Consider the following 41,128-nt stretch of genomic DNA (forward strand, 5'->3'; position numbering starts at 1 on the left):
ACAGGACCTTCGCAGGGCTGTTCTTCTTCGCCGCAGCCTTCCTGGCGACCGTTCGACGCTCGAATCCGATCTGATGGAGAACCGGACCCTGAGCGGGAGCAGTCTGTGCCCATGTCTGCGCGGCGAACGATTCGACGCCTGCTGTGGACCTTTTCTTCGCGGTCCCCGCACGGCTCCGACAGCGGAACAGTTGATGAGGTCGCGATACAGTGCGTTCAGCGTCGGCGACGCCCAGTACCTGCTCGACACATGGCACCCGACCACCGCACCCGAAACCCTCGAATTGGACCCGCGCCAGCGGTGGTACCGACTCGACATCCACGGCACCGGGGCCGGCGGTCTGCTCGATCACGACGGTTGGGTCGAGTTCAGCGCGTTCTATCGCCACCCCGACGGGGGCGGTGAGCTCCGCGAACGCAGTCGATTCGTCCGGGACAACGGACGATGGTTCTATCTCGACGGCAGGGTCAGTACCTGATCACTTGCGGAGCTTCTGCGGACGATTGCTCGCCGCCCGACGGGCTTCGTCTTTCGCCTTGACGCGCTCGGCCTCGGCGCGGACCTCGTCCTGCGTGCGGCGTTCCTTGACCAACCAGTCCGGCTTCTCTTCGAGTAACGAATCGATCTGCTCGGCCGTGAGGGCGTCGGTCACTCCGGAACGAGCAAGACCCGCAATGGAGATGCCGAGCCGTCGCGCAATGACGTCCTTCGGAAACGGACCGTTGTTCTGGAGTTCGAGCAACCACTGCGGCGGATCGGCACGCAGCGCGTCGAGATCGGCCCTGCTCACGGGAGTGGACTGGAACTCCTCGGGGGCGGCTGGCAGGTAGATACCGAGCTTGTTCGCCGCGGTCAGGGGCTTCATGTTCTGTGGTTTCTTCTCCGGGCTCACTCGCACAGCCTAACTTCCCGATGGATCGTGAAATGCCACCGTCGTCGAACGATCGATAGTGTCGCCTAGTGTTGGATGCGTGAACTTCGAGGTACAGACACTCCGCTGGTACATCGCTGTGGCGGAGGAACTGCACTTCGCGCGCGCCGCCAAGTCGTTGAACATCGCCCGCACCACCCTGAGCACGGCTGTGATCGACCTGGAAACCGAGCTCGGCTACCCGCTGTTCGTTCGCGGGGCATCTCCCACGCAACTGACCGAAGACGGTGTCCAGTTTCTCTCGACGGCACGCGTTCTCGTCGACGAGGACGAACGGCGTGTCGCCGAGGAAGCCGCGCTCAGAGCCTCGCAGCTACGCACTCTGACCGTCGGTTACACCGAAGGCGTGACACCGACGAAATGGGTTCGTATCTGGGCAGAGCGCTTTCCCGAAATCGCGATCGACCTTGTGCCGTCGACACCGGACACTCAGCTCTCGCAGCTGCGGGAGGGCGCGGTGGACGTGGCATTCGTTCGATTGCCGGTCGACCGCGACGGGCTGAGCGTCATCGGTCTGTACGAGGAGGTACCCGTCGTGGTGGTACCCAAGGATCATCCGGTTGCTGCGTTCGATCGAATCTCGGTGTCCGACCTGTCCGACGAGCACCTGCTGCACGATCTCACCGAGGTTCCGGAGTGGACCGCCGTCGCCTCTGAGGTGGCGGACGGCACTCGACTCGCGTTACCTCCGATCGAGTCCAACAGCGAACTCGTCGAGTACGTGGCTGCTGGGCTGGGAATCGCGATCGTGCCGCAATCGATAGCGCGTCTGCACGCACGCAAGGATCTCGTGTATCGGCCGGTCGACGGTGTCGCCGGCTCGCCGATCGCGATTGCGTGGCCGACCCAGGAAACAACCGACAACGTCGAGGAATTCGTCGGCATCGTGCGGGGCCGCTCGGTCCGTAGTTCACGCGGGACGCCTACCGCACCGGCCAAGACCAAGAAGCCCCGGCCCGAGAAACCCGCCAAGAAGGTTCAGCGTGCCGTAACACCCCGAAGCAAGCGACCGAGGCGCTGACGACCGATCAGATACCCAGCCCGCGCAATTTGTCGAGTTCTCGACGCTCACGCTTCGTCGGCCGCCCGGCCCCGCGGTCTCGGCGAGGTTGCGAAGCTAGGACCTCCTTCGGGGGCGGTGGCGGACTTCGGTCGATCATGCACTCGGCCGCGACCGGCGCACCCACTCGTTTGGCGACGATGCGGACTACCACGACGATCTTCTCCAGACCGTCGACTCGAAGCCTGATCTCGTCGTCGGGCCCGATGCGCTGACCCGCCTTCGCCGGCGTGCCGTTGACGCGAACATGCCCACCGCGACAGGCGGCCGCAGCAGCAGATCGCGTCTTGAACAAGCGCACGGCCCAGATCCAGCTGTCGAGGCGAACGCTCTGCATGTCGGACATCGAAACGAATGTACAAGACTCGCCGAACTACATGTCGAGCCCGAGGTCGAGCACGGTGACCGAGTGTGTGAGTCCACCTACCGCGAGGTAGTCGACCCCGGTTTTCGCGTAGTCATGGGCGACGTCGAGAGTCAGTCCACCCGAGGACTCGAGCCGAGTCGACGGAGACAGTGTGGCGCGCCGCTGGACAGCCATCTGTGTCTGCCACAGCGGGAAGTTGTCCAGTAGCACCAGGCCGACATCCTCGGCCAGCACCTCGTCGAGTTGCTCGAGACTGTCGACCTCGACCTCGCATTCGATGTCCGGGGCCGCAGCCCGCACCGCCTTCAGCGCCGCGACCACAGACCCTGCGGCGGCGACGTGGTTGTCCTTGATCAGAGCCGCGTCGCCGAGACCCATGCGGTGATTCACGCCTCCTCCGGCCCGTACGGCGTACTTCTGCAACGCGCGCAGGCCGGGCAGGGTCTTTCGACTGTCCCTGATCTTCGTGTCGGTGTCGGCGACCTCTGCGACCCAGGCTGCGGTGGCCGTCGCAATTCCGGACAGGTGGCACAGCAAGTTCAGCATCGTGCGTTCCGCGGTCAACAGCCCGCGGGTAGGACCGGTGATCGTCAGAACACTCTGTCCAGGCACCACCTCCGTGCCGTCGACCACTCGATCCTCGACTACGTAGGCCTCCGCTCCCAGTACCTCGTCCAAGACCAGCAGGCCGACATCGAGCCCCGCGACGGTTCCGGACTGCCTGGATACGACGGATGCTGTGGCGACTGCGTCGGCGGACACGGTGGCGATCGTGGTGACGTCGGGCCCGTACTTCAGATCCTCGGCGAGTGCGGCAATGACCAGCGCGCGCACTTCCTCCACGTCCAATCCTTGCGTCGTCAGCGCGTTCACTGTCAACTCACTCCTGTCATGGTCTGTGCGTGTGTGTCGCCGATCGGGACCGGTAGCGATTCCAACTCTCCATCGGAGCCGAGGCGTATTCGAATGCTGTGCTGCATGTGCTCCGCGCTCGCCGGATGATCGCGACGCGTGTGGCAACCGCGACTTTCCACACGTTCGGCAGCCGCAGTCACGAGAGCCGAAGCCGTCAGCGTCAGTGCCGAGTCCTCCAATGCCGTGACCGTGGCACCGAGAACGGACGGCGCGATTCCGTCCGTTTCGTCTGCCGACGTGCCCGCAAGTGCGGACAGCGCTGACGCGGCGAACGCGAGCCCGTCAGCGTCGCGAACGACCCCGGCATGTTCGGTCATCAGCTGCTGCAGGTCCGACCGCCGGAGACGACGCAACGAAGGCAGGTGCACAGCGACGTCGGGAGTCGGTCGACCGCGGCGCTCGCCAGCGACAGCGCCGGCGCGTTGGCCCATCACGAGGCCTTCGAGGAGGCTGTTCGACGCCAACCTGTTCGCGCCATGCATGCCGGTTCTGGCAAGCTCGCCGGCGGCATACAGACCGTCGACGCCTGTTCTCCCCCACACGTCCGTGACGACTCCACCGCACGAGTAGTGGGCAGCGGGCGCGACCGGAATGAGGTCGACGAGCGGATCGATTCCGGCCGCGAGTGCGGATGCCGCCACCGTCGGGAAGCGGGTGTGAAAATTGTCGATCGAACGTGCGTCGAGCAGAACGTGGTCGGTACCGGTGATCCGCAGTCGCTCGGCAATCGCACGCGAGACCACATCGCGTGGAGCAAGATCCGCGAGCGGGTGGACTCCCTCCATGAACCTGCGACCCTCGAGGTCGACAAGGTGCGCCCCCTCGCCGCGCACTGCTTCGCTGACGAGCGGTCGCCTGCCGGTCGAACCTGAGGAGAACAGAACCGTCGGATGGAATTGCACGAATTCGAGATCGGCGACGTCCGCCCCGGCGTCGAGGGCGAGGGAAATCCCGTCGGCTGTTGCACCGGGCGGGTTGGTGCTGCACGAGTACAGCTGCCCGAGCCCGCCTGTCGCGAGAAGAACGGCCGGGCAGTGAATCACGCCGTATCCGCTTCCCGAGTGCACGAGCAGTCCGACGACTCCGCGGTCGGTTGTCAGGACCCGGACTGCGGTGGTCCCGAACAGCACTTCTCCTCCAAAGGCCGTCGCAGAAGTGATGTCCAGTGCACGTTGGACCTCCGCTCCGGTGGCATCGCCCCCGGCGTGAATGATCCGCCTGACGCGGTGCCCACCCTCCCGGGTTCGCGCCAGCCCACCGTCGGCCCCGCGGTCGAACGTGGCACCGAACGACTCCAACGTCGCGACCGCGTCCGGTCCTGCGGCGACGATCGATCGGACGGCCACCGAATCGCACAGTCCACCGCCCGCTTCGCACGTGTCGTACACGTGCGAGTCGATGGCATCGGTATTCGTGAACTCTGCGGGCACGGCGATGCCGCCCTGCGCGTACTGAGTAGAGGTGTCCGACGGGCCGGTCTTGGCCACGGTCAGCACAGTCGAGCCGGCCCGAGACGCTGCGCGGGCGGCACTCAGACCCGCGACGCCACCACCGACGACGACGAGGTCAGCCGAGCGTTCCCATCGAACGCTCACCTCGGGTGTCACTCGCCGCCACCAGGGTTGCCGATCTCGATCATGCGCTGCACCGACTTGCTGGCGATGTGCGCTGTATCGAGGTCGACGTGCACCTCGTCCTTGCCCTCGACGAGGCACCTCAGCAAGGCCGCCGGGGTGATCATCTTCATGTATCCGCAGGACGCGCGATCGTTGACGGCCAGGAAGTCGACGTCGGGCGCGGCGCGGCGCAGCTGATGCAGCATGCCGATCTCGCTGGCAACGAGGACCTGCTTGGCCCCCGTCGTGCGAGCCGCGTCCAACATGCCACCCGTGGAAAGGATCTTGACCTTGTCCTCGGCGACGAAGCCTTCACCTGCCAGGTACAGAGCCGATGTCGCACAACCGCATTCGGGGTGGACGTACAGTTCGGCGTCGGGGTGGACACGAGATTTCGCGGCCAGTTCGTCACCGTTGATGCCTGCGTGGACGTGGCACTCACCGGCCCAGATATGCAGGTTCTCCCGCTTCGTGACTCGCTTGACGTGCGCGCCGAGGAACTGATCGGGCAGGAACAGGATTTCACGGTTCGGATCGATCGACTCGACGACCTCGACCGCGTTGGACGACGTGCAGCAGATGTCGGTCAGCGCCTTGATCTCGGCGGTCGTATTGACGTAGGACACCACGATGGCCTGCGGGTAGTCGGCTTTCCACTCGCGCAATTGTTCGGCGGTGATGGAATCGGCCAGCGAACAACCGGCCCGCTGATCAGGAATCAGGACGGTCTTGGCCGGACTCAGAATCTTGGCCGTCTCCGCCATGAAGTGCACCCCACAGAACACGATCTCGTCCTCGGGTACTTCGGCAGCCAATCGGGATAGCGCCAACGAGTCACCGACGTGATCAGCAATGTCCTGGATGGCCGGCAACTGATAGTTGTGAGCGAGGATCGTGGCGCCGCGCTTGCGGGCAAGGCGTTTGATCTCGGCGGCCCACTCCTCGGACGCCTCGACCCCGCTGAATCCGCCTGGACCGTCGACGATGTCTGCAGCCCCCGCCCACACTGCGCTGTCGACTGCTGCTGAACCACTGGTTCCGAGCCGGGTTGCATTGCTCGTCATCGCGGGACTCCTTCATCGTTCGCCCGGTCTGTGCAGTCCTGCTGGGTTGCTCCTGCGGGCTGCCCTTCCGGTCCGGATTTCCTTCGTAGGGGTTTTCGACTTATGATCGAAAACATGCCACATCGTAGCACTGTCCACGAAGTCCTCATCGCGGTGTTTCAAGTTAGGACTTTCGTCGCAGGCCAGACCCCCGAACTGGGAGTGCTCCTGTGGCAACGTGCCCTCGAACCCGACAAGGGATCGTGGTCACTTCCCGGCGGGGTCCTGGGGGATGACGAAGACCTCTCGACATCGGCCCGTCGACAGCTCGCCGAGAAGGTCGACGTGCGGACAGTGGCACACCTCGAACAACTGTCGATCTTCAGCGACCCGAATCGGGTACCCGGGAGCCGCCGAATCGCGTCGAACTTCCTCGGACTCGTTCCGATCTACTCCGAACCGAAACTTCCGTCCGACACCGCGTGGCATCCCGTCGCCCGCTTACCCGCAACGTCGTTCGACCACGGCACCGTCGTCCTTCATGCACGGAACAGGCTGGTGGCGAAGCTTTCCTACACGAACATCGCGTTCGCACTCGCACCCGTCGAATTTGCGATGTCGACACTGCGCGAGATCTCCGCCGCCGCACTCGGTTATCAGGTCGATGCCACCAACCTCGGCCGCGTCCTCGGGCGCAGAAAGGTGGTCGAGCCGACAGGGCGCACCTCACCGTCGGGCAAGTCCGGCGGCCGCCCCCCTGCGCTGTACCGGTTCACCGAGTCATCGCTTCGGGTGACGGACGAGTTCGCGGCGCTCCGCCCACCGAGCTAGCGGTCGGCGTCGACCTCGTCCGACTCGGACAGCGAAAGTTCCTGGTCCGGGGTGAACCGAAGGTTGTCGTGCGGATTCATCGCCGCCAGCAAGAGCACGACGAGCGACGCGAGAAGCGGTTGAACCACCAGCACGAGTGGGGATTCGAACCCGGGCGCAACCGACACCACGCTTCCAATCGGCGGATCGTCGGGGCTCGGGACGATCAACCCTGCAACCCAGACTCCGACTCCGAGCATCGCCGACGAGCCGAGGGCAGCACCGACGAGCACGCCGAGGAACAGAACCGGGCCCCGGACCGATGTCCATGTCCACAGGGCGACGGGAAGAACGATTCCCGCGACCAACGAGATGCACACGAATATCGCGATTCCGTCGAACCGATGAAGACTCTCGCCCGTCAACGCTGCGCCACGCCCGGGATCGACGACGACGAACTGTTCCGGCGGCGCCATGGCGGCCCACACCACACCGCCCACAACGCCGAACAGAACCGACATCACTACCGCACGTGCGACGATCTTCGTGGACCCGACGTCGCGAGCCTGGGGCGGGGTGAGTGTCACCGTTGACCACGAGACTCTGAGTCGATGCCGCCATGCCTGGAACACACCGAATGCCAGCCGTTGGGCATGACCTGGACGACCAGACGCCGGCCACAGTCACCGCAGAACCTCGGCGGCTCCAAACCGAGCAGCGCCGCCTGCGGAGTGGCATCGATCGCATTCGGCACGAGAGCCCGACCTGTATACGGATTGAACTTCTCACCGCTGGTCGTCACGCCGTCCACCTTAGATGGTCGAATTCAGGGCCTTGATCGGCATCCGCAGGGAGTCGAGCAGGTCGAGATCCTGCTCCGCGGGCCTGCCGAGCGTCGTCAGGTAGTTGCCGACGATGACGGCGTTGATGCCGCCCAGAATCCCCTGCTGCGCACCGAGGTCACCGAGAGTGATCTCTCGTCCACCGGCGAACCGGAGGATCGTCCGAGGCAAGGCCAATCGAAACGCAGCGACAGCCCGAAGCGCGTCGGAGGCGGGCAGCACGTCGAGGTCGCCGAACGGCGTTCCCGGACGTGGGTTGAGGAAGTTCAGCGGAACTTCATCGGGTTCCAGACGGGCCAGATCCGCCGTGAACTCAGCGCGCTGCTCGAGTGTCTCCCCCATCCCGAGAATTCCGCCGCAGCACACTTCCATTCCGGCGTCGCGAACCATGGCGAGGGTCTCCCACCGTTCCTCCCATGTGTGTGTGGTGACCACGTTGGGGAAGTACGAGCGGGACGTTTCGAGGTTGTGGTTGTAGCGATGCACACCCATCGATACGAGCTGGTCGACCTGTTCCTGGGTCAGCATGCCGAGCGAGCAGGCGATGTCGATCTCGACCTCGTTGCGGATCGCTTCGATGCCGGCGGCGACCTGGGCGAGCAGTCGTGCGTCGGGCCCACGCACTGCCGCCACGATGCAGAACTCGGTCGCACCCGACTTCGCAGTCTGCTTGGCAGCCTCGACCAGGCTCGGAATATCCAATCGCGCTGCACGCACCGGCGACTCGAACAGTCCGGACTGCGAGCAGAAATGGCAGTCCTCCGGGCAGCCACCGGTCTTGAGGCTGATGATGCCCTCGACCTCGACTTCGGGTCCGCACCATGCCAACCGAGCCTCGTGTGCCACCGCCAGCAGTTCTTCGAGTCGCTCGTCGGGCAGTCGAAGCACGGTCAACACCTGTTGTTCGTCGAGTCCGACGCCGCCCTCCACCACCTGAGATCTGGCGATGTCGAGAATGTCGGTTCGTACGGATCCCTGCGTCACGGACTGCTCCTGGGTCGAGTGGACGATACTTGAAAACACTGACTTGAACACTGTTCAACTTGAACGTCGTTCACGTTAGGCTGAGCGTCGGTTAGTGTCAAAGCCGAGACCGGTCACCACCACGACCAAGGAGTGCGGAGTGCAGCTGCGACGAGCAGACGTCTTGGAGGGCGCAATTTCCATCCTCGACGAGTACGGGCTCGGCGATTTGACGATGCGCCGCGTTGCAACCTCGCTGCATGTGCAGCCAGGCGCCCTGTACTGGCATTTCAAGGACAAGCAGACACTGCTGGGTGCCATCGCGGACTCACTGCTGGCTGACGTCGACGCCCCGACGGAGCAGGAGAACTGGGACGGTCAGTTGCGCGAGCTCGCACACCGCCTTCGCGACCGCCTACTCTCGCATCGCGACGGCGCCGAACTCGTCGCCGCAACCTATGCCTCACGGATGGTCACGAACCGGATCCGCGAACGGATCGCCGCCGTCGGTATCCGTGCGGGACTGTCCCGGGACGAATCCGAATTGACCGCCGACACCCTGCTCTACTACATCCTCGGACATACCGTCGACGAGCAAGCGCGAATGCAGATGGACTCCATGGGCGCCCTCGCCGACGGAAACTCACCACTGTTCGAAAAGCCGGATCCTACAAGCCGATTCGACTTCGGACTGGCATTGCTGGTCGATGGGGTCCGCTCACGGCTCGGCGACCGCGCCCGAGCCTAACCGCCGAAGACAGGCCCGAGCCCGGCACTGTTGGCCGTGTTCCCGGCAAACGGATTGTCGCGCACCATGTACGTCCACGTCGATGTCGGACGCGCCAATCCGGCGTCGTCCAGATCGATTCCCTCGGCAGTGATCTCGGCGGTCTCGAAAGTCGCTGTCGCCAACTCGACAGCCTTCTCCGACACCGTCTTGAACGCGTCGACAGCAATGCGGTGATACTCGTCGAGCGGATTCTCTCGACCGAGCGCGCGCAAGTGAATACTCTCGCGCACATCGGCGAGATGAGCGAGGTAGTCCGACCAGGATCGGTCCAAGTGGAACAGCACGATCCGGCGCGCAACCACGACCAGTGTCTCCTCCGGCACTGTCTTGCGCAGTTCGGCGACACGGTCGGGCGCCGCCGACGACAACAGCTCGAGCGCTTCGCCGGAGAACAACAACGCCGCACGACGCTTGTCGAGGATGTCGCGGTGCTGCGCAGTCAGCTGGTTGTATCGCCATGTGCGCGAATGCACTTCGAGCATGACACCCTCAGCGATGCGTTGCGCGTGATCCATCTTTCCCGCAACGCCACTGGCCGTGATCAGTCCCGAATCGTCGTGGTTCTTCGGCTGCTCCTTCGGCGCAAGATTCGCGGTGACGACCTCGTCCTCCCAACTGGAGAAGAACACCGATCGGCCGGGGTCACCCTGCCGCCCGGCCCGTCCGCGCAGTTGATTGTCCAGACGCTCGGTCGTGTGGCGTCCGACGCCGACGACGAGGAGGCCGCCCAACTTCGCGACCTCGTCCTTCGCTGCGCCCTCCCCTGTCGGTCCGCCGAGTTTGATGTCGGTTCCGCGACCGGCGATCTGAGTGGACACGGTAACCGATCCGCGCACGCCTGCCCTGGCGATCACGGCCGCTTCCTCCGCATCGTTCTTGGCATTGAGCACGACAGCCGAGATTCCGGCCTCGTCGAGAAGCTTCGCCATTTCTTCCGATTCGGCTACGTCGTGCGTCCCGATCAGAATCGGTTGGCCGGTCTCGTGTGCGTCCGCCACATAGCGCACGACGGCTGCGTTCCTGTTTGCCGCCGTGTCGTAGACGCGGTCCTCCTCGTCGATGCGGATGTTTGGCTGATTCGGCGGAACAAGCGACACCCCGAGTCCGTAGAACTTCTTGAGCTGCTCCCCTGCCGCCAGTGCTGTTCCGGTCATTCCGCACACTGTCGCGTATCGGCCGATCAACGCTTGCACGGTGATCGTGTCGAGGATTTCACCGGTCTCGGTCGGATCGAGACCTTCTTTCGTCTCCACTGCAGCCTGCAACCCGTCGGGCCACCTCTGCAGTTCGGCGACACGCCCCCGGGATGCGTTGACCAGTTGGACACGTCCGTCACGAACGATGTAGTGCACGTCGCGCTGAAGTAGGACCTGAGCATGAAGGGCAACGTTGACGGCAACGAGCGTGGTTGCGACGTGGCCCTCGGAGTACAGATCGATACCGCCGAGCTCGACCTCCAACCGTTCGGCGCCCGCATCCGTCAGGAACACGTTGCGGCCCTCTGCGTCGGTGTCGAAGTGTGTCCCGCGGTCGAGCGACCGCACGACATCGAAGACCTTGTCGGTGGGCACGTCCGTCGATACCGATCCGGCAAGAACCAACGGCACGAGGGCCTCGTCCACGAGAACCGAATCGGCTTCGTCGATCAATGCGACGTCGGGAATCGGAGTAACAAGTTCGGCGGCATCGTCGACGAGATGATCGCGCAGTACGTCGAAGCCGATCTCGTTGACGGAGGCGTACGTGACGTCGCATCGGTAGGCAGCGCGACGTTCGGATGCCGTGGAGCCCTCCGCGACGGAACCGACAGTCAGACCGAGCAAGGTATAGAACGGTTCCATCCACTCGGCGTCACGACGAGCAAGGAAGTCGTTGATCGAGATGACGTGCACCGAACGACCGGACAACACGTAGCCGACGGCAGCCAAGGCCCCGGCAAGGGTCTTGCCCTCACCGGTCGCCATCTCGACGACATCACCCTCACGCATCCGGACGGCGGCGAGGAGCTGAACATCGAACGGCTTCATGTCGAGAGAACGCGCCGCGGCCTCGCGGACGAGCGCGAGGTAGCGGGGTACGTCGAGGGCGTCGGAACCTTCGACCCGCAAGTCAGCGGCTGCGGCGGCCATGTCGGCGTCGGACAATGCGCCGGCCCAGTCGGCGTGACCGTCGGCTCGATCGACGCTGGTGCGTGAGCGCGTCTGACCCTTCTGAGCCGAACGCCCGAGTATGCGCCAGAACCGATCAGAAGCCACCGTTGTCCACCAATCCACTGCTGTGAAGTCACTGCTACGAGTACCGCCCCAGTCAGACTACTGAAGCGGAATATCGACGGGTGATCGTTGTTGAGCCATGGGGGGCCGAAATGCCCTCATTCAGCAGAAAGGACACGATGACACGTTCCTATGGCAAGGATTCCGCATCTGTCGACAAGTTGACGCCCGAGCAGTACCGCGTCACTCAGAAGAACGGCACCGAACGCGCCTTCGACAACGAATACTGGGACAACCACGAACCAGGCATCTATGTCGACGTGGTGACAGGTGAGCCGTTGTTCTCGTCCGTCGACAAGTTCGAGAGCCACTCGGGGTGGCCGAGTTTCACCAAACCGGTGATTGCGACGAGTGTCGTCGAGAAGCGGGACTTCAGCCACCTCATGGTGCGCACCGAGGTCCGCTCGGCCGCAGGCGATTCACACTTGGGACATTTGTTCAAGGACGGTCCGAAGGACCAGGGCGGCCTCCGCTACTGCATGAACTCGGCTGCATTGAGGTTCGTGCCGGTGGATCGCCTCGAAGCCGAGGGTTACGGTGAATACAGGGCACAGTTCGGCGACGAATCCGACAGCACCGGAAGTTCAGACTAAGGAGCGCAGCAGTGAGCACATCTACCGAGACCGCCATCCTCGCCGGAGGTTGCTTCTGGGGAGCGCAGGAGCTGATCCGTCATCGGCCAGGCGTCGTATCCACTCGCGTGGGCTACTCGGGAGGCGACGTCGACAACGCGACCTACCGGAATCACGGCACTCATGCCGAGGCCGTCGAGATCGTGTTCGATCCGTCGGTGATCTCGTTCCGCGATCTGTTGGAGTTCTTCTTCCAGATTCACGATCCGTCCACGAAGAATCGCCAAGGCAACGACGTCGGAATGAGCTACCGATCGGCGATCTACTTCACCAGCGACGAGCAGAAGCGCGTCGCACTGGACACCATCGCCGATGTCGACGCGTCCGGGCTGTGGCCGGGCAAGGTCGTCACGGAAGTCACTGCCGCCGGACCGTTCTGGGAAGCCGAACCGGAGCATCAGGACTACCTGCAGAACTACCCGACCGGGTACACGTGCCACTTCGTACGTCCCGGATGGAAGCTGCCGCACCGCGAAACCGCGTCCAGCTAGAGCGCAAACATCCACTCGACAGCGGCCCCCGGAGCTCGTGCTCCGGGGGCCGCTGTTGTGTTCGCATTCGTGTACACGATGATCCTCGAAAGTCGAGGTTGACCTTGACGTAGCGTCATGGTCCAGAATCGGAGCATGCGAATCGGAGTCGTTGCCCAGGCAGCGGAAACGACCGCACGGGCGGTGCGGCATTACCACCAACTCGGCGTACTGCCGGAGCCGATACGAACGCCTGCCGGCTACCGCGACTATTCGATGAACGATCTGGTGCGTCTCATGCGCATTCGTCGACTCGCCGAAAGCGGCGTGCCGCTCGGGGCAATTTCTGCGATGACAACCGTGGGCGAGACCGACGAGAACGACGTCATCGGCCATCTTTCGGACCTGATCGAGGGCATCGAGCGCGAGCAGGAGTCGTTGCGCGTCAAGAAGTGCCGCCTTCTCGCTCTTCTGGAAGACGCGAGAGCAGGCAGATCGCTGACTGCCCTCCCCCGCCCACTATCCGATCGCCTGAGCGAATTGATCGACCAGAGCGACGCCATCACCCGTCCCGAACTGGAGCGCGAACGCGACCATCTCGAGGTCCTGGCCCTGTCTGGAAACCTCCCCGAACAGTGGGCGACTGCGATGACGGACTCGTTGCGTACTCCTGAATCGGTCGCTACATACATGACCGCACTCGCTCGATGGTCGGCGCTCTCGGGTGAGGATCCCGCAGGCGCCAAGGATCGAATCGATACCCTTGGCGTCGATATCGCGGCGCTGCTGCTCACCTCGAACGTCTTCTCGTATTCGGCCCACTCTCCTCCGCAGGACACGGACTCTCTTCCCGATCTCTCCGAAACGATTCCCGATCCAGCGCAGAGGGCGGTCGTTCTTCGTGTGGCGAGCATCCTGGCGGAAGGTGCGGACGCATGAAGTACAGATCGTTGCTGCGGTGGGTCAGTGGCCGTGGACCGTTCGTGGACGACGGGTTCGAGGTGTTCACAGCCGAGCACGGCACACTGACGACTCCGGTCGCGTTCGGTATCGCAGGAGTCATCGAGATCGTCGCAGTTCATTTTCTGGTGCCGTGGCCGTGGCTGCAATGGACTCTGCTTGCGGTGTCCGTGTGGGGTCTGCTCGCTGTCGCGGGAGTTCTTGCGCACCACAGAATGCATCCTCACGCGACGAATGCAACGACGCTGACACTGAAAACCGCAGGGCAGACCGTTGCGGATATCCCTCGTGCAACCGTCGTCGGCGCCGCAGTTCATCGTCGATACGGCGTAGTGGCCGCAGCGATCGACAGGGGTCGGCTGTTCTTGCCGACGCAGGACGGGACCAACGTCGACATCGAACTGTCTCATCCAGTCGATGTCGCTGTACCAGCACCGCTCGCGAAGTGGCGCATGCAGGGTTCCGTGCGCCGACTGAGTGTGCAGGTGGACGATCCAATGGCCCTTGTCCGCGCGCTCACGCGGGCGGCACCTCATCGCAGCCACCGAGTCGGATGTGACGAGTAAGGTGCGAGCACATCGGTCACACGAGTGCCGGTTGCCGCTCGCGCTGCACTGCAGTCGCCACGCCGAGCACGACAACGGCCGCCGCGGTGATGCCAGCACCGGCCCAGATCGGTGAGGTGTAGCCGAGTTCTGCGGTGATCGTGACGCCACCGATCCACGCGCCGAGTGCATTGCCGAGATTGAAGGCAGCGATGTTGGCGCCCGAGGCCATTGTCGGTGCGTCCTCGGCGAAGGACATCACACGCATCTGCAGACCTGGCACGGTCGCGAAACCGAAAGCTCCCATGAGGAACAGTGACGCGATCGTCGCGATCTGACTTTCGGCGGTGAACGCGAAGAACACGAGGATGGCGGTCAGCGCAACCAGCAGGACGAGCAATGTAGCGGTCAGGTTGCGATCGGCGGCCTTGCCGCCGAGGTAGTTACCGATGAACAGGCCTACACCGAACAAGATGAGTAGCCACGGCACCGAGCTGGATGCGAATCCGCTGACATCGGTGAGAGTGAACGCGATGTAGGTGAACGCGCCGAACATTCCGCCGTACCCCAACACCGTGATCGCGATGGACAGCCACACCTGGAGTCGGCGGAACGCTCCGAGCTCGGAACGGAGATCTCCACGTTCTTCGGCGTCGGACGTTTCGGGAACCAGAGCGACGATGCCGACCAGCGCCACGACACCGATGACGGTGATGGCCCAGAAAGTCGATCGCCAGCCGTACGTCTGACCGAGCAGTGTTCCGAAAGGAACACCCAAAACGTTGGCCGCGGTGAGTCCGGCGAACATCATGGCGATCGCACCCGCTTTCTTCTCCGGCGCCACCAAGGACGCGGCGACTACCGCCCCGATGCCGAAGAAGGCACCGTGACACAGAGCGGCGACGATCCGACCGAACATCATCGCCTCGTACGTACCCGCGAGCGCGGACACGAGGTTGCCCGCAATGAACAGCCCCATCAGTGCAATCAGGACGTTCTTCCTAGGAAAGCGTGTGACGACTGCGGTGACTCCGACGGCTCCCACGACGACGCTGAGCGCGTAGCCGGTGATCAGCCATCCGGCCACGCCTTCCGTGATGCCGAAGTCTGCGGCGACTTCGGGTAGCAATCCCATGATCACGAACTCGGTGAGTCCGATGCCGAACCCTCCGATGGCAAGTGCAAGCAGTCCTAGCGGCATGGTGGCGTAACTCCCTCATTGTTGCGTTCGCATACATCGGGCGCATGCATGTAGTTGCACACGCGTCATAAATAGTTGCATGCGCCTGATATCTGCGCAAGCTGCTAAACTGGCCATCCCAGTTCAGAGCTCCAAGGAGGAACAGTGGGAATCGCCGACGATTCGTCCCTTATCCGTGCTCAGGGCTGGCGCACGCTGTCTGCGCTGCACGCTCACATCGAGGCCGACCTCGAACGTGCACTGCAAGCCGAGCACACTCTCTCGGTCGTCGAATACACGGTTCTCGATGCCCTGCACCGGCAGGACGGGTGGCACATGCGGATGCAGCAACTCGCCCGCGCAACGGCGCTCAGCAGTAGCGCGACCACTCGCCTCGTCAATCGGCTCGAGGATCGCGGAATTCTTACCCGAGTCCTGTGCAAGGACGATCGACGCGGGATGTACACCGAGTTGACCGATGAAGGCCGCGAGTTGCTCGAGCGAGCACGTCCGACTCACGACGACGTTCTGGAAAATTCGTTGTCGGCCGCGCAGCAGCTACCCGAGCTCGCGCCCCTCGTCGACGCCATCCACCGATTGCCAGCATCTGTCGGCTGAGTGAACGCTCGGGGCGCGAGCGCAGTATGGTTTGTCCGAAATACCGCGCACCCGTTTCCGAATACTGCCGACCGCCGGAGCCGTCACCCTATTATGCCCGACCCGTACCAACCTGCCGGCGTATCCATAGGCGATACCCCCGACGTCGAACAGACCGCTCCCCGAGCACCGATACGGGAAGACCTGAACGGGCTGCGAGGGGTGGCCATCGCACTCGTAGTGGTTTTCCACATCTGGATGGGCAGAGTCTCCGGCGGCGTCGACGTGTTCCTTGTCCTGACAGGGTTCTTCTTCACCGCATCGCTGATTCGGACCGCGCAGTCCGGGGGCTCGCTGAACCCCTTCACTCGAATTGGACGAGTACTTCGCCGGCTCGGGCCGCCGTTGATAGTCGTTCTCGTCGGAGTAGCAGTCGCGACGGCATTGTTGTTGCCGAGAACGCGATGGGTCGACATCGCGAATCAACTCATGTCCGCGGTCTTCTTCTACGCCAACTGGGAGCTGGCCTGGACGTCACAGGACTACCTCGCCGCGGACCCCACCGTCAGCCCACTGCAGCACCTGTGGTCGGTCGCCGTCCAGTTTCAGTTCTATCTCGTGGCCGTCGCCGTCGTATTCGGCCTCGCGTGGGTCCTTCGCCGGTCGAGAGGCGCGCACCGAACCAGCCCGCCGCCGCACATCTATCTGGTTCTCTTCGCCGGCGCCTCCCTGGTGTCGTTCGTCTACGCCGCGGACGGCACGTCGCGGCTGCAGTCCTGGAACTACTACGACACCGGTGCACGTCTATGGGAAATCCTTCTGGGAGGTGCGGTCGCTGCACTGTTCGCAGCTCGGCTTCCGCGACCGACTCACGAGCGGACATCCTCCGAGTTTCGGATCGGCAGGAATGTTCTCGCTGGCGTCGGAATCGCCGCTGTTGTCGCCTGCGGATTCCTTCTCGACGGAGTGAACGAGTTCCCAGGCCCGTGGGCCCTGTTCCCGGTGCTTGCCACGATCGCTTTGATCGTCGCGGGTCCGGACACCCACGTCGCGCAATTGCTGCGCTCACGGTTCGGCCTGTGGCTGGGTTCGATCGCCTTTCCGCTTTACCTGTGGCATTGGCCGCTGCTGATCTTCACGCTGGCGTACACCGGGAGGTCTACCGCAGACCTAGCGACCGGGGCGGCGATCATCGCAGCATCGGTTCTGCTCGCGATGGCCACCGTCCGGCTCGTCGAGCAGCCGCTCCAAGCACCTGGCGGTTCCATTCCGAGAATTGCGATTACAGCGACTGCCGCCGCCCTTGCGGCCGCCCTGGTGTGCGGATCCGCCGGCTGGAACTTCTACATCCAACGCTCGGTCTCTGATCTTCAGGCCAGTGACGAACTCGACCCCTTCACCTATCCCGGCGCACGCGAACTCACCGACGGAATTGCGACAGCCGATGCGGACGTGATTCCTGCGTTGTTCTCAGCACCGGAGGATCTACCCGTCACGTCCGTCGAAGGGTGCATTGCAGACTTCGAAACCCGCGACGCCATCAGCTGCGAGTACGGCGCCCTCAGCGCGTCTCGGACGGTTGCTCTCGCCGGCAGTTCCCATGCCGAGCACTGGGTGACCGCGCTCGATCTGCTCGGACGTGACCGAGGCTTTCGAGTCGTCACGTTCTTGAAGATGGGCTGCCCGCTCACGCTGGGCACCATGCCCATGCTCGGCGAAACCGAGTATCCCGACTGCCTCGACTGGACCCAGACGGTCATGGGCGAAGTCGAACGACTAGGTCCGGACTATGTGTTCACAACGTCGACACGCCCGCGAGAGGGCGGACAGGGCGACTACACACCCGACTTCTACGTCGACGTCTGGAACGAGCTCACGTCGTATGGCATCCCAATCCTCGCGATGCGGGACACGCCGTGGCTGGTTCGAGACGGAGTCGTGTACCGCGCCATCGACTGCCTCGCCGACGGTGGAAGTGCGATGTCGTGCGGCATGCCGCGACGCGACGCCCTCGATCCGATCAATCCGACGCTGGCATCTTCCTTCCGGCTTCCCACTGTCCGACCACTGGACCTGACGAGTGCTCTGTGCGACGGACCGATCTGCCCGGCGGTCGTCGGAAACGTACTGGTCTACCGCGACGAACATCACCTCACCGCCACCTACGTACGTACTATGACCAGCGAGTTAGGCCGCGAAATCTCCGCCGCGACGGGTTGGTGGTGAGCCGGTTCCATCCGCTCACAGTAGGGTTTCATCCATGTCTGTCGAAGCACCCTCCGAATCGCCCGCGATCGAAGTATGGCCGGGTTCGGCATATCCGCTGGGAGCCACCTACGACGGCGCCGGTACGAATTTCGCTCTGTTTTCCGAGGTTGCCGAGGCCGTCGATCTGTGTCTGATCAGCAACGACGGCACCGAAACGCGCATCCGGTTCGAGGAGTCCGACGGCTACGTCTGGCACGCGTACCTGCCATCGGTCATCCCGGGCCAGAAGTACGGATACCGCGTTCACGGACCGTGGGATCCCGCGCAGGGGCATCGCTGCGATCCGAGCAAACTCCTCCTCGACCCGTACGGCAAGGCGTTCGAGGGCGAGTTCGACGGTGACCGCTCGCTCTTCTCGTACAGTCTCGACACACCCGAGCCCCAGCCCCAGCCCGAACCGGCAGCGGACCCGGACGCGAAGCCGTTCGAAGACGAGGCCGATCTGATCGATCCGAACGACGAGGTCGTCGAACCTGATCCGGTCGCACACGACGAGACGCCGCGAAACGACTTCCCTCAGTACGATTCGCTGGGCCACACGATGACCAGCGTCGTCATCAACCCGTTCTTCGACTGGCAGGCCGACCGTGCGCCCCGCCGTCCGTACCACGAGACGGTCATCTACGAGGCTCATGTCAAGGGCATGACCGTCGCACATCCGGACGTTCCGGAATCGCTGCGAGGTACCTACGCGGGGCTTGCGCACCCGTCGATCATCGAGCACCTGAAGAACCTCGGCATCACCGCGATCGAACTCATGCCGGTGCACCAGTTCATGCAGGATCAGACGCTCATCGACAAGGGCCTGCGTAACTACTGGGGCTACAACACCTTCGGTTTCCTCGCGCCGCACGCCGACTACTCCTCGAACCCGACGGCCGGCGGAGCCGTTACCGAATTCAAGGCCATGGTGCGCGAGTTCCATGCCGCCGGTATCGAAGTGATCCTCGACGTGGTCTACAACCACACCGCCGAGGGCAATCACATGGGGCCGACCATCAGCTTCCGCGGAATAGACAACGCCGCGTACTACCGACTCGTCGACGGTGACTACGCGCATTACATGGACTACACCGGAACGGGTAACAGCCTCAACGCCCGTCACCCGCACACGCTGCAACTGATCATGGACTCGCTCCGCTACTGGGTCACCGAAATGCACGTCGACGGCTTCCGCTTCGACCTCGCGTCCACCCTTGCCCGCGAGTTGCACGACGTCGACCGACTCTCTGCGTTCTTCGACCTGGTGCAGCAGGATCCAGTCGTCAGTCAGGTCAAGCTCATCGCCGAGCCGTGGGACATCGGCGAGGGCGGTTACCAGGTCGGCAACTTCCCCGGTCTGTGGACCGAGTGGAACGGCAAGTACCGCGACACCGTGCGCGACTACTGGCGCGGCGAGCCGGCCACCCTCGGCGAGTTCGCGTCGCGCCTCACCGGATCCTCGGACCTGTACGAGGCCACCGGCAGGCGGCCGGGTGCCAGCATCAACTTCGTAATCGCGCACGATGGCTTCACGCTGAACGACCTCGTGTCGTACAACGAGAAGCACAACGACGCGAACGGCGAGAACAACAACGACGGTGAGAGCCACAACCGGTCGTGGAACTGCGGCGTCGAAGGCCCGACCGACGATCCAGAGATCCTCGATCTTCGTGGGCGTCAGATTCGCAACATCATGGCGACGCTCCTGCTGAGTCAGGGCACGCCGATGATCGCACACGGCGACGAACTCGGGCGAACACAGCAGGGCAACAACAACGTCTACTGCCAGGACTCGGAACTGGCATGGATGGACTGGTCACTCGCCGAGACCAACGCCGATCTCATCGAGTTCACCAGGGCAGCTATCGCGCTGCGCAAGAATCACCCGGTGTTCCGTCGTCGACGATTCTTCGAAGGACTCCCCATCCGCAGCGGTGAACAGGCCCGCGACATAGCGTGGCTCACCCCAGCAGGTGAGGAGATGACCCCGGAGGACTGGGACAGTGGTTTCGGGAAGAGTCTCACCGTCTTCCTCAACGGCGAAGGAATCCCCGAGCCCAACCAGCGCGGCGAACGCGTCGTCGACGACTCGTTCCTGCTGTGCTTCAACGCCCACCACGAAGCCATCGAGTTCCTGACGCCGGACGGTGAATACGCCAACGAATGGACGGTGGCTCTCGACACCGCCGTTCCCACCGGGGCAAGTGAGAATGTCATAGAAGCGGGTACACCAGTCGAAGTGGCCGCCCGGTCGCTACTCGTTCTACGAAAGACGGACTGAAGAATATGCCGATCCCCTCCAGCACATATCGACTACAACTGCGAGGGGACCAGTTCACTCTCGACGACGCCCGAGACATCGTCGATTATCTCGACGACCTCGGCGTCACCCATGCATATCTGTCGCCGATCCTCTCCGCTACCGAGGGTTCGACGCATGGCTACGACGTCGTCGACCCTACGACCGTCTCCGCTGCCCTCGGTGGCCGCGAAGCGTTCGAAGCATTGGCTGCAGAATTGCACTCACGCGGTATGGGCGTGATCGTCGACATCGTGCCCAACCATGTGGGCGTCGACGACCCGCGGCAGAACGCGTGGTGGTGGGACGTTCTGGGCAAAGGCCGCTTGTCGGAGTACGCAGATTTCTTCGACATCGACTGGGCGCCCGACAATGGAGCCGACGGCAAGATCGCCCTGCCCGTTCTCGGCTCCGACGAAGACTCCAAGGAACTGACGGTCGATCGCTCCGGTGAGAAGCCGCTGTTGGCCTACTACGAGCATCGATTCCCGATCGCGGACGGAACCGATAGCGGAGACCCGGAATCGGTACACGCGCGCCAGGCCTACCGGCTCGTGAGTTGGAAGGCCGGACTCGTCGGCTATCGACGGTTCTTCTCCGTCAACGGACTCGCCGGTCTCCGCCAGGAGGACTTGGATGTCTTTACCCGCTCGCACAGCCAGGTCGCAAGCTGGATGACCGACGGTCTCGTCGACGGACTTCGAGTCGACCACCCGGACGGGCTGGCGGATCCCGCGACCTATCTCATCGAACTCCGTGAACTCATCGGCCAGGACCGCTGGTTGGTGATCGAGAAGATCCTCGCGCGCGGAGAACCACTGGACGAATCTCTGCCGGTCGACGGCACCACCGGCTACGACGCCCTCGCAGATCTGGGCGGGGTGTTCATCGACGCGTCCGGTGCCGATGGTCTGCTGGAGCTGTCGAAGGCGCGCACGGGGACGAGCGACGATGCGTCGTGGCTTCACTCCACCGAGGAAGCTCTCAAGACCTCGGTCGCGCGCGGGGACCTCGCACCCGAGGTCAGACGCCTGGCACGCTGCGTGATCCGCGAATCCGGCACCGATGTCGACCTCGAGCCGGTCGTCGACGCGATCGTTGCCGTGGTCGCAAGTATGCCGTACTACCGATCCGACTACGCACCGCTCGCAGGAACCATCGGCCGGGTGATCGGAACGCTGGCCGAGGAACAGTCCGGACTGGGCGTAGGCATCGATGCCCTCACGGCAGCCTTGATCTCGGATGGCGAATCCGCAGTGCGCTTCGAACAGGTCTGCGGAGCCGTCACTGCGAAGGGCGTCGAGGACTGCCTGTTCTACCGCGCTACTCGATTGGTCTCGTTACAGGAAGTCGGCGGCGACCCGGGTGCGTTCGGCGTGAGTCCCGCCGCATTCCACCTCGCGAACGCCGATCGAGCGGTGAGATGGCCTGCTGCGATGACCACTCTGTCCACCCACGACACCAAGCGAGGCGAGGACGTACGCGCACGCATCGGCGTTCTGTCGCAGACTCCCCAATTGTGGGCGCGATGCATCGCGGACTGGGAATTGCTGGCGCCGAGTCCTGACGGGGCCAGCGGACTGTTCCTGTGGCAGAACCTGTTCGGGGTGTGGCCTGCAGACGGACGGATCGACGAGGAACTGCGCTCGCGCGTCCACGCCTATGCCGAGAAGGCGCTGCGCGAGGCCGGCCTTCGAACCAACTGGAGCGAGCCGGACGAGGCATTCGAGAAGTCCGTTCACGCGTGGTTGGATTCGATTCTGCAGGGCACGATCGCAGACTCGGTCACGATGCTCGTGGCGCGACTCGACCCACACGGCCGCAGTGATTCGTTGGGGCAGAAGCTTTTGCACCTCGTCGGTCCAGGGGTGCCCGACGTCTATCAGGGCACGGAGCTCTGGGAGGACTCCCTCGTCGATCCCGACAATCGACGCCCCGTCGACTACACCGTTCGCCGACAACGCCTCTCGGACACGTCGGTACCTCTCGTCGACGTCACCGGAGCGGCCAAGTTCCGGGTCGTGCGCGCAGCGCTGCGGTTGCGCCGTGACCGGCCGGACAGCTTCGTCGGTGGCACCTACGCCCCGGTGAACGCGACCGGATCCGCGTCGACACACGTGATCGGTTTCGCTCGCGGGCCGGTGACGGGCAACCCTGACGTCATCGCCCTCGCCACGCGCCACTCGCTGACTCTGGCCTCGCAGGGTTGGGGATCGACATCGGTGGTACTCCCCGAAGGTCGCTGGCGAGACCGGTTGACCGACACGGTGTACAGCGGTGACATACAGGCGGACACAGTGTTTGCCGCATTGCCGGTGGCACTGCTGGTTCGCGAAGTATCCGAAGGCGACATCTTAGGAGAGCACGACGCATGACGCATCGCTTCGAAGTCTGGGCACCGACGCCGGACACCGTCCGCCTGAACGTCGACGGTTCTCTGCATCCGATGCACCGGGGCGATTACGGATGGTGGTCTGCCGACGTCGACGCCTCCTCCGACGCCCGCTACGGTTTCGTGCTCGACGACGACCCCACCGTCCTACCCGATCCCAGATCGCCGCGGCAGCCGGACGGCGTGCACAAGCCCTCGCAGTTGCACCGCCTCGACGAGTCGGTCTGGACCGACTCGTCGTGGACCGGCCGACAGCTTCAAGGCGGTGTGATCTACGAACTGCACATCGGAACCTTCACTGTCGAAGGGACTTTCGACGCAGCGATCGATCGGTTGGATCACCTCGTCGACCTCGGGGTGACGTTCGTGGAGGTCATGCCGGTCAACGGGTTCAACGGAACTCACAACTGGGGTTACGACGGGGTGCTCTGGTACACCGTTCACGAGGCATACGGCGGCCCCGACGGTCTGCAGCGGCTCGTCGACGCCTGCCACAGCCGAGGTCTCGGCGTGATCCTCGACGTCGTGTACAACCACCTCGGGCCGTCCGGCAACTACCTCGAGCGGTTCGGTCCGTACATGGCGCAGGGCGCCAACAGCTGGGGTCAGGCGATCAACTACGCCGAGGCCGACTCCGGCGTCGTACGGCGGTACGCGATCGAGAACGCACTGCGGTGGTTCGCAGAATTCCATATCGACGGCCTACGACTCGATGCCGTACACGCCATCGTCGATCACACTGCGGTACATCTGCTCGAGGAACTGACCGTCGAGACTCGTACGCTGGCGGCCCATCTCAGGCGACCGCTGACGCTGATCGCGGAAAGCGATCTGAACGATCCGAACCTGGTGACGGCACGATCGGGCGGTGGATACGGACTGGACGCACAGTGGGACGACGACATCCACCATGCGATCCACGCCGCGGTCTCCGGTGAGCGCCAAGGCTATTACGGAGATTTCGGGTCACTTCAGGGACTCGCGAACACGTTGCGGCAGGGCTTCTTTCACGCTGGTACCTACTCCAGCTTCCGTGGCCGCACCCATGGGCGTCCCGTCGATACGAGGCGCATTCCAGCGAGTTCGTTCGTCACGTACACGACGACACACGACCAGGTCGGCAACCGCGCAATCGGAGATCGCCCCGGGTTCTACCTCTCGCCCGGTCAGCTCGCCGTCAAAGCTGCGTTGGTGTTGGCGTCGCCGTACACGCCGATGCTGTTCATGGGCGAAGAATGGGGAGCATCGACTCCGTTCCAATTCTTCACCTCGCACCCCGAACCAGAGCTCGGAAAGGCCACTGCCGAAGGACGCAAGGCCGAGTTCGCCGAACATGGCTGGGACAAGGCCGACATACCCGACCCACAGGATCCGGACACGTTCACCCGATCCAAGCTCGACTGGTCCGAGCTCGGAACAGCTGATCACGCACGGCTTCTCGATGCCTACCGGGGATTGCTCGCATTGCGCCGCGAGCATGCGGATCTGACCGATCCGTGGCTGGAGCACCTGCGGATCGACTACGACGAGGACGAACGCTGGATCGTGATGTACCGGGGCTCGCTCCGGGTGGTGTGCAACCTGTCCGAGAACGAGGTCACCGTGCCCGTGGGCGGATCGTTGCTGCTCGCGTGGGACGAGCCAGTCTCGGACGAGACCGGCTCGTCGACAAGGATTCCCGGGCATTCGTTCGCGATTCTGTCCGCACGCCGCTAATCGACGCGGGTGGTCATTGCGCGCAATGACCACCCGCTGTCGGTCTTCAGTTACGGCGGCGAAGCCGCACTAGAACGACGATCGCGGTGATCGCCATTGCGACGGCCGTCGCGATCGACGCGGCGTGCATGCCATCGACGAATGCCACGTGCGCAGAGTTCGCCAGCGCATCCCCCGCATCACCCGGCAACGTGCGCGCAAGCGCGATGGCGCCACCGAGCGTTTCCTGCGCCGAATCCGCCTGCTCGCCGCCCAAGTTCGACACATCGAGCCCACGCCGGAAGAACGACATCACCACGGTGCCCAGGACGGCGACACCCAACGCGATACCCAGTTCGTAGGCCGTCTCGGACACAGCCGACGCCGCACCTGCTCGTTCGGGTTCGACCGCATCGACCACAAGGTTCGACGTCAACGTCAAGGCGATACCTGCGCCCGCACCGACGAGAACGAACCCGAGAATGAACAGCGTCGGCCCGCTGTCCACCCGAAGCCCGAACAACAACGCTGCACCGACGGCCGCCGCTGCGAGTCCTGCCCCCAGCACCGTTCTCGTGGACCAGATTCGGATCAGGTAGGCAGCTACCAGTGATGTCACGATGCTCGACGCCGTGCCGGGCAGCAAGAGCAGGCCCGCCTCGAGCGGGCTGTTGCCGAGGACCAGCTGCAAGTATTGGGCACCGAAGAACAGCACGCCCGCCAAGGCGAACACCGACAGGAAGTTGGTGAACACCGCAGTCGAGAACGACGGGTTCGCGAACAACCGGAGGTCGATCATCGGATCGGCCAGCCGCTTCTGCCGCCGCACGAACGCGATGCCCGCGACGATTCCTACGGCTGCAGCGGCACTGTTCGCCACACTGATGCCATGTGCCGCTGTTTCCTTCACTGCGTAGACCAACGGCACCAGGGCGAGCATCGACAGACCGGAACTGATCAGGTCGAATTTGCCGGGGTTCGGGTCCTTCGACTCGGGAATCACCAGCGGACCGATTGCGATCAGCGCAAGCATGACCGGAATGTTGATCAGGAACACCGATCCCCACCAGAAATGCTCGAGCAGCCAACCGCCGACGAGCGGACCCGCGGCCGCTCCGCCACCTGCCATTGCACCCCACAGTCCGATCGCCATGACCCGTTGCCGCGGATCGGTGAAGATCGTTCTGATCAATCCGAGCGTTGCCGGCATCAAGGTCGCACCCGACACGCCTTGCAGCACGCGGGCCGCGATCAGCATCTCCGGGCTCGTCGAGAACGCAGCCACCACGGACGCAATCCCGAATCCGGCCGCGCCGATCAGCAGCAGCTTGCGCCGACCGACACGGTCGCCGAGGGTGCCCATCGTGATGAGCAGACCGGCAAGCACGAACGAGTACACGTCGATGATCCAGAGCAACTGGTTGCTGGTCGGTGCCAGATCCGAGCTGATGAACGGGAGCGCCAGGTCCAGCACAGTCCCGTCTACAGCGATCAGCAGTACCGCGAACGCAAGGACGACGAGGCCGAGCCAGTCTTTGAGCGTCGCCGACCCCTGCGAATCTCCGGACTGGGCCTGTGCCGACTGGGCATGTGCAGACTGGGGCTCCATGCTGTGCACCTCACTCACGTGCTTCTTCTCCTCATAACTTCTGCGACCGCTGAACCGTCCAGCCGGTACAGCAACAAGGCTACAGTGAACCGTCCAGCCGGTAAAGCGCGATTTAGTAGAGTGGGCACCATGTCGTCCGACACCCGAGACCGAATCCTCGACGCCCTGGAAGAGATGCTGCTCGACCAGGGCCTGACGAAAGTGACGCTCGAGAACGTCGCAGCAAAAGCCGGAGTATCCAAGGGCGGTTTGCTGTACCACTTCAACACCAAGGACGCGATGATCGCCGCGATGGTGCGACGCCTGGGCGAACGGTCCGACGAGCAGCGCGCCCTGGCCGGCGAAGGCGGCACCTCCGTCGCTCAGTGGTATCTGCAACCCCCTGCATCCATCTCCGACAAGGAGACAGCGCTCTACCGGTCCACGCTCGCGGTACTGCGCAGCGTCGACGGCAATCCCGGAGAGATTCACCAGGCCGTCACCGAAGTCATGCGCTTGTGGGACGAAGGACTACGTACCGAGATCAGCGATCCGGTGACCGCCGAAATCGTCCGACTCGTCGGAGACGGCATCTACCTCGGGGCGTTGCTGGATCTGCCGCCCGTCGACCCGGACCTGCACCAACGAGTCGTCGAGCGGCTACTCGGACCAGATCACGTCAAGTAGCGGTAGGCCGGCGAACCCGGTTCCAGTTGTTCTACCCCGAGATGGGACGCACGCATGCGTTCGAGCAACGCGCTCAATCCCGTTGCAACCCCGAGTTCGATTCCGACCAGCGCCGCACCGGTCTCCCGATTGTTGCGTTTGACGTACTCGAACAGTGTGATGTCGTCGTCCGGACCGAGAACCTCATCGAGGAATTTCCGTAGCGCTCCGGGTTCCTGCGGAAAGTCGACCAGGAAGTAGTGCTTGAGCCCGAGGTGGACCAGTGATCGCTCGAGAATCTCCCCGTAGCGGGACACATCGTTGTTGCCGCCCGATATCAAGCACACCACGGTGCTTCCCGGTGTGACCGAGATTTGCTTCAGCGCAGCGACACTCAGCGCGCCCGCAGGCTCGGCGATCACACCTTCGTTCTGGTACAGCTCCAGCATCGCCGTGCAGATCGCACCCTCGTCGACCTGCGTCATAACGAACGGTCCGAACGCGTCGCTGCGTGCGGGGAACGTCGGCACTGCCACCAGAGGTAGCGACGCGTGCGACACCACTTCCGCGCCGAGCAGCCGTAGAGCTTCGTAGGGAACATCGCCGATTCGGCGGACGGCGGCACCGTCGACGAAAGGATCGATATCGGACAACGTCACCGGTCCGCCCGCAATCAAGGCCGCAGTCATCGATGCCGCACCCGACGGTTCGACTCCGACCAGCGCAGTGGCGGGTGAACGCTCCCGCAGATAGGTCGAGATCCCCGCGATGCATCCGCCGCCGCCGACCGGCATGACAACGGTGTCCGGGGCCGCACCCAGTTGCTCGACGATCTCGGCAGCGATAGTTCCCTGACCCGCCACCGTCCGCTCGTCGTCGAACGGCGGGACCATCGTCGCACCGGTGCGAGCGGCGTCCTGCGCTGCAGCCGCGGCCGCGTCGTCGAAGGTCTCCCCGACGACGATGAGCTCGACGAACGGGCCGCCGTGCACGCGGATCCGGTCGCGCTTCTGCTTCGGAGTGTTGACCGGCACGTAGATTCGCCCGCGTACCTGCATCGAACGGCACGCGAACGCGACGCCCTGCGCATGGTTTCCTGCGCTCGCCGTGACGACGCCGGCAGCCAACTCCTCAGGCGCCAGCTGCGCCATCAGGTTGTATGCACCGCGGATCTTGTACGAGCGAACGATCTGGAGATCTTCACGTTTGAGGTAGACATTCGCGCCGGTGGCAGCGGACAGGCGCTCGCAGAACTGCAGCGGCGTTGCCGCGACGACGTCCGAAATTCGACGAGCAGCCACATCGATGTCGTCCGCAGACACTGCGAACGATCGACTGCTGGACACGACGTCAGACGAGTTGGACACCCGTCCATGCTGCCACCAGCGCCGATTCGGCTCCTAACCGGGACTAGCCACGAGGCGAAAACTGCGAAGGAAGCGGCACGTTCCGCAGATTCGACTTCGCCATCTGGACCGCTTCCCCGACGCCGCCGTTCATCACCATCCGCGACATGGCAAGGGCGAACCCCTTCACTTGCTCACCGGTGATGCTGGGCGGCAACGACAGAGCATTGGGATCGGTGACGATGTCCACCAGCGCCGGACCGTCATGATCGAGTGCGGCACGAATCCCGGATTCCAGATCACCTGGCTGTTCTATCCTCCGCGAGAAGATGCCCAGCGCTGCGGCCACGGCCGCATAATCGGTGGCGGGGACGTCCACGCCGAAGTCTGGAATACCGTCGACCAACATCTCGAGCTTCACCATCCCGAGCGTCGAATTGTTGAACACGACGATCTTCACCGGCAACCGATACATCGCTACCGTCACCAATTCGCCCAGGAGCATCGACAGCCCACCGTCGCCGGACATGGAGACCACCTGCCGCGACGGGAATGCCACCTGCGCGCCGATCGCATGGGGCAGCGCATTGGCCATCGAGCCGTGCAGGGCCGAAGCGATGAATCGTCGTTGTCCGTTGGGGTTGAGATAGCGCGCCGTCCACACGTTGCACATGCCGGTGTCGGCGGTGAAGATCGCGTCCTCGGCGGCGAGATCGTCGAGAATGGATGCCGCGTACTCGGGGTGAATGGGCGTGCGCTGCTTGACCGGCTTGGTGTACGCACCGACGACCTTCGTCATGAGCTTGTCGTGCCGATCGAGAGTCCGCTCCAGGAACTTCCGGTCGGTCTTTCGCTCCACCAACGGCAGCAGGGCAGCCAACGTGCTCTTCGAGTCACCGTGGACCGCGAGATCAAGACTCGTTCGGCGCCCCAGCTTTTCGGCTGCGCTGTCGATCTGGGCCGTGCGGACATCGGCGGGGAGGAACTGGTCGTACGGAAAGTCGGTCCCGATCAGCAGGAGAAGATCGGCGTCGTGAATTCCGTCGTGGGCTGCGCCGTAGCCGAGCAACCCGGTCATGCCGATGTCGAACGGATTGTCGTACTGCACGAACTCCTTGCCGCGGAGTGAATGTCCGATCGGCGCGCCCACCTTCTCGGCGAATTCCAGCAGTTCCGGACGAGCGTCGCGAACACCCGCGCCGGCGAAGATAGCTACGGTCCCAGCCGCGTTCACTGCTGCAGCCAGCGTCTCGACGTCCTCCGCCGCGGGCACCAGCGACGGTGTCGCGGTCCGGACGAACGCCGGAGCCGCCCGGCCGATCGGCTCGTCGGCGATGTCACCGGGCAGTGTCACCACCGCGACCCCGGACTTGCCGATAGCATGTTGCAGAGCCGAATGCACCACCCGTGGAGACTGTTCGGGCGTGCTGATCAGCTCCGCGTAAACCGAACACTCGACGAACAAGCGGTCCGGATGAGTTTCTTGGAAGAAACTCGAACCGATCTGCGCGCTCGGGATGTGTGACGCGATAGCCAACACGGGCGCACCCGAGCGAGTGGCGTCGTACAAGCCGTTGATGAGGTGCAGGTTGCCCGGTCCACACGACCCAGCACACACCGCGAGCTTGCCCGTCAGCTGAGCCTCCGCGGCCGCTGCGAATGCGGCCGCTTCCTCGTGGCGAACGTGTATCCAGTCGAGCCCGCCGGCCTTCGCTCCCCCACTTCGGCGGACCGCGTCGACGATCGGATTGAGACTGTCCCCGACTATTCCGTAGATTCGCTCGACACCCGCCTCGATCAGTTGCGTGACGATTTGGTCGGCGACGGTCTCGTTTCTCAACTTGCTGGTCTCCCTCAGGATTTGGTCAATACGAACACAGGGATTTCTCGATCGGTCTTCTTCTGATATTCGGCGTAATCGGGGTATGCCTCGACTGCGCGCTCCCACCAGAGTGCCTTCTCGTCGCCGGTCACCTCGCGGGCGACGTAATCGGCCTTCTCGGTGCCGTCCTGCAACTCGACGTGTGGCTCGGCTTTGATGTTGAAGTACCACACAGGATGCTTCGGGGCACCGCCCAGCGACGCGACGACTGCGTACTCACCGTCGTGTTCGACGCGCATCAGCGGTGTCTTCCGAAGTTTGCCGGACTTGTTGCCCTTGGTCGTCAGTAAGATGACTGGCATTCCGTTGAGGCTGGTTCCCTCAGTACCGCCGGAACCTTCGAGAAGTTCGGCTTGTTCGCGGGCCCAGTCCGATGTGCTCGGTTCGTATTCTCCGGTCAATGGCATGACATCCAGTCAACACCCGACACCCGCACAACGCCACCGACCCCAGCATCCACGTCGGTCGAATCCCGGAAGTTCGGTGGACCGAATCTTCTCGTGCGTATACCCTGACATGGGTACGCAGCAATGCCGAACGGAGTGAACTCTTGTGACCCACGCAACTCTCAGCACGTGGACGCGTCGACGCGCCAGCACGAGCACCGTCGACATCGCAGGTACCGACTGGCCGGTGTACAAGATCGAAGCACTCGTCCTCGGCGCCCTCGTCTTCCTCGGCGCGCTCGCGCTCACCACATCGCTGCAGGTGGCTGTCCTCACCAGCGCCGCCTCGACGGTGGTGGCCTGGTGGACGTTGCTTATCGTCGAGCGTCGCGCGGCCCGGCACCCACGGTGACCGAACGACTCATTCGGTCACCTGACGGGCTGAACGCGCAACTTCCAGCCCACGCTCAGGTTGCAACACGCGCCTGCGCTGCAACCTGCGCAGCCCGGCACCCACGGTGACCGAACGACTCATTCGGTCCCGAACCCCGCCGAACGACTCACCCGGTAAGGCATCCCGGCCCGAGCAGAGCTTTCAGATCACCCATCAGCGCCGACGTCGGGGTAACCCGCAAGCTGTCGTCGAGCTTCATCGCCGTGACCTTGTCACCACTGACCAGTCGAAGGTGAACGTCGGAGGTGCCGGGGTGGCTCATCAGGATCTTCTTGAGGGCTCCGACCTTGTCGGCCGTGCATTGACGTGTCGGGAGGCTGACCGCAAGGGGCTTCGCGACGCCCACGGCCGAAAGGTCAGGGACAGCAAGGTCGTTGGCGATGAGCGAGATGCGATCGTCTCGAACCGACACCCTGCCCTTGACGAGCACCACCGAGTCCTCGGTGACGTCTGCGCCGAACACCGAGTACGACTGCGGGAAGAACAGCACCTCGATACCGCCTACGAGGTCTTCCAACTGGGCCGAGGCCCACGTCAGTCCACTCTTGTTGATTCGACGGTTGACCGAGGCGAGGATGCCGCCGATGGTCACCTGCGTACCGTCCTTGACGTCCCCTTCGAGAATCGCCGGGATGTTCGTATCCGACTGAGCGGCGAGCATGTGCTCGACACCGAGTAGCGGGTGACCGGACACGTACAGGCCCAGCATTTCGCGCTCGAGCGCCAGGCGATGCTTCGATTCCCATTCCTCGTCGGGCACACGGACGTTGAACACGGCGGAAATGGACTCGTCCGCGTCCTCACCTCCGAAGAGGTCGAACTGGCCGATTGCTTCGGCCTTCTTCGTTCCCATCACCGCGTCGATCGCGTCGGCGTGAATGAGCATCAAGCCCTTGCGAGGATGTTCGAGTGAGTCGAACGCTCCCGACTTGATCAGCGATTCGGTGACCTTCTTGCTGCACGCGGTCGCATCGATCTTGTTCAGGTAATCGGAGAAGTCGGTGTACTTGGACTTCTCTTCCCGCGCGCGGATGATCGACGCCACGACGTTGGTACCGACGTTGCGGACTGCTCCGAGACCGAAGCGGATGTCCTTGCCGACGGAAGCGAAGTTGAGCTCGGATTCGTTGACATCGGGTGGAAGCACGGTGATTCCGAGCTTGCGGCAGTCGGCGAGGTAGATGGCCGACTTGTCCTTGTCGTCGCCGACGCTGGTGAGCAGACCGGCCATGTATTCGCCGGGATAGTTCGCCTTGAGGTATCCGGTCCAGTACGACACGAGCCCGTATCCGGCCGCATGCGACTTGTTGAACGCGTAGCCCGCGAACGGCAGAACGGTATCCCACAACGCCTTGATGGCTGCTTCGGAGAAGCCGTTGTCCAGCATTCCCTGCCGGAACCCTGCGTATGCCTCTTCCAGCACCGAGAGCTTCTTCTTACCCATGGCGCGTCGCAGCAGATCGGCCTGGCCGAGCGAATACCCGGCGACCTTCTGCGCGATCTGCATGATCTGCTCCTGATACACGATCAGGCCGTAGGTGTCCTTGAGGATTTCGGCGAGCGGTTCCTCGAGCTCAGGGTGAATCGGCTTTACTTCTTGGCGACCGTTCTTGCGGTCGGCATAGTCGTTGTGCGCGTTCATGCCCATCGGGCCGGGTCGGTACAACGCCAGGACGGCGACGATGTCCTCGAACCCCGTCGGCTGCATCCTGCGGAGGAGATCCCGCATGGCGCTACCGTCCAACTGGAACACACCGAGTGTGTCTCCGCGGGCCAACAATTCGTACGTCGCGGGGTCGTCGAGGCTGAGCGTGTCGAGGTCGACGTCGACCCCGCGATTGCTCTTGATGTTGTCGATGGCGTCACCGATGACGGTGAGGTTGCGCAGCCCGAGGAAGTCCATCTTGAGCAGACCGATGGCCTCGCACGACGGGTAGTCCCAGCCGGTGATGATCGCGCCGTCCTGCGCTCGCTTCCACACCGGAATGGCGTCGGTCAGCGGCTCCGAGGACATGATGACCGCGCAGGCGTGAACGCCGGCGTTTCGAATCAGCCCTTCCAGCCCGCGGGCCGTCTTGTAGATGGTGGCGACATCGGGATTCGAGTCGATGAGCGCTCGGACCTCGGTCGCTTCCTTGTACCGCTCGTGCGCCGGATCGGTGATGCCTGCCACCGCGATGTCCTTGGCCATGATGGGCGGTGGAAGCGCCTTGGTGATCTGGTCGGCGATCGCGAATCCCGGCTGGCCGAACTGCACGCGCGCAGAGTCCTTGATGGCGGCCTTGGTCTTGATGGTTCCGAACGTGATGACCTGCGCGACGCGGTCACTGCCCCACTTCTCGGTGGCATACCGCACCATTTCGCCACGACGACGATCGTCGAAGTCGATATCGATATCGGGCATGGACACGCGCTCGGGGTTGAGAAATCGCTCGAACAGCAGACCGTGCGGCAGTGGGTCGATGTTGGTGATGCCCATCGCGTACGCGACGAGCGAGCCTGCTGCCGATCCACGACCCGGTCCGACGCGGATACCGACAGAACGTGCGTACGCGATGAGGTCACCGACGACGAGGAAGTACGCCGGGAAGCCCATCTCGAGAATGACGGAGATCTCGTACTTGGCGCGATCGCGGTATTCCTGAGGGACACCGTCCGGGAACCGCCACTCGAGGCCGCGGTCCACCTCTTTGGTCAGGAACGATCCCTGGGTATCGCCTTCCGGGACAGGGAAGATGGGCATGCGATCGCGGTGCGCCCACACGTCGTCGTACGGCTGGACACGCTCGGCGATCAGCAGCGTGCTGTCGCACGCACCGGGCACCTCGTCATCCCACAGCGCCCGCATCTCTGCTGCGGACTTGAGGTAATAGCCGTCGCCGTCGAATTTGAATCGCGTCGGATCGCTCAGGGTCTTGCCGGTCTGGATGCAGAGCAGCGCTTCGTGGTTTTCCGCTGCGTCTTTGGTGACGTAGTGACAGTCGTTCGTAGCGAGAGGCGGGATCGACAGCTTCTTGCCGATATCGATCAGTCCTTCGCGCACGCGCCGCTCGATGGACAGACCGTGGTCCATCAGCTCGAGGAAGAAGTTCTCCGGGCCCCAGATCTCCTGCCATTTGGCTGCCGCTTCGAGGGCCTCTCGATCCTGGCCGAGACGCAGCCGCGTCTGTACCTCCCCCGACGGGCACCCGGGGGTCGCGATGATCCCTTCGGCGTGCGTCGCGATGATCTCCTCGTCCATGCGCGCCCACTTGCCCAGCTGACCCTCGATCGAGGCCAGTGACGACAACTTGAAGAGATTCCGTACGCCCGTCGCGTTCTCGGCGACCATCGTCATGTGCGTGTACGCGCCGCTACCGGAGACATCGTCCGACTTCTGGCTGCGATCGCCCCACAGCACGCGCTTCTTGTTGAATCGCGACTCGGGAGCGATGTACGCCTCGATACCGATGATCGGTTTGATTCCGGCCTTCTTGGCCTCGTTGTAGAACTCGCTGGCGCCGTACATGTTGCCGTGGTCGGTCATTCCGACTGCCGTCATCTCGAGACGCGCAGCCTCTGCGAACATAGGCGCGATCTTGGCGGCCCCGTCGAGCATCGAGTACTCGGTGTGGTTGTGCAGATGAACGAACGAGTCAGCCACGAAGTTGTCTCCTGAAGGTCGAGCGGGTCGATATGTCGAGACGCAAAGTGCACCTCACTCTAGGCGCTGGAACCGACAGATTTTTCCGCACTCGCGGTGTGTCACGCGTACCTGCGTGTCGCACCTGGGCGCGTCGTGACAGGTGTGACGGAAGAGACCGATGGGAGCGCCGCGATCGAGAACGGAGGCATGCCTCACGGCGGCGGGATCGGTCCGTCATCGGGCAGCGCGCCCACGACATCCACGTAGTCCGGTAGCAACGCCCGGACCGCGAAACGTCCGGCAACAGCGTCGGACGGTAGCGCCTCGACTGTGCGAACACCGGACGTCGCTTGGATCGACCGCAACGAGATCCCACTCGCGTGCACCACCAGACCCACTACGCAGTCGCACCCGGCAGCCAGCCGAGGCAACGACGCCGCGTCGATCTGCGATTGGCGATCCCATTGGCCGGTCGAGCCGTGCAGCCCGGACGCTGCGGTGTCCTCGGACGCCAGCACCGACTGCTCGGTGCCGGGCACCCCTACCACGATTGACGGGGTCTGGACCCTGTCCATCGGAACGCGGATCAGTACCTGCGCAATTCGTGTGCCGCCTGCGGATTCGTAGGCCGTCGCGGGAGATGTCGCGGCCGCAAACGACACGAGCGCCCAATGAAGGTCTTCGTCGGCTGCCGCATCCTGCACGCTCTGCACGGAGCGCGAGGTGTAGTTTGCGACAGTCTCACCGTTGTCCGGTCCGAGTCGGTCGGTGTTCACTCCCGGCTGCGGCAGCGGGATCATGACACCGACGACCGCGAACAGGACAAGAGTCACCACGACGAGCGCGCATGCCTCGGCAACTCCCCGCACCCATCTCATGCCGAGCGCAGCACCTCGAGTGCATGTTCGAGATCGGCCGGATACTTACTCTCGATCTCCACCCAGCGACCGTCCGACGGGTGGGCGAATGCCAGCGACTTGGCGTGCAGCCATTGGCGTTCGAGGCCGAGGCGTTCGGCAAGGCGTGGGTCGGCACCGTAGGTCAAGTCGCCGCAACACGGGTGCCGCAGGGCCGAAAAGTGAACTCTGATCTGATGGGTGCGCCCGGTTTCGAGATGGACGTCGAGCAGGCTGGCGGCCTGGAAAGCCTCGATCGTGTCGTAATGGGTCACACTCTCTTTGCCGTCGGCCCGGACGGCGAACTTCCAGTCGTTGCTGCCGTGTCTCCCGATCGGCGCATCGATGGTGCCGCTGCTCGGATCCGGATGCCCCTGTACGAGTGCGTGATACCGCTTCTCGATGGTCCGCTGCTTGAACGCGCGCTTGAGCAACGTGTACGCCCGTTCCGAGGTCGCCACGACCATCACTCCCGACGTCCCGACGTCGAGACGGTGCACGATTCCCTGACGCTCGTGCGCTCCCGACGTCGAGATGCGGAAGCCGGCTGCGGCAAGACCACCGATGACCGTCGGCCCCGTCCACCCGACACTGGCATGGGCCGCGACACCGACAGGTTTGTCGACGGCAACGATGTCGTCGTCGGCGTACAGAATCTCCATGCCGTCCACGGGAACAGCTTCGACAGTGAGTTCACGGGCAGGCTCGGGAAGAACCACTTCGATCCACGACCCGGCCGACAATCGGTCCGACTTGCCGACTGCGGTGCCGTTCACCGCAACCGAACCTTCTTCCGCCAGCGTCGCCACGACGGTGCGCGACAGGCCGAGCAATCTGGACACACCCGCATCCACCCGCATACCGTCCAGGCCGTCGGGAACCGGCATCGAGCGCGACTCTCTCACTTTTGTTCCGCCGCACCGGAATTGGCGACGTCCTTCTTCGACGACACCCGTTCTCCGTTGGGCTCGAAGCCGAGCAGACTCACTGCAACCAGCAGGATCGCGCCGCACACGATGGAAGAATCAGCGACGTTGAACACCGGCCACCATCCGACGGAAACGAAGTCCACCACATGCCCCTGCAACGGCCCGGGAGAACGGAAGAAGCGGTCGATCAGATTTCCCAGCGCGCCGCCGAGAACAAGTCCGAGTCCGATCGCCCACCACGGCGAACGTAGAGTCCGGCCGATTCGAATCACGGCGATGACGACACAAATCGCAACGATGGTCAGGAGCCACGTCATGCCCGTTGCCATCGAGAATGCGGCACCCGGATTGCGTACCAGCCGCAGCGTGACCACATCGCCGATGATCTCGACCGGCCTACCCGGCGCGATGAAGTGCACAACCGCGATCTTGGTGACGAGGTCGAAGGCGAGAATGAAAAACGCGATCACGATCAGCATCCGAGTGCGCAGTGGTCGTCGAGCCTGATCCCCTGAGGCTGCCGAGGCCGAGCCGACGTCCGAAGCCGGTCCAGGCACAGCGGCGGACGCATCTGCAGCGGTCTCCGGCCTTTCGGCAGCGGTATCCGGGCTGGAATCTGGACTGGGCGAATCGGTCGGGCGGTCGTCACTCACACCCCTATCATGTCGCATCGAAGCCCTGCGCCTGTCACCCGCATCTGCGACGACACCGCACGCCTGCGTGCGGTGTCGTCGAGCATCCGTAGCCTGGTCCCGTGATCTCGACTTCCGAAACCCCGATGCGACGCCTTCGCGCTCTTGCCGCCGCAGTCGCCGTGACCGCGCTCCTGGCCGGTTGTGGAGCCTCCGACGACGATGCACCGTCCGACACGGCAACGTCGTCGACGACATCGGGAGTGGCGCTCCCAGTCACCCCGGTGACGGTGGCCGTCGTCGACGCGGGAGCAGAGCCACGAAGCCGGCTGACGCAAGACCTGTCCGGCGAGCAGTCGGTTCTACTGACCACCCGCTCGACCGTCACCCAGCAGATCGACGATCAGTCGGTTCAGGACTTCTCCACACCGGAATTGACGGTGCCGCTCACGGCGCAGTCGCCCGAATCCGATTCGGACCGCACGGTAGACCTGCGAATAGGTAGTGCGACATCGGCCGACCAACGACTCACCGAGGCACTGGCAGCGGCCGACGGCTCGGAAGCCGGGTTGACGGTCACCGACACCGGCGCGGTGACGGCGCTCTCGATCGCGCCCGCCGAGGCCGCGCAGGACTCCGCCCGCGCGGCCATCGAACAAGCCCTCAATCAAGCCGTGTATCGCTCCATCTCGTTTCCGGAGGGCGATGTGGGTGTCGGTGCAGTCTGGACTGCAGATCAGCAGGTCATCAGCGGTCTCACGCTCAACCAGCGGACTACCGCGACACTCCGGGAGCGAAACGGGGATCGCCTCACCATCGACCTTCGAATCGAGCAGACGCCCGAGTCGACGACGCTGGAGCTACCGGACGACGCGGGTCAGTTGGCCATCGACGCGTACACCATGACCGGCACCGGAACGCTCGAGATCGATCTGAGTAAACCGCTGCCCATCTCCGGTGAGGTCACTGTCGGCGGCAACCAGCAGTACAGCGATCCGGAGGGCACCACCGTGCTCCGTCAGGACATCAGCGACACCCTTCGATGGACGACACAGTGAGGCGCCGACACACGATCTGGACGACGACGCTGTCGACAGTCGCCATCACGGTTCTCGCTGCCTGCGGCGCCGCCGAGGACACTCCCGACGAGGCCCCGCTCGCCGACCTGGAACCTCGGGTAGTCGCACCGCAACCGCTCAACGGCTCGCCCATCACCGACTCGACCGTTCTGAGCGCCAGGATGCTGCTCGTCGCGGATGTGCCCGACGGTTTCGCCGTCATCCCGGATCCAGTCCGCGATCTCGGACTCGATCCGGCTCCCGACTACGACGCACAGGATCGTTCCGGGACCGATCCTCAGTCGTGCGCCGACGTGCTCGCCACGGTCGCGCAGCAGTCTCCCGGTGCGTCCGCCGACGCCGAGGTTCGGTACTCGGGACCCGAGTTCTCCTCCATCGACGAAGATGCGGCCAGCTATGCCGACAGCGGCGCCGCCGCGGCCTTCGATGAGGTTCAGAACGCCTTCGCCCAGTGCACCGAGTACACGGGCACGGACGCCGACGGCGTCGGCGTGAAGTATCGGCTCGGTGCCCGCGAGCAGGAAACGATCGGCGATGCGTCCACTTCGGTGCGGCTGGAGACGACGAGCGAGGGCTACACGTTGGTGGCGGACGCTGTCGTAGCCGTGGTCGACCACACTGTCGTACAACTGGTGGTGACCAGCCAAGAGGGCGTGGATCCAGCCTCGTTCACCGCTCTCGCGAAGACCGCAGCGGACAGGATCAGAGGGAACGACGCGGGCGTCTAGTGCCCCGAACGCACCGGTGCCGGTGTGGTGCTCCTCATCGGAGCACCACACCGGCACCGGGAACTGCGCACGATCTCGTGTGCAGCAGCGAATCAGTCGACTAACGCAAGCTGGCGACTATGCGCAGGCGGGCGACGTCAGCTGCGCGAGCTGAACAAATCCACACGCGTTGGCCTTGGACAGCTTCCAGACACCGTTCTCGGCGACGAAGACGAAGCTACCCGGATTGGCCTGACCGTTGATGGACAGCGTGGCGCCAGCGTTCAGGGTGCCGTCGCCGAGGTCGTCGACGCTGGTGATCTCGATTGTTGCACCGTTCTGGACGGCTGCGGCCGCGACCTGGTTGATGAGCTCCGGATCGGCCTCGGCGCCCTGGATCAGCTGCGCCTTCTCCTCGACCGGAACAGCCGGATCCAAACCGCGCGCCAGTTCGGCATTGAGCTCTTCGGGAGTGGGCACGGGCGGGTAGTCGCCTGCCGGCTCGGGGGCGGTGGACGCCGAGGAGGCGGCGGATGCCGACGTGGTCGTCGGCGTCTCTTCGTCCCCTCCGGAGCTGCACGCCGTCATCGTCAGCGCGGCGGCGATCGCGACGCCGGCAACTACGGCCTTTCGGGTGTTACGAAGCTTCAAGTGCTCTGTCCCTTCGGTCTTACTTCTCGCGGTCTTTACTTCTCGGTCACTTGCTGTTGCGGTTCTGAGCAACGTCGGCCTGAGTTCGTCCCGGCCGCTCCACTATGCCATCCGTCTACTCGGGCGGAAAGGAGCGAGGCTACTCACCGGTAGGAATCACTGTCATTCCAAGCTGTCGAGAGCATCCGCCACAACGAGCATGGCGTCGTCCTCTGCGAACGTTCGTGCTCGCCCCGGCCCGGTGGACCGGGTCTCGAAGCGAACTGTCACCACGGAATGTCCCGCCCCCTGGATCCATCCGTGCCCGTATTCAGGATGCCTTACATCCACGCCGGGATGCCACTTCGCCCCGTACTCGCGCGCTGTCGGCGCCGGTTCGATCGCGGTCCCGGCGGCCGCGAGCAGGTCCTCCGAGTGGTAGTCGAGCTCGGGAAACAACGAACCCTGTTGGACCGCGGACAGACCGGTGAACGAGACACCGACCAAGCGGATCGGCCCCAGTTCCACCGGATCGAGCACCTGCCGTTGTGCAGTGGCCACGAGGGTCTGCTTGTCCACGGTCGCGTAGGGCAGCGTCACCGAACGTGTGACGATGCTCATGTCCGATTTGCGTAGCTTGAGTACCACGGTGCGCGCACCGCGGCCGTCCTCGAGCAGACGCCGATGGGCCGCATCCGCACTCGCTTCCACCGCCTTTCGCAACTGCGCGAGAGTCACCAGGTCGTGCGCGAACGTCGTCTCCGCGCTGACTTGCTTCGCTTCTGCTCGTTCTGCCACGACGCGGTCGTCGATTCCCCGCGCCAGCTTGTGCAGACTGGGTCCGATCGTCGCGCCGAGGATGGACGCGACCTCGGATTCATCGGTCGCGACGAACTTCCCGATGGTGTCGATGCCGAGCCGACGAAGCTTTTCATCGGCGACAGGTCCGATCCCCCACAGCTTGCGGACCGGCAAGGCGGCCATCAACGCCGTCTGCTCGGCAGGCGTGACCACCTTGACTCCGTCCGGCTTGGCCAGTCCCGAAGCGATCTTGGCGATCTGTTTTCCCGAGCCGGCTCCGAGCGAGGCAACGAGTCCGGTCTCGGCGAGGACCAGACCGCGCAGCATCTCGCAGAACTCGACCACCTCGGCAGCAGTCGCGCCCGCGAGTTCGGCGGGTTCACCGAATGCCTCGTCCATCGACAACTGTTCCAGCACCGGCATTCTCGCGCGCAGCCCGTCGAACACGCGTTTGCTCAACGCCTGGTAGAGCGCACCACGAGGTGGCAGCACCACTGCTGAAGCACCCACGAGTCGACGCGCTTGATGCATCGGCATCGCCGATCGAGCTCCGAACGTGCGCGCCTCGTAACTGCATCCGGCCACCACCCCGCGGCCCCCCGCACCGCCGACAAGCACTGGCCTGCCCCGCAACGTGGGCCTGGTGAGCTGCTCGACCGAGGCGAAGAACGCATCCATGTCGAGATGCAGCACCCAGCGCCGACTGCGAGAGTCGATCACGACCGAACGATACCCGTACGCACTCTTCGCATCACATGCCTTCGAGCTCGAAGCCCAGAGCGGCAGCCGCACGACGCGGGGACGGCTCGGCCCAGTGCTCTGCATAGACGTCGTTCGCTGACAACGACCGAGTTATCGCCTTGTCGATGTACACGAC

37 protein-coding genes are annotated in these 41,128 nt (G+C 63.9%); 17 read left to right on the top strand and 20 right to left on the bottom strand.

Translation table 11 applies throughout. The features are described 5' to 3' along the window. Nucleotides 1-73: 73 nt before the first annotated feature. Complete coding sequence (locus tag A2J03_RS28370) at nucleotides 74-478, top strand: YchJ family protein (RefSeq protein WP_068381332.1); 405 nt, start codon at nucleotides 74-76, stop codon at nucleotides 476-478. Here the strand turns inward: A2J03_RS28370 and A2J03_RS28375 are convergent, their stop codons facing one another. After that, nucleotides 479-892: a DUF5997 family protein gene (locus A2J03_RS28375; protein WP_068381238.1), complete on the bottom strand. Its 414-nt coding sequence runs from the start codon at nucleotides 890-892 to the stop codon at nucleotides 479-481. It lies immediately after the preceding gene. A gap of 79 nt (nucleotides 893-971) precedes the next feature. On the opposite strand from A2J03_RS28375, the gene A2J03_RS28380 reads away from it, so the two are divergent. Next, nucleotides 972-1,952: a LysR family transcriptional regulator gene (locus tag A2J03_RS28380; protein WP_068381241.1), complete on the top strand. Its 981-nt coding sequence runs from the start codon at nucleotides 972-974 to the stop codon at nucleotides 1,950-1,952. A gap of 7 nt (nucleotides 1,953-1,959) precedes the next feature. On the opposite strand, the gene A2J03_RS28385 is transcribed toward A2J03_RS28380, so the two are convergent. The 4 genes from A2J03_RS28385 to nadA are packed head-to-tail and all read right to left on the bottom strand — an operon-like array spanning nucleotide 1,960 to nucleotide 5,953. Beyond that, nucleotides 1,960-2,337: an RNA-binding S4 domain-containing protein gene (locus tag A2J03_RS28385; protein ID WP_068381244.1), complete on the bottom strand. Its 378-nt coding sequence runs from the start codon at nucleotides 2,335-2,337 to the stop codon at nucleotides 1,960-1,962. Between the two features lie 27 nt (nucleotides 2,338-2,364). Next, nucleotides 2,365-3,231: a carboxylating nicotinate-nucleotide diphosphorylase gene (gene nadC, locus A2J03_RS28390; RefSeq protein ID WP_068381246.1), complete on the bottom strand. Its 867-nt coding sequence runs from the start codon at nucleotides 3,229-3,231 to the stop codon at nucleotides 2,365-2,367. A gap of 2 nt (nucleotides 3,232-3,233) precedes the next feature. Continuing rightward, a complete protein-coding gene (locus A2J03_RS28395) occupies nucleotides 3,234-4,880 on the bottom strand; it encodes an L-aspartate oxidase (RefSeq protein WP_068381249.1) in 1,647 nt (548 codons plus the stop codon). Continuing rightward, a complete protein-coding gene (gene nadA, locus A2J03_RS28400; protein WP_068381251.1) occupies nucleotides 4,877-5,953 on the bottom strand; it encodes a quinolinate synthase NadA in 1,077 nt (358 codons plus the stop codon). Before nadA ends, A2J03_RS28395 begins: the two co-directional genes overlap by 4 nt. A 114-nt stretch (nucleotides 5,954-6,067) precedes the next feature. On the opposite strand from nadA, the gene A2J03_RS28405 reads away from it, so the two are divergent. Continuing rightward, a complete protein-coding gene (locus A2J03_RS28405) occupies nucleotides 6,068-6,763 on the top strand; it encodes an NUDIX hydrolase (protein WP_068381334.1) in 696 nt (231 codons plus the stop codon). On the opposite strand, the gene A2J03_RS28410 is transcribed toward A2J03_RS28405, so the two are convergent. Genes A2J03_RS28410 through bioB form a run of 3 tightly spaced genes read right to left on the bottom strand, consistent with a single transcriptional unit; the run spans nucleotide 6,760 to nucleotide 8,568 of the window. Beyond that, complete coding sequence (locus tag A2J03_RS28410; protein ID WP_231912750.1) at nucleotides 6,760-7,329, bottom strand: DUF2567 domain-containing protein; 570 nt, start codon at nucleotides 7,327-7,329, stop codon at nucleotides 6,760-6,762. The genes A2J03_RS28405 and A2J03_RS28410 overlap by 4 nt on opposite strands. Continuing rightward, entirely contained in the window at nucleotides 7,326-7,544 is a 219-nt protein-coding gene (bsaP, locus tag A2J03_RS28415) for a biotin synthase auxiliary protein BsaP (protein ID WP_156520636.1), read from the bottom strand. Before bsaP ends, A2J03_RS28410 begins: the two co-directional genes overlap by 4 nt. Nucleotides 7,545-7,554: 10 nt before the next feature. Beyond that, a complete protein-coding gene (gene bioB, locus A2J03_RS28420) occupies nucleotides 7,555-8,568 on the bottom strand; it encodes a biotin synthase BioB (RefSeq protein ID WP_068381257.1) in 1,014 nt (337 codons plus the stop codon). A 139-nt stretch (nucleotides 8,569-8,707) separates the two neighbouring features. On the opposite strand from bioB, the gene A2J03_RS28425 reads away from it, so the two are divergent. Beyond that, nucleotides 8,708-9,295 carry a TetR/AcrR family transcriptional regulator C-terminal domain-containing protein gene (locus A2J03_RS28425; protein ID WP_068381260.1) on the top strand — a complete coding sequence of 196 codons (588 nt, stop codon included), beginning with the start codon at nucleotides 8,708-8,710 and terminating at the stop codon, nucleotides 9,293-9,295. On the opposite strand, the gene secA2 is transcribed toward A2J03_RS28425, so the two are convergent. Beyond that, entirely contained in the window at nucleotides 9,292-11,592 is a 2,301-nt protein-coding gene (secA2, locus tag A2J03_RS28430; protein WP_082898153.1) for an accessory Sec system translocase SecA2, read from the bottom strand. The two genes, A2J03_RS28425 and secA2, sit on opposite strands and share 4 nt — an antisense overlap. A 137-nt stretch (nucleotides 11,593-11,729) precedes the next feature. On the opposite strand from secA2, the gene msrB reads away from it, so the two are divergent. The 4 genes from msrB (at nucleotide 11,730) to A2J03_RS28450 (ending at nucleotide 14,238) form a co-directional block, all read left to right on the top strand. Then, nucleotides 11,730-12,203, top strand: coding sequence for a peptide-methionine (R)-S-oxide reductase MsrB (gene msrB / locus A2J03_RS28435; RefSeq protein WP_068381340.1), 474 nt, complete (start codon nucleotides 11,730-11,732; stop codon nucleotides 12,201-12,203). A gap of 11 nt (nucleotides 12,204-12,214) precedes the next feature. Further along, on the top strand, nucleotides 12,215-12,733 hold the full coding sequence (gene msrA, locus A2J03_RS28440) for a peptide-methionine (S)-S-oxide reductase MsrA (RefSeq protein WP_068381266.1): 519 nt from the start codon (nucleotides 12,215-12,217) through the stop codon (nucleotides 12,731-12,733). Nucleotides 12,734-12,868: 135 nt separating this feature from the next. Next, entirely contained in the window at nucleotides 12,869-13,651 is a 783-nt protein-coding gene (locus A2J03_RS28445; protein ID WP_068381343.1) for a MerR family transcriptional regulator, read from the top strand. Beyond that, a complete protein-coding gene (locus tag A2J03_RS28450; RefSeq protein ID WP_068381269.1) occupies nucleotides 13,648-14,238 on the top strand; it encodes a hypothetical protein in 591 nt (196 codons plus the stop codon). Before A2J03_RS28445 ends, A2J03_RS28450 begins: the two co-directional genes overlap by 4 nt. Nucleotides 14,239-14,254: 16 nt before the next feature. Here the strand turns inward: A2J03_RS28450 and A2J03_RS28455 are convergent, their stop codons facing one another. Next, nucleotides 14,255-15,418, bottom strand: coding sequence for an MFS transporter (locus tag A2J03_RS28455; RefSeq protein WP_068381272.1), 1,164 nt, complete (start codon nucleotides 15,416-15,418; stop codon nucleotides 14,255-14,257). A 144-nt stretch (nucleotides 15,419-15,562) separates the two neighbouring features. Between A2J03_RS28455 and A2J03_RS28460 the strand changes: the two genes are divergently transcribed. The 5 genes from A2J03_RS28460 to treZ all read left to right on the top strand — a co-directional run bounded on the left by A2J03_RS28460 (nucleotide 15,563) and on the right by treZ (nucleotide 24,651). Continuing rightward, nucleotides 15,563-16,015 (top strand): MarR family winged helix-turn-helix transcriptional regulator, encoded by a 453-nt coding sequence (locus A2J03_RS28460; RefSeq protein ID WP_068381275.1) that lies wholly within the window; start codon nucleotides 15,563-15,565, stop codon nucleotides 16,013-16,015. Between the two features lie 93 nt (nucleotides 16,016-16,108). Continuing rightward, nucleotides 16,109-18,220 (top strand): acyltransferase family protein, encoded by a 2,112-nt coding sequence (locus A2J03_RS28465; RefSeq protein ID WP_068381278.1) that lies wholly within the window; start codon nucleotides 16,109-16,111, stop codon nucleotides 18,218-18,220. 34 nt (nucleotides 18,221-18,254) lie between these two features. Then, complete coding sequence (gene glgX / locus A2J03_RS28470; RefSeq protein WP_068381285.1) at nucleotides 18,255-20,525, top strand: glycogen debranching protein GlgX; 2,271 nt, start codon at nucleotides 18,255-18,257, stop codon at nucleotides 20,523-20,525. Between the two features lie 5 nt (nucleotides 20,526-20,530). After that, a complete protein-coding gene (gene treY / locus A2J03_RS28475; RefSeq protein ID WP_068381287.1) occupies nucleotides 20,531-22,918 on the top strand; it encodes a malto-oligosyltrehalose synthase in 2,388 nt (795 codons plus the stop codon). Further along, a complete protein-coding gene (gene treZ, locus A2J03_RS28480) occupies nucleotides 22,915-24,651 on the top strand; it encodes a malto-oligosyltrehalose trehalohydrolase (protein ID WP_068381288.1) in 1,737 nt (578 codons plus the stop codon). Before treY ends, treZ begins: the two co-directional genes overlap by 4 nt. Before the next feature lie 46 nt (nucleotides 24,652-24,697). On the opposite strand, the gene A2J03_RS28485 is transcribed toward treZ, so the two are convergent. Then, nucleotides 24,698-26,239: an MFS transporter gene (locus A2J03_RS28485; RefSeq protein ID WP_068381346.1), complete on the bottom strand. Its 1,542-nt coding sequence runs from the start codon at nucleotides 26,237-26,239 to the stop codon at nucleotides 24,698-24,700. A 129-nt stretch (nucleotides 26,240-26,368) separates the two neighbouring features. Between A2J03_RS28485 and A2J03_RS28490 the strand changes: the two genes are divergently transcribed. Then, nucleotides 26,369-26,905, top strand: a complete 537-nt coding sequence (locus A2J03_RS28490; protein WP_068381349.1) for a TetR/AcrR family transcriptional regulator — start codon at nucleotides 26,369-26,371, stop codon at nucleotides 26,903-26,905. Here the strand turns inward: A2J03_RS28490 and ilvA are convergent. The 3 genes from ilvA to A2J03_RS28505 are packed head-to-tail and all read right to left on the bottom strand — an operon-like array spanning nucleotide 26,893 to nucleotide 30,519. After that, nucleotides 26,893-28,251, bottom strand: a complete 1,359-nt coding sequence (gene ilvA / locus A2J03_RS28495) for a threonine ammonia-lyase IlvA (RefSeq protein WP_068381289.1) — start codon at nucleotides 28,249-28,251, stop codon at nucleotides 26,893-26,895. The genes A2J03_RS28490 and ilvA overlap by 13 nt on opposite strands. Before the next feature lie 43 nt (nucleotides 28,252-28,294). After that, on the bottom strand, nucleotides 28,295-30,070 hold the full coding sequence (locus tag A2J03_RS28500; RefSeq protein ID WP_068381291.1) for a pyruvate dehydrogenase: 1,776 nt from the start codon (nucleotides 30,068-30,070) through the stop codon (nucleotides 28,295-28,297). A 14-nt stretch (nucleotides 30,071-30,084) separates the two neighbouring features. Beyond that, nucleotides 30,085-30,519 carry a nitroreductase family deazaflavin-dependent oxidoreductase gene (locus A2J03_RS28505; protein ID WP_068381295.1) on the bottom strand — a complete coding sequence of 145 codons (435 nt, stop codon included), beginning with the start codon at nucleotides 30,517-30,519 and terminating at the stop codon, nucleotides 30,085-30,087. 145 nt (nucleotides 30,520-30,664) lie between these two features. Between A2J03_RS28505 and A2J03_RS28510 the strand changes: the two genes are divergently transcribed. Then, complete coding sequence (locus tag A2J03_RS28510) at nucleotides 30,665-30,910, top strand: hypothetical protein (RefSeq protein ID WP_068381306.1); 246 nt, start codon at nucleotides 30,665-30,667, stop codon at nucleotides 30,908-30,910. A gap of 148 nt (nucleotides 30,911-31,058) precedes the next feature. Here the strand turns inward: A2J03_RS28510 and dnaE are convergent, their stop codons facing one another. The 4 genes from dnaE to lspA all read right to left on the bottom strand — a co-directional run bounded on the left by dnaE (nucleotide 31,059) and on the right by lspA (nucleotide 37,055). Then, nucleotides 31,059-34,595: a DNA polymerase III subunit alpha gene (gene dnaE, locus A2J03_RS28515; protein WP_068381310.1), complete on the bottom strand. Its 3,537-nt coding sequence runs from the start codon at nucleotides 34,593-34,595 to the stop codon at nucleotides 31,059-31,061. Nucleotides 34,596-34,789: 194 nt separating this feature from the next. Next, nucleotides 34,790-35,455, bottom strand: a complete 666-nt coding sequence (locus tag A2J03_RS28520; protein WP_068381314.1) for a hypothetical protein — start codon at nucleotides 35,453-35,455, stop codon at nucleotides 34,790-34,792. Continuing rightward, nucleotides 35,452-36,378, bottom strand: a complete 927-nt coding sequence (locus A2J03_RS28525; protein ID WP_068381317.1) for an RluA family pseudouridine synthase — start codon at nucleotides 36,376-36,378, stop codon at nucleotides 35,452-35,454. Before A2J03_RS28525 ends, A2J03_RS28520 begins: the two co-directional genes overlap by 4 nt. Then, the gene (gene lspA, locus A2J03_RS28530) at nucleotides 36,375-37,055 is read right to left on the bottom strand and encodes a signal peptidase II (protein ID WP_068381320.1); all 681 of its coding nucleotides are present in this window, start codon (nucleotides 37,053-37,055) and stop codon (nucleotides 36,375-36,377) included. Before lspA ends, A2J03_RS28525 begins: the two co-directional genes overlap by 4 nt. A 125-nt stretch (nucleotides 37,056-37,180) precedes the next feature. Between lspA and A2J03_RS28535 the strand changes: the two genes are divergently transcribed. Both A2J03_RS28535 and A2J03_RS28540 read left to right on the top strand, forming a co-directional pair. Then, the gene (locus A2J03_RS28535) at nucleotides 37,181-38,092 is read left to right on the top strand and encodes a hypothetical protein (RefSeq protein WP_068381353.1); all 912 of its coding nucleotides are present in this window, start codon (nucleotides 37,181-37,183) and stop codon (nucleotides 38,090-38,092) included. Continuing rightward, entirely contained in the window at nucleotides 38,077-38,841 is a 765-nt protein-coding gene (locus A2J03_RS28540) for a hypothetical protein (protein ID WP_068381323.1), read from the top strand. Before A2J03_RS28535 ends, A2J03_RS28540 begins: the two co-directional genes overlap by 16 nt. 117 nt (nucleotides 38,842-38,958) lie before the next feature. Here the strand turns inward: A2J03_RS28540 and A2J03_RS28545 are convergent, their stop codons facing one another. Together A2J03_RS28545 and A2J03_RS28550 are read right to left on the bottom strand one after the other, a co-directional pair. After that, nucleotides 38,959-39,471: a hypothetical protein gene (locus tag A2J03_RS28545; RefSeq protein WP_068381326.1), complete on the bottom strand. Its 513-nt coding sequence runs from the start codon at nucleotides 39,469-39,471 to the stop codon at nucleotides 38,959-38,961. Between the two features lie 162 nt (nucleotides 39,472-39,633). After that, complete coding sequence (locus tag A2J03_RS28550) at nucleotides 39,634-40,929, bottom strand: DNA polymerase IV (RefSeq protein WP_442971422.1); 1,296 nt, start codon at nucleotides 40,927-40,929, stop codon at nucleotides 39,634-39,636. Nucleotides 40,930-41,128: the final 199 nt, after the last annotated feature.

Origin of the sequence: Rhodococcus sp. EPR-157 (assembly GCF_001647195.1) — a bacterium.
In the GTDB taxonomy this organism is placed as follows: Bacteria; Actinomycetota; Actinomycetes; order Mycobacteriales; family Mycobacteriaceae; genus Rhodococcoides.

Coding starts and splice junctions, on each gene's coding strand:
- A2J03_RS28370 (WP_068381332.1), top strand. CDS start 74: ATGGAGAACCGGACCCTGAGCGGGAGCAGTCTGTGCCCATGTCTGCGC.
- A2J03_RS28385 (WP_068381244.1), bottom strand. CDS start 2,337: ATGTCCGACATGCAGAGCGTTCGCCTCGACAGCTGGATCTGGGCCGTG.
- nadA (WP_068381251.1), bottom strand. CDS start 5,953: ATGACGAGCAATGCAACCCGGCTCGGAACCAGTGGTTCAGCAGCAGTC.
- A2J03_RS28405 (WP_068381334.1), top strand. CDS start 6,068: ATGCCACATCGTAGCACTGTCCACGAAGTCCTCATCGCGGTGTTTCAA.
- msrB (WP_068381340.1), top strand. CDS start 11,730: ATGACACGTTCCTATGGCAAGGATTCCGCATCTGTCGACAAGTTGACG.
- A2J03_RS28445 (WP_068381343.1), top strand. CDS start 12,869: ATGCGAATCGGAGTCGTTGCCCAGGCAGCGGAAACGACCGCACGGGCG.
- A2J03_RS28450 (WP_068381269.1), top strand. CDS start 13,648: ATGAAGTACAGATCGTTGCTGCGGTGGGTCAGTGGCCGTGGACCGTTC.
- A2J03_RS28455 (WP_068381272.1), bottom strand. CDS start 15,418: ATGCCGCTAGGACTGCTTGCACTTGCCATCGGAGGGTTCGGCATCGGA.
- A2J03_RS28465 (WP_068381278.1), top strand. CDS start 16,109: ATGCCCGACCCGTACCAACCTGCCGGCGTATCCATAGGCGATACCCCC.
- glgX (WP_068381285.1), top strand. CDS start 18,255: ATGTCTGTCGAAGCACCCTCCGAATCGCCCGCGATCGAAGTATGGCCG.
- treY (WP_068381287.1), top strand. CDS start 20,531: ATGCCGATCCCCTCCAGCACATATCGACTACAACTGCGAGGGGACCAG.
- treZ (WP_068381288.1), top strand. CDS start 22,915: ATGACGCATCGCTTCGAAGTCTGGGCACCGACGCCGGACACCGTCCGC.
- A2J03_RS28485 (WP_068381346.1), bottom strand. CDS start 26,239: ATGGAGCCCCAGTCTGCACATGCCCAGTCGGCACAGGCCCAGTCCGGA.
- A2J03_RS28490 (WP_068381349.1), top strand. CDS start 26,369: ATGTCGTCCGACACCCGAGACCGAATCCTCGACGCCCTGGAAGAGATG.
- A2J03_RS28505 (WP_068381295.1), bottom strand. CDS start 30,519: ATGCCATTGACCGGAGAATACGAACCGAGCACATCGGACTGGGCCCGC.
- A2J03_RS28520 (WP_068381314.1), bottom strand. CDS start 35,455: ATGAGATGGGTGCGGGGAGTTGCCGAGGCATGCGCGCTCGTCGTGGTG.
- A2J03_RS28535 (WP_068381353.1), top strand. CDS start 37,181: ATGCGACGCCTTCGCGCTCTTGCCGCCGCAGTCGCCGTGACCGCGCTC.
- A2J03_RS28540 (WP_068381323.1), top strand. CDS start 38,077: ATGGACGACACAGTGAGGCGCCGACACACGATCTGGACGACGACGCTG.
- A2J03_RS28550 (WP_442971422.1), bottom strand. CDS start 40,929: ATGGATGCGTTCTTCGCCTCGGTCGAGCAGCTCACCAGGCCCACGTTG.